Origin of the sequence: Oceanobacillus damuensis (assembly GCF_001618145.1) — a bacterium.
In the GTDB taxonomy this organism is placed as follows: Bacteria; Bacillota; Bacilli; order Bacillales; family Amphibacillaceae; genus Oceanobacillus; species Oceanobacillus damuensis.
Genome location: NZ_LQNF01000020.1, coordinates 1 through 57671, shown reverse-complemented (window position 1 = coordinate 57671; position 57671 = coordinate 1). Strand labels below are relative to the sequence as shown.

56 protein-coding genes are annotated in these 57671 nt (G+C 42.4%); 10 read left to right on the top strand and 46 right to left on the bottom strand.

What is annotated here, in order from left to right; translation table 11 throughout:
• Positions 1–28: 28 nt before the first annotated feature.
• The 10 genes from A4245_RS13075 to A4245_RS13030 form a co-directional block, all read right to left on the bottom strand.
• Positions 29–1228: an acyl-CoA dehydrogenase family protein gene (locus A4245_RS13075; protein ID WP_084268792.1), complete on the bottom strand. Its 1200-nt coding sequence runs from the start codon at positions 1226–1228 to the stop codon at positions 29–31.
• Between the two features lie 42 nt (positions 1229–1270).
• Positions 1271–1825, bottom strand: a complete 555-nt coding sequence (locus tag A4245_RS13070; RefSeq protein WP_067728623.1) for a Fe-S-containing hydro-lyase — start codon at positions 1823–1825, stop codon at positions 1271–1273.
• Positions 1826–1836: 11 nt separating this feature from the next.
• The gene (locus tag A4245_RS13065) at positions 1837–2679 is read right to left on the bottom strand and encodes a fumarate hydratase (RefSeq protein ID WP_067728621.1); all 843 of its coding nucleotides are present in this window, start codon (positions 2677–2679) and stop codon (positions 1837–1839) included.
• Between the two features lie 14 nt (positions 2680–2693).
• A complete protein-coding gene (locus A4245_RS13060; RefSeq protein ID WP_067728619.1) occupies positions 2694–3218 on the bottom strand; it encodes a MaoC family dehydratase in 525 nt (174 codons plus the stop codon).
• A 10-nt stretch (positions 3219–3228) separates the two neighbouring features.
• A complete protein-coding gene (locus A4245_RS13055) occupies positions 3229–4386 on the bottom strand; it encodes a CaiB/BaiF CoA transferase family protein (protein ID WP_067728617.1) in 1158 nt (385 codons plus the stop codon).
• A 21-nt stretch (positions 4387–4407) separates the two neighbouring features.
• Entirely contained in the window at positions 4408–5259 is an 852-nt protein-coding gene (locus A4245_RS13050; RefSeq protein ID WP_067728615.1) for an HpcH/HpaI aldolase/citrate lyase family protein, read from the bottom strand.
• Between the two features lie 243 nt (positions 5260–5502).
• Positions 5503–6168 carry a GntR family transcriptional regulator gene (locus tag A4245_RS13045; RefSeq protein ID WP_067728613.1) on the bottom strand — a complete coding sequence of 222 codons (666 nt, stop codon included), beginning with the start codon at positions 6166–6168 and terminating at the stop codon, positions 5503–5505.
• 39 nt (positions 6169–6207) lie between these two features.
• A complete protein-coding gene (locus A4245_RS13040) occupies positions 6208–7575 on the bottom strand; it encodes an MmgE/PrpD family protein (RefSeq protein ID WP_067728611.1) in 1368 nt (455 codons plus the stop codon).
• A 209-nt stretch (positions 7576–7784) separates the two neighbouring features.
• Positions 7785–10895, bottom strand: a complete 3111-nt coding sequence (locus tag A4245_RS13035; RefSeq protein WP_067728607.1) for a S8 family serine peptidase — start codon at positions 10893–10895, stop codon at positions 7785–7787.
• 456 nt (positions 10896–11351) lie between these two features.
• Complete coding sequence (locus tag A4245_RS13030; RefSeq protein ID WP_067728605.1) at positions 11352–12458, bottom strand: glycosyltransferase family 4 protein; 1107 nt, start codon at positions 12456–12458, stop codon at positions 11352–11354.
• Between the two features lie 181 nt (positions 12459–12639).
• Here A4245_RS13030 and A4245_RS13025 point away from each other — a divergent pair, with 181 nt between their 5' ends.
• The 6 genes from A4245_RS13025 to A4245_RS12995 all read left to right on the top strand — a co-directional run bounded on the left by A4245_RS13025 (position 12640) and on the right by A4245_RS12995 (position 17332).
• Positions 12640–13041, top strand: coding sequence for a hypothetical protein (locus A4245_RS13025; RefSeq protein WP_067728603.1), 402 nt, complete (start codon positions 12640–12642; stop codon positions 13039–13041).
• 97 nt (positions 13042–13138) lie between these two features.
• A complete protein-coding gene (locus A4245_RS13020; protein ID WP_407668388.1) occupies positions 13139–13885 on the top strand; it encodes a threonine/serine exporter family protein in 747 nt (248 codons plus the stop codon).
• A 24-nt stretch (positions 13886–13909) separates the two neighbouring features.
• A complete protein-coding gene (locus tag A4245_RS13015; RefSeq protein WP_199860685.1) occupies positions 13910–14347 on the top strand; it encodes a threonine/serine exporter family protein in 438 nt (145 codons plus the stop codon).
• Between the two features lie 566 nt (positions 14348–14913).
• Entirely contained in the window at positions 14914–16389 is a 1476-nt protein-coding gene (zwf, locus tag A4245_RS13005) for a glucose-6-phosphate dehydrogenase (protein WP_067728597.1), read from the top strand.
• Positions 16390–16424: 35 nt separating this feature from the next.
• Positions 16425–17045: a cyclase family protein gene (locus A4245_RS13000; RefSeq protein ID WP_067728595.1), complete on the top strand. Its 621-nt coding sequence runs from the start codon at positions 16425–16427 to the stop codon at positions 17043–17045.
• A 77-nt stretch (positions 17046–17122) separates the two neighbouring features.
• Positions 17123–17332, top strand: a complete 210-nt coding sequence (locus A4245_RS12995) for a hypothetical protein (protein ID WP_157087720.1) — start codon at positions 17123–17125, stop codon at positions 17330–17332.
• 105 nt (positions 17333–17437) lie between these two features.
• Here the strand turns inward: A4245_RS12995 and A4245_RS12990 are convergent, their stop codons facing one another.
• The 4 genes from A4245_RS12990 to A4245_RS12975 all read right to left on the bottom strand — a co-directional run bounded on the left by A4245_RS12990 (position 17438) and on the right by A4245_RS12975 (position 22684).
• The gene (locus A4245_RS12990; protein ID WP_067728591.1) at positions 17438–17740 is read right to left on the bottom strand and encodes a hypothetical protein; all 303 of its coding nucleotides are present in this window, start codon (positions 17738–17740) and stop codon (positions 17438–17440) included.
• 128 nt (positions 17741–17868) lie between these two features.
• Positions 17869–20931, bottom strand: a complete 3063-nt coding sequence (locus tag A4245_RS12985; protein WP_067728589.1) for an efflux RND transporter permease subunit — start codon at positions 20929–20931, stop codon at positions 17869–17871.
• Between the two features lie 3 nt (positions 20932–20934).
• The gene (locus A4245_RS12980; RefSeq protein WP_067728587.1) at positions 20935–21789 is read right to left on the bottom strand and encodes an efflux RND transporter periplasmic adaptor subunit; all 855 of its coding nucleotides are present in this window, start codon (positions 21787–21789) and stop codon (positions 20935–20937) included.
• A 16-nt stretch (positions 21790–21805) separates the two neighbouring features.
• On the bottom strand, positions 21806–22684 hold the full coding sequence (locus A4245_RS12975; protein ID WP_067728585.1) for a TetR/AcrR family transcriptional regulator: 879 nt from the start codon (positions 22682–22684) through the stop codon (positions 21806–21808).
• 418 nt (positions 22685–23102) lie between these two features.
• On the opposite strand from A4245_RS12975, the gene A4245_RS20800 reads away from it, so the two are divergent.
• Complete coding sequence (locus A4245_RS20800; RefSeq protein ID WP_267886916.1) at positions 23103–23234, top strand: hypothetical protein; 132 nt, start codon at positions 23103–23105, stop codon at positions 23232–23234.
• A gap of 200 nt (positions 23235–23434) precedes the next feature.
• Positions 23435–23602, top strand: a complete 168-nt coding sequence (locus A4245_RS12970; RefSeq protein WP_267886915.1) for a YjfB family protein — start codon at positions 23435–23437, stop codon at positions 23600–23602.
• Between the two features lie 131 nt (positions 23603–23733).
• Here A4245_RS12970 and A4245_RS12965 read toward each other — a convergent pair whose 3' ends face one another.
• Positions 23734–23940: a hypothetical protein gene (locus A4245_RS12965; RefSeq protein ID WP_067728581.1), complete on the bottom strand. Its 207-nt coding sequence runs from the start codon at positions 23938–23940 to the stop codon at positions 23734–23736.
• 131 nt (positions 23941–24071) lie between these two features.
• Positions 24072–24494 (bottom strand): 3-hydroxyacyl-ACP dehydratase FabZ, encoded by a 423-nt coding sequence (gene fabZ / locus A4245_RS12960; RefSeq protein WP_067728579.1) that lies wholly within the window; start codon positions 24492–24494, stop codon positions 24072–24074.
• Positions 24495–24640: 146 nt separating this feature from the next.
• Here fabZ and A4245_RS20150 point away from each other — a divergent pair, with 146 nt between their 5' ends.
• Positions 24641–24787, top strand: a complete 147-nt coding sequence (locus A4245_RS20150) for a lmo0937 family membrane protein (protein ID WP_157087719.1) — start codon at positions 24641–24643, stop codon at positions 24785–24787.
• Between the two features lie 84 nt (positions 24788–24871).
• Here A4245_RS20150 and A4245_RS12955 read toward each other — a convergent pair whose 3' ends face one another.
• The 5 genes from A4245_RS12955 to spoIIID all read right to left on the bottom strand — a co-directional run bounded on the left by A4245_RS12955 (position 24872) and on the right by spoIIID (position 28852).
• Positions 24872–25225, bottom strand: a complete 354-nt coding sequence (locus A4245_RS12955) for a DNA-directed RNA polymerase subunit beta (protein WP_067728577.1) — start codon at positions 25223–25225, stop codon at positions 24872–24874.
• Positions 25226–25328: 103 nt separating this feature from the next.
• Positions 25329–26162: a flagellar hook-basal body protein gene (locus tag A4245_RS12950; protein ID WP_067728575.1), complete on the bottom strand. Its 834-nt coding sequence runs from the start codon at positions 26160–26162 to the stop codon at positions 25329–25331.
• A 33-nt stretch (positions 26163–26195) separates the two neighbouring features.
• On the bottom strand, positions 26196–27005 hold the full coding sequence (locus A4245_RS12945) for a flagellar hook-basal body protein (protein WP_067728573.1): 810 nt from the start codon (positions 27003–27005) through the stop codon (positions 26196–26198).
• Positions 27006–27127: 122 nt separating this feature from the next.
• Positions 27128–28129 carry a rod shape-determining protein gene (gene mreB / locus A4245_RS12940; RefSeq protein ID WP_067728571.1) on the bottom strand — a complete coding sequence of 334 codons (1002 nt, stop codon included), beginning with the start codon at positions 28127–28129 and terminating at the stop codon, positions 27128–27130.
• 441 nt (positions 28130–28570) lie between these two features.
• A complete protein-coding gene (gene spoIIID, locus A4245_RS12935; RefSeq protein WP_067728569.1) occupies positions 28571–28852 on the bottom strand; it encodes a sporulation transcriptional regulator SpoIIID in 282 nt (93 codons plus the stop codon).
• A gap of 358 nt (positions 28853–29210) precedes the next feature.
• Here spoIIID and A4245_RS20145 point away from each other — a divergent pair, with 358 nt between their 5' ends.
• Entirely contained in the window at positions 29211–29387 is a 177-nt protein-coding gene (locus tag A4245_RS20145) for a hypothetical protein (protein ID WP_157087718.1), read from the top strand.
• A gap of 34 nt (positions 29388–29421) precedes the next feature.
• On the opposite strand, the gene A4245_RS12930 is transcribed toward A4245_RS20145, so the two are convergent.
• The 25 genes from A4245_RS12930 to A4245_RS12805 form a co-directional block, all read right to left on the bottom strand.
• The gene (locus A4245_RS12930) at positions 29422–30447 is read right to left on the bottom strand and encodes an AimR family lysis-lysogeny pheromone receptor (RefSeq protein ID WP_067728567.1); all 1026 of its coding nucleotides are present in this window, start codon (positions 30445–30447) and stop codon (positions 29422–29424) included.
• Positions 30448–30655: 208 nt separating this feature from the next.
• Positions 30656–31510: a stage II sporulation protein SpoIIQ gene (locus tag A4245_RS12925; RefSeq protein ID WP_067728565.1), complete on the bottom strand. Its 855-nt coding sequence runs from the start codon at positions 31508–31510 to the stop codon at positions 30656–30658.
• A gap of 504 nt (positions 31511–32014) precedes the next feature.
• Complete coding sequence (gene spoIID / locus A4245_RS12920) at positions 32015–33202, bottom strand: stage II sporulation protein D (protein ID WP_234402412.1); 1188 nt, start codon at positions 33200–33202, stop codon at positions 32015–32017.
• Between the two features lie 127 nt (positions 33203–33329).
• Complete coding sequence (locus tag A4245_RS12915; protein WP_067728563.1) at positions 33330–34337, bottom strand: ABC transporter ATP-binding protein; 1008 nt, start codon at positions 34335–34337, stop codon at positions 33330–33332.
• Positions 34327–35292, bottom strand: coding sequence for a C40 family peptidase (locus A4245_RS12910; RefSeq protein ID WP_067728561.1), 966 nt, complete (start codon positions 35290–35292; stop codon positions 34327–34329). The genes A4245_RS12915 and A4245_RS12910 overlap by 11 nt, the downstream gene beginning before the upstream one ends.
• A gap of 326 nt (positions 35293–35618) precedes the next feature.
• Positions 35619–36716, bottom strand: coding sequence for a mandelate racemase/muconate lactonizing enzyme family protein (locus A4245_RS12900; RefSeq protein ID WP_067728557.1), 1098 nt, complete (start codon positions 36714–36716; stop codon positions 35619–35621).
• Between the two features lie 120 nt (positions 36717–36836).
• A complete protein-coding gene (locus tag A4245_RS12895) occupies positions 36837–37754 on the bottom strand; it encodes a S66 peptidase family protein (RefSeq protein WP_067728660.1) in 918 nt (305 codons plus the stop codon).
• Positions 37755–37971: 217 nt separating this feature from the next.
• Positions 37972–39618 (bottom strand): peptide ABC transporter substrate-binding protein, encoded by a 1647-nt coding sequence (locus A4245_RS12890; RefSeq protein WP_067728555.1) that lies wholly within the window; start codon positions 39616–39618, stop codon positions 37972–37974.
• 16 nt (positions 39619–39634) lie between these two features.
• A complete protein-coding gene (locus A4245_RS12885; protein ID WP_067728553.1) occupies positions 39635–40633 on the bottom strand; it encodes an ABC transporter ATP-binding protein in 999 nt (332 codons plus the stop codon).
• 8 nt (positions 40634–40641) lie between these two features.
• Positions 40642–41598, bottom strand: coding sequence for an ABC transporter permease (locus A4245_RS12880; RefSeq protein ID WP_067728551.1), 957 nt, complete (start codon positions 41596–41598; stop codon positions 40642–40644).
• Positions 41599–41600: 2 nt separating this feature from the next.
• The gene (locus A4245_RS12875; RefSeq protein WP_067728549.1) at positions 41601–42533 is read right to left on the bottom strand and encodes an ABC transporter permease; all 933 of its coding nucleotides are present in this window, start codon (positions 42531–42533) and stop codon (positions 41601–41603) included.
• 98 nt (positions 42534–42631) lie between these two features.
• Positions 42632–43459 (bottom strand): M55 family metallopeptidase, encoded by an 828-nt coding sequence (locus tag A4245_RS12870; protein ID WP_067728547.1) that lies wholly within the window; start codon positions 43457–43459, stop codon positions 42632–42634.
• A gap of 971 nt (positions 43460–44430) precedes the next feature.
• Positions 44431–45765: a UDP-N-acetylglucosamine 1-carboxyvinyltransferase gene (gene murA / locus A4245_RS12865; RefSeq protein WP_067728545.1), complete on the bottom strand. Its 1335-nt coding sequence runs from the start codon at positions 45763–45765 to the stop codon at positions 44431–44433.
• 35 nt (positions 45766–45800) lie between these two features.
• Positions 45801–46514 carry a YwmB family TATA-box binding protein gene (locus A4245_RS12860; RefSeq protein WP_067728543.1) on the bottom strand — a complete coding sequence of 238 codons (714 nt, stop codon included), beginning with the start codon at positions 46512–46514 and terminating at the stop codon, positions 45801–45803.
• Between the two features lie 102 nt (positions 46515–46616).
• Positions 46617–46814, bottom strand: a complete 198-nt coding sequence (locus A4245_RS12855) for a DUF1146 family protein (RefSeq protein WP_324609861.1) — start codon at positions 46812–46814, stop codon at positions 46617–46619.
• 654 nt (positions 46815–47468) lie between these two features.
• Entirely contained in the window at positions 47469–47864 is a 396-nt protein-coding gene (locus tag A4245_RS12850) for a F0F1 ATP synthase subunit epsilon (RefSeq protein ID WP_067728539.1), read from the bottom strand.
• Between the two features lie 106 nt (positions 47865–47970).
• Positions 47971–49371 carry a F0F1 ATP synthase subunit beta gene (atpD, locus tag A4245_RS12845; protein WP_067728537.1) on the bottom strand — a complete coding sequence of 467 codons (1401 nt, stop codon included), beginning with the start codon at positions 49369–49371 and terminating at the stop codon, positions 47971–47973.
• 40 nt (positions 49372–49411) lie between these two features.
• Positions 49412–50272, bottom strand: a complete 861-nt coding sequence (gene atpG, locus A4245_RS12840; protein ID WP_067728535.1) for an ATP synthase F1 subunit gamma — start codon at positions 50270–50272, stop codon at positions 49412–49414.
• 138 nt (positions 50273–50410) lie between these two features.
• The gene (atpA, locus tag A4245_RS12835) at positions 50411–51922 is read right to left on the bottom strand and encodes a F0F1 ATP synthase subunit alpha (RefSeq protein WP_067728533.1); all 1512 of its coding nucleotides are present in this window, start codon (positions 51920–51922) and stop codon (positions 50411–50413) included.
• Positions 51923–51940: 18 nt separating this feature from the next.
• Positions 51941–52486: a F0F1 ATP synthase subunit delta gene (locus tag A4245_RS12830; RefSeq protein WP_067728531.1), complete on the bottom strand. Its 546-nt coding sequence runs from the start codon at positions 52484–52486 to the stop codon at positions 51941–51943.
• Positions 52483–52989, bottom strand: coding sequence for a F0F1 ATP synthase subunit B (gene atpF, locus A4245_RS12825; protein WP_407668387.1), 507 nt, complete (start codon positions 52987–52989; stop codon positions 52483–52485). The genes A4245_RS12830 and atpF overlap by 4 nt, the downstream gene beginning before the upstream one ends.
• Positions 52990–53145: 156 nt before the next feature.
• Positions 53146–53358, bottom strand: a complete 213-nt coding sequence (gene atpE / locus A4245_RS12820) for a F0F1 ATP synthase subunit C (RefSeq protein ID WP_067728526.1) — start codon at positions 53356–53358, stop codon at positions 53146–53148.
• Positions 53359–53403: 45 nt separating this feature from the next.
• The gene (atpB, locus tag A4245_RS12815; RefSeq protein ID WP_067728524.1) at positions 53404–54126 is read right to left on the bottom strand and encodes a F0F1 ATP synthase subunit A; all 723 of its coding nucleotides are present in this window, start codon (positions 54124–54126) and stop codon (positions 53404–53406) included.
• 66 nt (positions 54127–54192) lie between these two features.
• Positions 54193–54702 carry an ATP synthase subunit I gene (locus tag A4245_RS12810; RefSeq protein ID WP_324609860.1) on the bottom strand — a complete coding sequence of 170 codons (510 nt, stop codon included), beginning with the start codon at positions 54700–54702 and terminating at the stop codon, positions 54193–54195.
• Positions 54703–55117: 415 nt separating this feature from the next.
• The gene (locus tag A4245_RS12805) at positions 55118–57283 is read right to left on the bottom strand and encodes a S8 family serine peptidase (protein WP_067728522.1); all 2166 of its coding nucleotides are present in this window, start codon (positions 57281–57283) and stop codon (positions 55118–55120) included.
• Positions 57284–57671 lie beyond the last annotated feature (388 nt).

Genomic DNA, 57671 nt, shown 5'->3' with positions numbered 1-57671 from the left:
AATCAATATTTTTATTTAAACGCTTTCATTAATAGGAACGTGGCATTTTTAGCACATGCTCCCCAATGTAGGATAAGATTAAATTGTTGTTTACAGGTGCAACCTGATACATGCGGGTTTCGCGAAATTTACGTTCAATATCATACTGATCGACAAATCCGTTTCCGCCATACGTATTTATACAGGCATTCCCTGCTTCCCAGCTTGCTTCGCTGGATAGAAACTTTGCAGTGTTTGCTTCTTCTCCACAATTTTCGCCTGTATCAAACTTTTTCGCAGCTTCGTAGCGCAGGAGATCTGCCGCTTTTACTTTTGTATAGGCTTGTGCAATCGGAAATTGTACCCCTTGATTTTGACCAATTTTCCGATTAAAAACTTCCCGGTTGCTTGCATACTCAACTGCACGGTCGATAAAGAAATATCCGTCTCCGATTGTTTCAGCTGCAAGCAGAATCCGTTCGGCATTCATTCCGTCCAATACATATTTAAATCCTTTTCCTTCTTCCCCAATAACACTGTCTTCAGGTATTTCCATATCTTTGTACCAAATCTTATTTGTAGCATAGTTAAACATCGTACGAACGGGTTCGACAACCAATGAGTCGGGTTGATTTTTGCGAATCTCACGTAAATCTACGAGGAATAATGTAATACCTTGGGATTTTTTCTCCACTTCTTCAAAAGGTGTTGTACGTGCCAGCAGCAATAATAAATCGGATTGTTGAATTCGGCTTGTCCAGTTTTTATGACCATTTACAACATAGCCACTCTTTGTATTTTCCGCAAATGTGCTGATTGCTGTTGTATTGGAGCCGGCATCGGGCTCTGTTATGGAAAATGCCTGTAATCGAATCTCTCCGTTGGCAATGCCAGGTAAATATTTTTGCTTTTGCTCTTCACTTCCGTGCCGTAAAAGCGATCCCATCGTATACATCTGTGCGTGACATGCTGCTGCGTGTCCTCCAGAACGGTGAATTTCTTCTAAGATGATTGTTGCTTCTGTCAGTCCATAGCCTTTTCCACCATATTCTTCAGGAATGAGTACAGATAAATAACCAGCTTCGGTTAACGCGTCAACAAACCCATGGGGATATTCTCGGCCCGGATCGAGTCGTCTCCAATAGTCATTACCAAAGGAATTACACAATGCTCGGATTTCTTGTCTCAACCCTTCTCTTTCTTCCTCACTTAATGTAATTGGTCCCTTTACAGGTTGCAGTCTATTCATGATACCTCTCCCTACCTTTATATGATTTTTATAGCCCAATTATTAACTTTGCTTGAAGTTTGCTTGTGATTCCTTATACCAATCTCCTCCTTTATGATCATTCACCACAATACAAGGGAAATTTTCCACTTCTATTTTACGTATTGCCTCTGTTCCAAGGTCTTCATATGCAATAAGCTCCGAGGATTTTATCTTTTGGGCAAGAAGCGCTCCTGATCCACCAATCGCAGCGAAATAGACGGCGTTATTTTCGGCAATCGAGTCAATGACCTTCTTGCTTCGATACCCTTTACCAATCATTCCTTTTAAGCCTTCCTGCAGAAGTCTTGGTGTATATTTATCCATCCGGCTGCTTGTTGTCGGACCGGCAGATCCAATAACCGCCCCCGGCTTCGCTGGCGTTGGACCGACGTAGTATATCGCTTGGTTTGTTAGATCAATCGGGAGTGCTTCCCCTTTTTCCAGCTGTTCTACCATCCGCTTATGGGCGGCATCCCTTGCCGTAAAAATCGTTCCAGTTAAAAATACTTGATCGCCAGCACGTAATTCCAGTTCCACCCCATCTTCAAAAGGGACACGTATATAATGTTGAGCCATGTTAGACCTCCTTACAATCTCACATGCTTATGACGGCTGGCATGACAGTTCAGATTGACCGCTACAGGTAATGCTGCAATATGGCATGGGGCTGTTTCAATCTTGATATCCAGTGCTGTCGTGGTCCCACCCATTCCTTGTGGCCCGATTCCCAATTTATTTATCTCTATGATCATTTCTTCTTCCAATGCTGCTATATCAGGCTGCACATGCCTTTCACCAACTGGACGGAAGAGAGATTTTTTTGCTAAGTATGCACAGGACTCAAAGTTTCCTCCAATACCCACCCCAACGACAAGTGGTGGACATGCGTTTGGCCCAGCTTCCCTCACCGTGTTTAAGATGAACTCCTTAACCCCTTCCAACCCATCGCTTGGAGTGAGCATTTTCAGTGCGCTCATATTCTCCGCACCACCGCCTTTAGCGGTCATTTGTATTTCTAAATCTTCACCTTCCACTAATTCAACATGGATTACGGATGGTGTGTTGTCACCTGTATTTTTGCGATTGATTGGGTCATCAACAATCGAGTATCTTAAATAACCTTCTTCATACCCTGTTCTTACTCCCTCGTTAATTGCATCCTGAAGGGAGCCGCCAGTGATATGACAATCCTGACCGAGTTTAACGATAAATACCGATACACCTGTATCCTGACACATTGGCACCCTGTTTGCGGTCGCAATATTTGCATTGTCAATTAACTGATTCAGAATACTTTTCCCAGCCTCAGATGTTTCTGTTTTCACAGAATCCTCAAATGCCTGGATCACATCTTGACCAAGGTCATAGTTAGCTTCCTGGCAAAGCCTTGCCACTTCCTCGACGATCTTTTCGTAGGTTATTTGTTTCATGCCACCATCCTCACTTACCTTGAATTTTCTTTCTCAAGCACTTTTTCAAGTAATGTATTTTTTTCTTTTGGTGCATGATCCTTTTTATAAATCATGAATGTACGTTTAAACGTTATGACTATATCTCCTTTTTGGTTATAGCCAGATGTCTTTACTTTTACAATCCCAACGATTGGTCGTGATTTGGATTCCCGTTTTTCCAATACCTCTGAATAAGAGTAAATGGTATCCCCTTCAAATACAGGATTTGGCAATCGAACCTCATCCCAGCCAAGGTTTGCCATCGCATTTTGTGATAGATCTGAAACAGACTGCCCGGTAACAAGTGCAATTGTGAACGTCGAATCCACTAATGGCTGCCCGAATTCGGTCTGCTCTGAATAATAACTGTCAAAGTGTATTGGATTGGTATTTTGTGTCAGCAGTGTCATATAGATGTTATCCGTCTTCGTAACCGTTCTTCCTAGTGGATGCGAATATATATCTCCCATTTCAAAATCCTCATAAAAACGGCCTACCCAGCCTTCTCGAATACTCATCATTTTCCTCCTATTTGTTTATGGTACTTACTTCCATACCTATTTCTTTTAAAATTTGATTTGTGTGCTCTCCAAGTGCTGGTACAGGATTCATTACATTCTCAACGCCTGCCATTGTTACAGGAGGCTTGAGTGCCTGAATTTCACCTGCTGGCGTAGCAATTTTCTTCCAACGGTTTCTTGCTTTTAATTGAGGATGGTCGAAAAAGTCTTTCATCGTGTTTAAACGCGCATTTGCGATTTTAGAAGATTCTACTCTCTCGATGACTTCATCAGATGTGAGTGAAGCGAATTGTGCTTCTATTATCTGTTTTAGTTCCCGGCGGTTTTCAGAACGCTTGGAATTACTTTCAAAACGAGAATCTGTTGCAAGGGATGGATTTTTTAGTACGTTCTCGCAAAAATGTTTCCATTCCCTTTCATTCTGCAGACCAATGAATACGGTTTTTCCATCTCCACATTGAAATGGTCCATATGGATAGATGGTCGAATGACTTGCACCTGCACGCTTTGGTTCGTTTCCTCCATATGCCGCATAATAGGCTGGGTAACCCATCCACTCTCCTAATGCTTCAAGCATGGAAACTTCCATGACTGTTCCTTTACCAGTTTTTGAACGATTCATGATTGCCGTTAATATTCCAGTGTAGGTGTACATCCCTGCTGCAATATCTGCAATGGAAATTCCAGCTTTTGATGGTGTTTCTTCTGTTCCGGTGATGGATACGAGACCTGCTTCACATTGGACAAGGAGATCATACGCTTTCTTCTGTTCGTATGGTCCACCCTTTCCATATCCAGAAAGGCTGCAGACAATTAATTTGGGATGTTTTTCAACTAACTCTTCTGGTATAAACCCCATTCTTTCTAATGCCCCAGGTGCCAAGTTTTGTACGAATACATCTGCCTTTTCCAGCAAACGACGCAATGCTCTTTTGCCATCCTCTGATTTCAGATCCAATGCAATCGATTCTTTTGATCTGTTACACCATACAAAGTGACTGGATAACCCGTTGACCGTTGTATCATAATCTCTTGCAAAGTCTCCAGCACCTGGTCGTTCGACTTTAATTACGCGTGCACCTAAGTCCGCAAGCTGCCTTGTTGCAAATGGCACGGCAATGGCTTGCTCTAAAGATACGACTGTCACTCCTTCTAAAGGTAACAAACGATCCCTCCTCCACTATATTTAAACGCTTACATTTTCTAGTAATCTTTTGGCACGCTCTGCCACAGGGACGTCAATCATCTTTCCATCTACCTGAATGGCCCCAATCCCATTCTGCTGCGATGCTTCGTATGCTTCGACAATTTTTCTTGCTTTACGTAGCTCTGATTCGGTAGGTAAAAATATATTGTTTACAGCTTCCAACTGTTTTGGGTGGATAATCAGTTTTCCTTGAAACCCTAGACTTTTTGCTACATTCGTAGCCTTTTGAAGTCCATCCTGATGATGGATATCTGTATACACCCCATCAATCGGCGGCTGAATCCCTGCTGCGTTTGAGAACATTACCAGATTCGAGCGTGCCATCAGAAGTGCATTCCCTTCGTCTTTAGGAATACTCATATCCAGCATGAAGTCTTCCGCTCCGAATGCCAGTGCTTCAATTCGGTCACTCGCTTTGGCAATTTCATATGCATGATGCATACCTTTTCCGGTTTCAATCAAGGGGATTAGCGAAATGCTACCAGCCTTTACGTCATTCCTTGCTTCGAACTGTGCTATCAAGTAGTCCACAAGCTGAATATCCTCTTTACCATTCACTTTAGGAATGACCAGACCATCCAGCTTTTGCGATACAACAGCTGAGATGTCATCCAGGAAGTATGGACTGTTTATCTCGTTTACACGGACAAATTTCCTTGCCTTTGTTTCTAATTCATTAATCGCTTTTTTAATTTTATGACGTGCCCCTTCTTTTTCTTCAGAAGCCACACTGTCTTCTAGATCAAAAATAATGTTATCTGCTGACAGTGTCGGTGCTTTATCGATATGTTTCGTTTGATTTCCAGGTATGAAAATCCATGTTCGATTCATGGAAGACCTCCTTTTTGAAAACTTGAAATGCCAGTTGCACATATGGAAGCAAGAAAGGTTTATGCATTTTACTTGTCTATGGGAGGGGTTTTTAACACGTCCCCCTAATAATGGATATTGTAGATTGGATACAATATTATCTTAATAGATTCACATTAATTTGTAAACTAAATATTTCAATTAATTTATTTGTTTTATTTTTTCTGAATAAATTACATGCGATCAGTTTATGAAAGTAGCGTTCTAACCCTTGTTTTCTTCCTTCATAAACTTGATTAGTTCCTTGCCTGTTCTTTTTATATGGTACTCCAGTTCTTCCCTTGCCTTTTTAATATTCTTGCTGCTTATTGCTTCCAGAATTTTTTCGTGTTCCATATTTGATTTCTCTATCTGCCCGGGAATAATATGGGGCGTATCTTGTGCGAGCCCATGGGAAATCGTCTCCATGAAACTTTTTAGTCGATCACTATCACATCCACTATATAACAAAGAGTGAAAACGACGATTCAAATCCACATATGTTTCTTTATCTGTTGTCTTTAACATTTGAATATGCATTTCGTTTAAAGCTCTAACATTTTCCTCATTTAAATTCGGAATGCTTTTTTTCAACACGAGCGATTCAATTACAGAACGCAATTCATATATTTCTTCAACATCCTCAACAGTTATGGACCTTACCACAGCCCCCTTATGAGGTTCCAATGTAACGAGTCCCTCTAATTCCAGTGTTTTTAATGCTTCCCGTACTGGCATTCTGCTGACGCCAATTTGTTCTGCGAGTTCTGTTTGAACAAGTCTTTCTCCAGGTTTAAAAACACCCTTCAGAATGGCTTGCCGTAAAATACTGCTCACCGAATTCGGCAGCATTTCTCTGTTTCCTAATCGTAAATTCATCTCTTCTGCCATATTAATTACTCCATTCCCGTTTGTTTCTGTCTACGTTTGTTATGAATGATTACTTGTCGTGGTTGCCTCTGTTCCTGCAAATAGTTCGTTTAAGTTTGACTGGCTTTCAAGTTCCATAATTTTTCCTGCTAAACCGTCGCGATCCACTTCAGACCAAGGTAAAGCTAAGCGATGAAACTTTTCAAGTAAATCCGCTTTTGTTACCGGGTTCTCCGGGTCACCTCTTGGAAAATCTGTTTCAACTTCAATGATCTCCCCATCTTTTAAACGGATTTCTACTTTTGCTCCCCATTTTTCTGGATATGCCTGTTGGATATCGGCTCCAACCTCCACTTTCACTCGTTTCATCAGATCACGAATTTCATGATCCCATAAGCTATCTTCATTAAAAGCATGAAGTCCACCTTCCCCTTTTATAAGGGCAAGTGCTGTACAATATTGCAAACTAAATTTAGCAGCATATTCGGTTTGTGGATTGTCATTATCTGTAATGTCAATCGCAACTTGGTATGTCTTAACTGTAACCACTTCAATATCAGAAGCTTTTACATCTGCCTGTCTGGAAACTTCAATCATCAAGTCCATCGCATGATGGGTATGTCGACAGGAAGCATGTACTTTAAAGGAGTTTTCCATAATTTTATACGTACTACCAATGCCTTCAGTCACTTTTGATATATCATAGGTTTCACTCATCGCCTCAAAAAAGCCTCTTTTGCCTTCCAATATTTGGCTTGCTGCTGTAAAGTCTTTTTCGGCTAATAGTGCACTGATTACACCATTCATTGCTGCTTTCCCTGGATGCAATTGTTTTGACATTGCTCCATCTTCAATAAATTCCCATAGACCTGCAGCTTGAGTCCCCGCACTGCCTAATGCATGGACAATTTGTTCCTTTGTAAGGTTCAAAAGTTTGGCTACTGCCGCTGCTGCTCCAAAAGTACCGCATGTCGCAGTATTGTGCCAGTAATAGTAGTGTGATGGTGTCACTGCCTCTCCTATTCGATAGCATACTTCATATCCTGCGATTACAGCTGTGATCAGCTCTTTACCGGTTAACTTCTTCCATTCAGAAACAGCGAGTGCAGCTGGAATCACAACTGTTGCTGCGTGGATAATGGACGCTTTATGAATATCGTCCTGCTCTACCATGTGACTTGCAGAACCATTTAGTAAGGCAGCCTGCATGGCGGAAGACTTGCCACCGGTGATTATAGACGCCTGTGGGGAGCCACCCATTTCATTTACGAGCGCATCGATTTTTTTAATTGGTTCCTTTGTCGAACCCGCAATCGCTGAACCGAAATAGTCCAGAATGCACAGCTTTGTGAACTCGATGACTTCTTCGGGAAGAGCCTCATAATCGGTCTGTATGATATAATCCGCTAATTTTTCACTAAGGTTCATTGAATCACTCCTTTATGAATATATAAATTTAGTATATTGGATTCAATAGCCAATGTCTAGACTTATCCGAAAATTATAAATAAATTTTCAGCTCTGCTTTTAAATACAGTAAATTTGGTTCTTTACCCATTAGTACAGCAAAAAGATATTGAACATCTTGAAAAAAAACAGCCGGTACTTTTTGGGAGCACCGGCTGTTTGTAACTTGCTTAGTTATTGCCTTTTTTCTCACTTTTTCCTTTTCCCTTGGGACCCTGAACTGTTTCCATTGTCAGATTACCTGCATAGTCAATAACTTGTACCCTTACAGTCTGACTTGGATGGATATCCGTCAGTTCCATTTCATATTCATTAATAATCGCCTCTTCGGAAATAGGTTCACCATCCACAAATACTTGCCATGAAACAATTCCGCTTCCAGCTTCATCCGTTACTTGCAAATAAACCTCTTGTTGTTCACGGTTAATCTCAGCTTCTACTACCGGTGCTGTGGTATCGACCAATACCGGTAATTGGAATGACTGCCATTCCGCCCCTTTAAAGTCGATTACCGCTTCCACCTCGAGGTAATACTGTCCTTCTCGGGCCGGTTGACCATCGATTGTTCCATCCCACGTCCAATCGGGATCCAGTTTATAGTAGCTTGCACTACCAGAATCGTAATAGTCTTTTCTCAAAAACTCCTCGTTTGCTATCATCTCAACGACGTTTTCATTTTCATCGAGGACATTGAAATTAGCTTCCTTCGCATTTCTCAGGAATGACAGAATTAACAGTGAATCATCCTGCACACCGTCTCCATTTGGAGAGATTGCTATTTTCGAAGGATCATAGGCTTCTGCTGCTTCATCATAACCTAGGAACCCATAGTTGTCTCCGCCAAGAGATGTCCCTACGCCTGTCATGCCATAAAACGTATTCGGATCCCACATTGGTGTATCAAAAATTGGTGCAGCGTCCCATGCGCCTTTGAAGCCAACATATGGAACGGTCAGTTTTGGATTTGTATCAGATGGATCTGTCAGCGTTACAAAACCTTCCAGCCAGTATCCGTTTGTGAATATGCTGTTCAGGTCAGCATCCCAGTCACTGACATCGAGGCTTACTTCGAATGATGTTGTCCCGTTTGCCGGCACTTCGACAGTGCTTACAGATTCACCGTTTATGGTTGCAACATCAACTAAATCTAATGCTCCAAATAAATTCGGGGCACTTACCATTATCCCTGCGTTAACCGGGGTATCTGTCTGCGCATTAGCTTGTACGTCATAAGTAACTGCTTCATCGGAAAAATTTTCTGCAGTAAGCTCAAATGTCACTTCGTTATCGGTTACTTCTTTTAAAGCTACTTTTGCTTCATTTGTTGATGACTCTGTAACGACTACTGGCGTTGATAATGCTGCATGAATTTGCATCATACCGGCACCTTGGCGTCGTGGCGATACGAGCGCCCCATCAAATTCTACCTGATCTGCAGTATTCATCAATAGATTTTTAGTCAGGTTAACGCGATCCGCATTTTCATAGCCGAACTCTTCATCGACACGTTGCAATACTAATGTACCACCACCTGAAACGTGTGGAGCAGCCATTGATGTACCGCTCATCAGTCCGTACTGATCATCATTTAGTGTGGAGAGGATCTGTCCGCCCGGTGCTGTGATTTCCGGTTTGAAATCAAGGTTTGGTGTCAACCCCCATGAGGTGAAGCTACTCATTTTTCCAGCTTCAGGATTGGTGATTGTTGTTTGATCCCCAGCAAATTCCAATGTCACTGCCTGTCCATCCTGAATCGCTGCTGCAAGTGCTTCACCATCGCTTTTTAGCATAAACAGCTGTGGAATCGTAATTGCTGAATCTGTTGCCATGCTTACCAGACCATCTGTATTGTTATAGATGATTACACCTGCTGCACCGGCATCTTGAGCGTTGAGTGTTTTATCAACGAAAGGTATTGCGCCACGCTGGATTAGGGCATATTTTCCCTCTATATCAAGTCCTTCAAAGTCTTCTGGATATCCTAGGCCTGCTTCTACCACTTCAAAGGATTTCTGTTCGATATCATTCGGATGTGTGCTGCTTGCAGAAAGGAATGCAGCCACTCCTGTTTCTCCATCGATTGCATATTCAACTGCATCCGCTTCCATAAACGTATTTTCATAAGAAGCTACTTGCAGTGATTCATAGGATACACCTGGTGAACCACTTACCCCGTAATCAGGATTGGATGCATACGGATAAAAGTATCCATCGGCAAACAATGCAGAGTTACCAGCAGAGATGGACATTAATACGCCATTATCCACTGCATTGGCAACTGCCACCTGTTCTGGCGATTCTGGATCGACAAATCCTGATGCTGAACCAAGGCTCATGTTCAGCACATCTGCTCCAAGTTTCATGGCATCATCAATGGCTTTAATATAGATATCGCCATACGTGTACTGCATTTCTGGATCATTTCCGAATACTTTCAATGCCAAAAGTTGTGCTTCCGGTGCGATCCCTAAAATACCGCCATTTTCTTCATCACCATTTGCTGCAACCGTTCCACCAACATGCATACCATGATAGTTTGCCGCAGAGTGGATTTCACGGATTTCGTCATTATCATCCATATAGTTGTAGCCATACGGGACTTTTTCCGTATAAAACTGGCCTGGAAGTTCTTCCTCACCGACAATTTGATTCACTTCTTCTTCCGTAAGTTCACCTGTACCATTGTCTGTAAGAACCATATCGCGGTGGGCAGGGTCAATACCAGTATCGATGATTCCGACTACCATGCCTTCCCCTTTATAGCCATAGTCACGCCAAGCTTGCTGGGCTTCTACAAGCTCTTTACTGTACTTCATATTCGGTTCGGCAATCGGGCGTTCGTATTGGTTTACAGGATAAACACCTTTTACTTCAGGGATGGATTCGATTACTTCAATATCCCCCTGTTTTACTTCGGCACTAAAGGCGTTCACTACCGCCGTAAATTCTTCCAGATATTCCGCTTCCACTTTTTTGCCTTTCATTTGATCTTTAACTGCTTTCTGCTGAGCTTTTGCCGCTCTTTCTAGCCGCATCTTTTCTGCTTTTTCCATTTTGTCATATTTTACGCCTTTTTTGGTCGCTTTCTCTACTGGAGCTTCTTCATTCATCTCGACGATAACCCGCAATTTTTCATTGGGATCTGTTGTTTCCTTTATCTCTTCAGTAACCAGATTTTCTTTCTTCTGCAGTGGTGCGTTTGTTACCATTGCACCAGCAAAAGAGAAATTACTAAAAACCAATAGAATCGCTACTAGTAAGACTCCCACTCTTTTCTGCATAACCTTCCCCCTAAATTTTAATAGATTGCATTCCCCTGAATAGAAAGTATTCTATGTCTGAACTCTATGAGACTTAATATTCAGATATATTATTATAATATAGAAAATTTTCCCAGTAAAACAGTGTAATAAGACATAGGTCAAAAGAGGTGCCTGTCACTCCCCGAAATTTGTCGAAAAAAATAAGACTTCCTATTTGAAGGAAGTCTTATTGAGTCTTTGGGCGTATAGAAACTTTTGCCTTTTGCCGGGGCGAGATGACGGGGCGTTGGCGATCCGAATCCAGGAAATAATATGGAGAATCCGATGAAAACACCGGGCTATCGGACAATTCTCCGCCGGAATCCGACAATTGTCATCGTGCATTCAGCAATTGCCATCAACTATCCGACAAATCGTTGCATTTCACGTAACCGTGCAATAGTTTCCACGTTGAAATCAGGCAGGGCATGGGCATTAAGATCTCTTTTTTTCAGAACGACTCATTTTCTTTTTCAATTTCTTTTTCAGTTTCCTTAGTGTTCCGACGACTGGACGTTTGCCGCCCTTTACAAGTCCGGCAAGCTCAGCGAAAACATGGAGTATAAATAATACAATAACAGTGATTAGAAGTGATGTTGATATATTGGTATCTATAATCGAGAATACTACAGCAAGTCCTCCGAAAAGTGCACTGAACAAGTAAATAACTAAAACTGTTTTCCGATGGCTATATCCATGTTCTATCAGTTGATAATGCAAGTGTTTTTTATCAGCAGTCATAATACCTTCATTATTATAAGCACGTCTTACCATTGCGGAGAGCGTATCAAAGATCGGTACAGCCAGGACGATGATAGGAATGATAAAGCTAAACAGTGTATGGTTTTTAAATAATCCAAGAATAGAAATTACCGCTACCATAAAACCCAAAAAGTTAGAACCTGCATCACCCATATAAATTTTAGCTGGATAAAAGTTATGATATAAAAATCCAAGATTTGCACCTATTAAAACAATTGATAAATACGCTACGAGTGATTCGGCATCAATCATTGCGATGATAAAAATGCTTATTAAAGCGATAGTGGAAACCCCTGTAGCAAGCCCATCCAGGCCGTCAATTAGATTAATTGCATTTGTTATGCCAACAACCCATATAACAGTTATAAATACACTGAAAAATCCAAGTTCAATGGCTCCCAATAGAGGTAATGTAATTTTTTCAATAATTATACCTGAACCTACTAATATTGTAGCTGCAGCTAGTTGACCGGTTAATTTTACAATCGGTTTAAGATTATATAAATCATCCAGTAAACCAGTTACTACAATTATAATCGCTCCTATTAGTATAGGTATTAACTGCGGGTGGCTTGGATTTAAATATAATCCACCAAGTAGTGCTCCAAGGAAAATAGCAATTCCACCTATTCTTGGTGTGATTTTAGTATGAATTTTACGATGATTGGGTTTATCTACTGCACCAATTTTTATCGCAAATGTTTTTACCGGATATGTTAAGAGCAATGATGCAATCAATGCTACAAGAAAAGCAATCGATAAATCTATAAAATTAGACATAATATTCTCCTATAAAGTAGTTGTTCCATTTGATTATATCGAAGTATGTTGTAATATAGCAAATCATTTTCATTTGCATATATTTATATCGGATTTACTAAAGCTCATGACACCTCTTAATTCCTATGGTAACATTAAACCAGATTCAAGATTATTCTGATAAAAGGAAAGGAGTGAGCTTATGTTTGCCTATGTTCTTGCTGCTGCAGCGGCTATCGCAGTTATTGGTATCATTATCTTTTTTAAGATTAACATGGATCGGATTAAAGAAAACCCTGATCAGGTTGCAAAAGCACAGACTAACTTTTTTATCGGCGCTGCAATCAGTGAAAGCATTCCAATTATAATGATTTTTTTTGCGCTCATCAATGCAGAACCAGTACCAGTTGAAGATCTTTATGTTCCGGCAAGTATCGTGATTATGCTGATGGTTATTGCGGCGTTTTTTATTTTTCTCCAAAGGAAGGTTGACGTGGAGGATAGCCAGAAACAAAGCATAACCACTTTTTCATTCATTGTGTTGGGCCTTGTAAATGCCATTCCGATTATTGCTTTGGTCCTTATGTTCGGCCAAGCTGCTTAAGCTTTTACTAATGCTCCTCGTAAAGGGAGCATTTTTCCTTTCATTCGAGTCATGCACGGCTTATAATAATAGATAATCGATTTTGAGAGCTGGTGTCATCTTGGAAGAAACGGTTGCAATTGAAAAAATATGTATGTTGGCCGGGAAGATTATGCTTGTGAGCGGAGCGGAGACGAATCGGGTGGAGGATACAATGAACCGGATCGCCTCTTCTTTTGGTATTGAAAACCCGCAAAGCTATGCTACACCTACCGGGATAAATTTTTCCGTCGATGTTGCTGCCACAACAAACTCGCTTCGAATTATCAGGCGATCGACCGATTTACATAAAATAGATAAAGTAAATATTGTCTCCCGAAAAATAGCTGGCGGAGAAATTACCATCACCGAAGCGTTCAGACAGCTCAAAGAGATTGATCGCGAAAACACAGCCTATCCGGCATGGGTGCAAATTTTGGCCGCTGGACTTGCCAGTGGAGGCTTCACGATAATGTATGGCGGAACCTGGGGCGATTTCCTTCCTGCTTTCTTTGCAGGTGCAATAGGCTTTACCGGACTGCTTTCATTTGAACGCGTAGTGGAAATCCGGTTTCTTGCCGAATTTTTCGGTGCATTTCTTGTCGGTGCCTCTGCTTATCTTTTTTTTCGTATGGGATTCGGAAATTTGATAAATATGGTAATAATTGGTGGTGTGATGCCGCTCGTACCGGGACTTCATATTACGAATGCGGTCCGTGATCTGATGTCCGGTCACCTGGTCTCAGGTCTTTCGAAAGGTGTCGAAGCCGTGTTAACCGCCTTTGCCATCGGAGCTGGAGTAGCTGTCATTTACTCATTTGTATAGGGGTTCGGTTCGGGAGGAATAATTATGATCATTACACAACTTATAACAAGTTTCATCGCATCTTCCGCGTTTGGGGTATTGTTTAACGCCCCGCGTAATGCCTTGATACAGTGCGGCTTTGTCGGAATGCTCGGCTGGATATTATATTACCTGCTTGTTGAACGTGGCATGGATGTCGTTCCTGCCACAACTATCGCAGCGATGCTTGTCGCTGTGCTCAGTCATAGCTGTTCCAAATACTATAAAATGCCAATTATCATTTTTAATGTTTCCGGCATCATTCCACTCGTACCCGGAGGAGTGGCCTACAATGCGATGCGACATTTCGTTGAGAATGACTATAATACTGCCATCCAGCTGTCTACCCAGGTGATGCTGCTTGCCGGGGGCATCGCAATCGGCTTGATGTTTTCGGAGGTTGTTAATCAGGTTATGAGGAAAATTGGGGCAGTTGGAAGGTAGTTGTTTGGGGGTTGTGCGGTTTCTTTGGGAGGGGTGTGTCATGCTGGGGAGTATTACTTTTGTGAGTTTCCCGTGCGACTTGGTGGGCTGAAACGGGTGAATTGGAGGGGGTGCTGCTCGATTTTGGGGCTGGGCTTGTCCTGTCTTGCGGGTTTCTGGCCCGTTTGTGCCGGGGTCTCTCCCGCTTCGGTGCGTGTCTGTCCCGTCTTTGCGGGATTCTCTCCCATTTGGTAAGTTTCTGGCCCGTTCGTTCGGGTTTCTCTCCCGTTTCGGTGCGTGTCTCTACCGTCTTGCGGGTTTCTGTCCTGTTCATAAGTTTTATCTGCTTTACAATAATTAAAAGGACGGATTGGAATGCTGGTACCGCTCAATTTTGCAACCTTAACTATCACATCACACGATATTTCCACCTTTAACAAAAAAATTGCAAGCGTTCCCGATTACGCTGCATGTTTACACGCTACCTGGGGAAATCACTGGAAACCCTTCCAATCAGTATAATTTGATTAATTAAATTTTTCATATAGAATAGAACTATATTTTCAGAAAAAGTGAGGAAAACCATCATGAATAATCAGCTACAACCTAAAGTAGTCATAACAATATTCGGAGCAACGGGAGATTTGGCTAAGCGTAAATTATTTCCGTCTATCTATCGCCTGTACAAGAGCGGTAAACTGAGCAAAGACTTTGCCGTTGTCGGTTTGGCAAGGCGTCCTTGGACAAACGAAATTTTACGTGAAAATGTGGCAAAGTCAATTGATGAAGCTCTCTCTCCGGAAGAGGATTTAGAGGAATTCACCTCCCATTTCTATTACCAGTCATTTGATGTTACCGATGAGTCTTCTTACAGCGGATTAAATATGTTAATTAATGATTTGGAAGGTACATACAACACAGAGGGCAATCGCGTATTTTACCTGGCAATGGCACCAGAATTTTTCGGTACGATTGCCAATAAACTGAAGCAATATGGGCTGAAGGACTCTGGCGGCTGGTCACGTCTGGTGATCGAAAAACCTTTTGGTGTCGATCTGGAATCAGCTAAGAAATTGAATAAAGAGCTGCGTGCTGCATTTGATGAGGAACAGATCTATCGTATTGATCATTATTTAGGAAAAGAAATGATCCAGAATATTGAGGTTATCCGTTTTGCCAATGGAATTTTCGAGCATTTGTGGAATAACCGTTTCATCTCCAATATTCAAATTACTTCCAGTGAGACACTCGGGGTGGAGGAGCGGGCACGCTATTACGATCATTCTGGTGCCACAAGAGATATGGTACAGAATCATATGCTGCAGATGGTCGCGCTGCTTGCGATGGAGCCTCCGATCAGTTTGACTACAGAGGAGATTCGCTCTGAAAAAATTAAAGTGTTGCGGGCAATCCGTAATATGAAGCCGGAAAAGGTTGATGATTTCTTTGTTCGCGGTCAATACGACAGCGGTGATATGAAAGGGAAATCGGTTCCAGCATACCGTGATGAAGCAGATGAATTGAAGGATTCCAACACGGAAACATTTGTAGCCGGAAAAATATTGATCGATAATTACCGCTGGGCGGGCGTTCCGATTTATATTCGGACCGGTAAACGTTTAGCTGAGAAGTCGACCAAAATTGTTATTGAATTTAAAAACCTTCCGATGAACCTGTATTATCAACAAGATAAGGACAAACATCCGAACCTATTGATTATCAACATCCAGCCTAATGAGGGGATAACCCTTTGCCTGAATGCGAAAAAATCAGGCACTGGAGCACTTGCGGAACCAATCCAGCTCGCATACAACCATAATGCGGTTTCAGGCATCAATACCCCTGAAGCATATGAAAAACTATTATATGACTGCATGGTTGGAGATGCGACCAACTTTACCCATTGGGATGAAGTTGCACTTTCATGGAAGTTCGTTGACACGCTTTTGGATGTATGGTCCAAGAATGTTGCCAACTTTCCTAATTACGAATCAGGATCCATGGGCCCTGATGCGGCCGACGAACTGCTTGCAAAAGATAGATTCCACTGGTGGTCTTTTTAAGAAGATAAGGAAATAATATTTTAAGGAGTGATAAAATGAAGTTATATGATGTGACAACAGCTATTTTTGAAGGAATGTCGGTTTATAAAAATAAGGAAGAAAAGCAGCCGAAATTAAATACCGTAACAAACGGACATGTTACGGAGACACGGGTGGAATTGGATCTTCACACTGGAACACATGTCGACTCCCCTCTCCATATGATCAACGATGGAGATACAATGGAGACAATAAAAATTGAGGATCTCGTAGGTAAAGTTAAGCTGTTTGACCTGACACATGTGGAAGATCGCATTAAGAAAGAGGACATTGCTAGCTTTGATATTGGCAAAGATGATTTTGTTCTGTTTAAAACAAAAAATTCCTTGGAGGATGAATTCAACTTTGAATTTATTTTTGTGGCTAAAGATGCCGCAGCATATCTTGCCGAAAAAGGTATCAAAGGAGTCGGCGTGGACGGCCTTGGAATCGAACGTGCCCAGGAAGGCCACCCAACACACCGTACACTGTTTAAGGCAAATGTCATTGTAATGGAAGGCCTGCGCCTTGCAGACGTACCAGAAGGCGAATACTTCATGGTCGCCGCTCCACTGAAAATTCAAGGAACAGACGCAGCTCCAGCAAGAGTATTGCTCTTTGATGGACTATCTGTTTGATAAATTGGGAAACACCAGCACATTCAAATCCTGTGCTGGTGTTTTTATTTAGGTTGGTGGGAGAGGGTACTGCTTGGATGGGAGGGACGCTTGCCTGTTCGGGAGCGAACGTCGATGAATCGGGAGAGGCGCTCGTCTGCTCGGGAGGGGACTTCACTGAGACGGGAGAGACGCTCATCAACTCGGGACTGAGCATCGGTGAATCGGGAAAGGCGCTCGCCTACTCGGGACTGAGAACTGATGCATCGGGAGAATCACTCGCCTACTCGGGACAGAACATCACTTAAACGGGAGACGCGCTCATCAGCCTGGGAGAGCCCCCTAGCCCAAGTGCCCCCTCCACTTAAACTCAATTAAGGGCGACCGCAAGCTAACCGCTCCCCCCATCTCCATCAAACAAACTGTTTCCTCTCCGGTCTAGCTGCGGACAGTAGCAGGATAATGGCGGTTATTATATGCATGATCATCCCTACAATCGGAATCCATGCGATAAGGGATGTGATGATGCCAAATACACTCCCTACAATGGAGCCGTTGACTTTTTTTGTGAAAATCAATGTAACAATATGAAGTACGAGCATGACAAGCAGTGGTGTCCATGCATTCGCAAGGACATACATGCCTCCGAGGATGGGAAAGCCCAGCAGTGCTTCAAATATTCCTGTTATCCATTTTAGAATTCGTGATATCGACAAATGTGACGCCTCCTACTATAAATTTTCATATTAACTTAGATGATTTCTGTTTTTAATATTCCCAGTTTCCTATGAAATGACACATTGATATGAAAAAAGGCTCCCCTTAACCAGGAGAGCCTTACTTTTTATGCTTCTTTTTTCTTCTTTTTTCTGCCTGTAAATTTTGCGCTTAGGTCATCAAAAAATGTGTAAATAACTGGTACAAAGAACAATGTGAATACACTGGAGACAGTGAGGCCAAAGATAATTGTAACGGCAAGTGGCTGCTGGATTTCAGCACCTTCGCCAAGCCCAAGTCCGAGTGGCACCATCGCGAGAACGGTGGTCAATGTGGTCATCATGATCGGACGCAGTCGGTTGCGGCCTGCCTCCATGATGGCATCGAACCTTGCCATTCCCCTTCCTCTCAGAATATTAATATAGTCTACGAGTACAATCGAGTTATTTACGACAATTCCGGCGAGCATGATGATTCCGATAAACCCTGGAACGCTCAAAGGCATTCCTGTAATGAATAATCCTCCAATTACCCCAATGATTGTTGTCGGTAATGCGAACATAATGATAAATGGATGCAGGAAGTTCTCAAACTGTACGGCCATAACTGCATATACAAGGAAAATGGAGAAAATCAAAGCGATAGCCAGGTCTGCAAATGATTCGGCCATATCCTGTGCCTGACCGCCCATAGCGTAGCTGTACCCTTCCGGAAGATTCATAGCTTCCAGCTTCGTTTCAATATCTGCTACAACACTTGCCAGATCTCGATCCACAACATCGCTTGTCACGTTTATTTGCGGTTGCTGGTTTTCTCTTTGTAATGCCACTGGTCCTTGTATTTCGACAAAGTCAGCTACTTCATCAAGTGGCAGCAGTGCACCTGTTGGCGATTGGATTTTCATATCCTGCAAATCATTGATGGTGCTTCGCTGATCTTCTGGATAAAGCAGCGTAACATCCACTTCCTGACCTTCTTCACGGAATTGGGTTGCAACTTGGCCAGTAAACTGCATTTGGATTTTTCCTGTAATCTGTTCCTGGGTCATTCCATAGGCTGCTGCCCTTCCTTCATCGATTGTAATCGTCATCTGCGGAATACCCTCTGAAGCTGCAGATATTGGGTTGAATACACCATCGATGGTTGATATTTCAGCTGTTATCTGATTGGAAATTTCATGCAGCACTTCATGTTCAGGACCGTTTATCTGGATGGAAATCGGATCACCCATTTCCATTCCACCATCAAGCACACTGGCCGTAATTTCCGCCCCTGAAATGTGCTGGAATTTTTCATCCATTTCCTTGATGATTTGTTGCGTTGTTTGGCTCCGCTCCGTTACAGGTATTAATTGCACGGTATAGTTTGCCTCATTATTGGCAGCACCAAGACCAACTCCTCCGATGGTTACATAGCTGACCTCAATGACATCAGTGTATTCATTAATAATTTCATTGGTTTGCTCCACGATTCCTTCAATATATTCCAGACTGCTTCCTGGTTCTGTTTCTATAGTTATTTGCGCCTGTCCCTGGTCAGAGCTTGGAATCAGTTCTGCACCGATCATTGGGATCAATGCCAAGCTTCCGACAATGGCAAGCACTGTAACCAAAACAGTTGTCTTACGGAATTTGATGACCCGCTTTAATCCGCCACCATATTTATTACGAAGCCAATCGAGAAAACGGTCAAACCAGTATCTGCGCCCATTGTTTTCCATCGCTTTGGAAAGCAATTTGGATGAAAGCATTGGCACCAGTGTGACTGCCACGACAAGGGAGGCAATCAGCGAGAATGATACAGCTAATGCTAATGGAGTAAAGAGATCTGATGCCAGACCTTCTACAAAGATAATCGGCAAAAATACAACCAATGTCGTTGTGGTTGATGCGATTACAGCTGGAGCGAGCTCGGAGGCACCTTTAGTCGCCGAATCAAACAGACTGTAGCCTTTCTTACGGTAGGAATAGATATTTTCAAGAATTACGATGGAACTATCCACCACCATTCCTATTCCGAGAGCCAATCCACCAAGTGTCAGTACATTTAGCGTCTGACCGGTAAAATACATAAGAATGAATGTCGATATCAGCGCGATCGGGATAGATAGGCCAATAACAATCGTTGCCCGAATGCTTTTCAAGAATAGAAGCAAAATAAATATCGCGATTGCTCCACCGATTAAAATATTACTTACCACAGAATCAATGGACATCTGGATGTATTCAGATGTATCGATTACGGTTTCCAGGTTGACATCTTCAGGAAGATTGGCATTTATTTCGGCGATGCCATCCTGGATATTGGATGCTACTTCCACCGTGTTAGCATCGGTCTGTTTCATTATCGACAAGACAAGGGATGGTTCCCCATTGACCAGTGTTGTTGTGCTCTCCTCCTTAAATGCATCTTTTACTTCTGCAACGTCTTCCACAAGGATTGTTGCGCCTGTTTCTGTCTGAATAATCGTCTCCTCAATATCTTGCAAAGATTCAAATTCACCAGTTACCCTCAGCTGAAGATCCTGGTTGCCTTTTTCAACTGTTCCGACAGAGGCTGAGCTATTTGTGCTACTCAACACTTGCATCATTCCTTGGGCAGTTACACCATATTGCTGCATTTTTGCCTGATCCAGTTCGATTTGGATTTCCCGCACTTGCCCGCCTTCAACAGTTACGGAAGCTACACCGCCCTGACGCTCCAGGTAAGGAACGACTTGCTCATCGGCAATCTCAGTCAATTTGGCTGTATCGCTGCCAGTCAGGCCAAGAAATACAACCGGCATTGCATCAGGACTGAAGCGTAAAATATTGGGTTCGCCGGCTTGATCAGGCAGATAGCCTTTTACCTGATCCACTTTTTCACGGACATCCAGCAGTGCCTGATCAAGATCTGTTCCGTTTTTAAACATCATCATCACTAGTGATGATCCTGCCTGTGATTGGGACTGGACTGTGTCGATTCCTTCCACGGAACTGACGGAGGACTCAATCGGCCTGCTGATCAGGTTTTCCACATCTTCAGGAGCGGCATCCTGATAATTTGTTGCCACTACTGCAATTGGTAAGTCGATTTTCGGGAACAAGTCAACCGCCAGATTTTTTACGGAAACAAATCCTAAAGCCAAGACGGCAAGGACAATCATAATGACCCCTACAGGACGTTTAACGGACGTATTTACAAGCTTCAAAACTTATTCCCCTTTCGTATCATCCACGTGTGCACCATCTGAAAGTGTCAGCTGACCGGTGATCACCACTTGGTCTCCAGTCTGGACGTCGGCTTCTATTGCAGTTTTATCGGATTGTGTTTCCAAAATTGAAACTTCCACTTTTTCGGCGGTATCATTTTTTACGATATAAACATATGATCGATCATCTTCCCGGACAATCGCAGCTGTCGGAACAAGAATCGTATCTTCTACCGTTGTTTCCGGTATGCTCAGTTCTGCGATCATCCCAGCAATAATGGCTTTCTCTGGGTTTTCAACCGTCGCTTCAACCGGATATAATCCAGTATCATCCGGCAATGCGCCCACATCTGTTATGGCAGCTTCGTACTCCTCATCATCGATTACAGCAGTATATGTATCGTCAACATGGAGGAGAGACCTTACATCCGCAGTGACCGATAATTGCAGTTTTATTTCGTCCATATCTGCAATGATAGCGAATGGTTCTTCATTTGTTGCCATGTCACCTTCTTCAGCCTGTATTTGCAAAACTTGTCCGCTTTTTGGTGCATGTACATTTTGATTGCCATTCGTTGTTCGGATTATTGCAATCAAATCATCTTCTTCGACCTGTGCACCATTTTCAGCTTCTAATGAATCCACTTCCCCTGGCGACTGAATTATAACCGGTGTCGTACTTCCGGGTGCTGTTCGGCCGATTAATATTTTTTCAATGATAAGATCACCTGATTCCGCCTCAGCCGTTTCCACAGGAACAACCCTTTCCTGCACTTCTTCTGGCGTTTCCTCATCGTCATTACAAGCTGCAAGCAATCCAATCATTAAAATGACTGCTCCTAATAGCATCTTCTTCATGCGTCGTGCTCCTCACTTAGTTTAATAAATTTATTTTTAATGTTTTTGCCAATTGTTCACATTCCAACTTTAATTCCGGTATGTCTCTAAAATGGGCAAGCAATCCTTGGATAATAATCGGCTGCTGTATCTCTTTGGAAAGTTCCTCTTCCAGCAGATTAACCGTATCCATTAGCCGTTTCGCGTTTTCTGTTCCTGGGCTATCCATTGCCAAAACTTTTTCCTTCATTGTCGAAATGATTTTTAAGGATTCGTCTGGTGATTCCCCGTTATCGAGTATGTATTTGAATTTATCCGGGATAAAGGTTAATGGGGATTCCTTCTGCATGAGCATTCCATTAACAATGTCATCCAGCCTTCGAACGAGAAATGGGCCAACCTTTTCCCTTTCCATTTGTATTTCATCGATAACAATCCATTTGGAATAAGCGTTAATCAGACCATCAATTTGAATGACGACATCAACGGCGATATCGTTTATTTTTTCACCATAAATATGGAGGACGTTTTCCCGCAGGCTTTGAAAGCTGGATATTTTCACATGCTCCATCAATTTATCGGCTTGTTCACCCAGTGAAATGTTTTCCCGAAAGTGCATCATGATAAAGTCTTTATATGTGAAAATATATTCGATCATTGCATTAATCTGTCTTTCAAAGCTTTCCCGTGGGTCAACGGTCGCTTCTCTTATTTGCTTCATCCTGTCATTCATTTGCATATAAAAATGCTGGATCGCTGTTGCAATAAATTGTTCTTTCGAATCAAAGTATATGTAAAATGAACCTTTCGAAACACCTGCCGCAGACGCTATTTCCTGAATTGACGTCTGATGATACCCTTTTGCCGAGAATAACTTCAACCCTGATTCAATCAGTTTTCTTTTCTTTTCGTGCAAAAAAATCCCCCATCTCTTCTGTAGATACGTTTAAAACAATCCATTCGTTTCATTTATTTAAATTATTCCGCATGTAACTGGCAGAAGACCTATCTGATTGAGTTTTACTCTTGGTAAAGATCTCTTTTCCACAGAATGACTTACCGGTCAGTCATTAAAATACGGAATTATACTGCTTTATTATATATGAGAGTAATGGCCATAACAAGCCAAAAGGTCCACGGGGACAGGAACCTCGGACCATTTAAAAATGGGGACTAATTACGCAAGCCCGTAAAGTTTTAAAAGTGGTCCAGGGTTCCTGTCCCCGTGGTTCTCTTTTATCAGTGTGAGTCAGGTGAAGATTTGTTTTTATTTAATTCTATGCGGGTACATAAAACATATAGGAGAAGATTTAAACTTTCAAGGAGGCTATATGATGACTGAAAAAAATAAAGAAAGAAAAATTCAACAAGATGATCAAGATACTGAAAAAGGGGCACAGCTGCAGTCCAATAAAATGGAAAAAGCACAGGGAAATGAAGAGGAAAAAGAGGATGATGATGAATAGCGTTTTTTTACAAAGTATAAGTATTCGATGAAAATCGATGCTTGTATTTTTTTAGCAGATTGGAAAGTACACAACACACTTACCAACCTGAATAAGTGCAACTAAAGTTTGCTAATCGCATAGCTTTTCCCAATATAGAGTGATATACTTTCTGTAACTAGAAGATATTCAGGGGGTGCTATATCATCGATATTGCTGGATTGTCAGTGGTTATGTCCAACAGCCAGGTTCGCTCAAGTGCAAGTCTTGCTGTGATGGATAATGTGATGGATGTTGCCGAACAACAAGGTTTACAATTAATGGAAATGATGCAGGAAACCGTTCCCGCACACCCAACATTGGGTAATCAGATAGATGTTAAATTATGATTGTTTGAGCAAAAGCAGAACACCTTGAAATCAGGGCTGTTCTGCTTTTTTAGGTAGAATTATTACGTGACGTACTAATCAGAATACAAAAGCAGTTGCATTAAACTCCTGCTCAATGTATTCCCGAAAGCTTATTCTTCTTCGTTTAAATTATCTTCCGGCTGTTGTTGATTCATATCGCCGTTCTGACCGTCATCTTCCATCATACCGCCATCTTCTTCCTGGTTTAATGGCGCTTCATTTTCGGCCGGATCCTGTTCATTCCCGGTTCCACAAGCTGCGACAAGGGAAATTGCCAACATTGGTGCACCTAATTTTATAAGCAATTTGCGTTTCATGATAAGATTCCTCCTTAGTAATGTTCGCTATCGCAATTAGCTTAACCATCTTTAAGGAAGAAATACGCTTTTTTCCAATGAAAAGAAAAATTTATTGCCGCACCGTACCGTTTCCGTCCACTTACCCTTACCTATTTGATCGCAAACGTAATTTCTGCTTCACATGCCAGTTCGCCATCGACTGTTGCAATACCTTTTCCTTTGCCGACTGGGCCTTTCATGCGAAGGATTTCCACTTCGAGTTTTAATTGGTCACCAGGTTTAACCTGACGTTTGAAACGGCATTTATCAACGCCTGCCAGGAAGCCAATCTTCCCTTTGTTTCCTTCGATACTCAAAACTGCAATCGCACCCACCTGTGCTAGAGCTTCAATAATTAATACTCCTGGCATTACTGGATAATCCGGAAAGTGACCTTGGAAAAATGGCTCATTGATCGTTACATTTTTAATTCCGGCTACACGCTTTCCTTCTTCCATTTCTGTCACCTTGTCCACTAATAAAAACGGATAGCGATGTGGTATGATTTCTTTAATTTGTTCAATATCCAACATAATTTGTTCTCCTTTATTATTCGTACTTGCTCTCATTATATAGAAAGAAATGTTTCAAAAAAAGTAAAATGAGGTATTAGTTAGTCATAAGCAATAATCAACTATGTAGTATTCAAGAAATCTGCAATACAGAAGGAGGGACTACAATGCTTTGGACAATCCTGATCATACTTTTAGTTTTATGGGCACTTGGATTTGGATTTGAAATTGGCGGTGGGTTGATTCACTTATTGCTGGTCATTGCATTGATTGTTTTGATTATCAACCTTGTTACCGGCAGAAAGGCACCATAGTTTAACATAATTAAACATGAAAAAGCATTTCATCTTCATTTTCCTATGAGATGAAATGCTTTTTCGTAGCGAGGCATTCGCTTTTTACTCAACTTTAGTTACAATATCAATAATATGCTGCCATGTCTCTTTTTTCAGGGCGTCAGTTGGAACACCGTCACCTATGACACCATAGCCAATCATCAATCCGGCAACCAGTGCAGCTGCAGCTATAATTAATACAACAATGATCCGAAGCCAAATTGGAAAAATACGGCGCCTCGGCTTTTTATTTTCCCGTTTTTCTTCTTGTTGTTTGATTTTCTGCTGCTTCCTGGACTGTTTGTCAGCGCTTGAACCAGTTTTTTGGGACTTGGAGGGTGCTGAAGTTTTCTTTGCAGTACTTTTACCTTCCTTCAAAGCCCTTCTTGACTGTTTTTCTGATTGGTTTGTTGACATAGTTTGTTGCTCCTTATTCCTTACAAATCACGACACTTTTATAGTTGAAGTTTAACATAACGATTTGTGATTACATAGTATTTAATTTCTCTGACCAAAACTATTACGATCGGAGCTGGTTTACAAGCCCCGCCATTTGGTCGCCCATGGAAATTGTTCTCGAATTGAACTGATAGGAGCGCTGTGTCAAAATTAAATCCGCCATTTGCTGGGAGATATCGACATTGGATTGCTCCAGGGCACCATTCTGCAAAATATCTGCATTCGGGTCAGTCGCCTGTATGACTTCTCCAGCCTCAAAGCCAAGGTCTTCCATATCAGGCAATCGGAACAGGTTTTGCCCGGCAGCCTCAAGTAACCTAGGACGTACTGCTTCCACTACTGCGAGCTGAGCTTCGACAGCTGTCTGGCCTCCGCGAGTTACAATGACTTCTCCGTTTTCACGGATATCGATTGATTCGAACCCTTCTGCAATTACAATCGGACCATTTTGTCCAAGTACAGGGTTACCGTCACCCGTTGTCAGCATCAGGTCCTCATTGTTATTCACAGGATTAAGAAAGAATGAGCCGTCTCTCGTAAATAAGGTTTCTTCCTGCCCATTTTCATTCACCTGGATTTGAAAAAGATGATTATCCTGAAGCAATGCAGCGTCAAGCACCCTTCCTGTTTCTACAATCGAACCTAATTTCAAATCTATGTTGGTGGAACCTAATTTCGCCCCGGAACCGATTCGTATGCCATCAGGAGTTGCGCGACCCTCTGCGTTTGCTGGATCAGACAGATTATTTACCTGCTGAAAAAGCAGGGAGGAAAAATCTGCTTGACGGGTCTTATATCCAGTAGTCTGGCTATTCGCCATATTATTTCCGATTAAATCGAGTTTCTGCTGCAGCTGGTTCATTGTTACAGCTGCCTGAATCATCATTTGAGACATGATTGTCCCTCCTCTAAAAAGGATATCGCCATATTAGCCAATACGGCCGATTTCCGAAACGGCTTTCCCTAAGCTTTCGTCATATGCTCTCAAAACACGCTGGTTCGTTTCAAACATACGATAAGCGTTCATCATATCTGTCATTGACTGTAGTGAATCTACATTGGATTGTTCCAGAATACCCTGCTGAACGGTAAATGTCGCGCCATCCGGGACAGCACCTGCTTCACCTGCATAAATGTCATTTCCTTCTTTGGCAAGTGTGTTTACGTCAGCTATATAAGAAATTCCGAGCTGGGTCGTCTGCTCCGGGGTTTGTAAAGCACCCTCGGGAGTTACCGTATATTCCATTCCATCTGTTTGAATTGGGTTCCCCGCTTCATCAAGTACATAATAGCCCTGATTCGTAACCAGAAAACCTTGTCCATCCACAGTGAAATTTCCGTTTCTTGTATACCTGACATCACCTGCATCGTTTTGTACGGCGAAAAACAAAAATCCTTCTTCATCCGGCAGTGTTCCATTTACGATAGCAAGATCTGTGGTTATCCCGGTTTCTCTTACATCACCCTGCTTGAAGTTCGGAGCTAATTCCTGAACATAAACACCTGTGTTAATGGAACCGATTGTATTGTGAACAGGAAGATTGAAACCACCCTGTGATGTTGGAATGTTTTTCGAAGACCCCATTTGACTTAGCAGCATTTCAGGAAAAGCCCGTATCGCCGTCTGGTCTGCTTTGTAACCTGGCGTATTTGCATTGGCAATATTATTGGACAATGCTTCCTGCTGACGCTGCTGGGTGATCATTCCGCTGGCAGCTGTATAAAATCCTCTTAACAATAGACTCTCTCCCTTCAACTGTTTTTAGAAAAATAGGTTTACTACTTATTTATATCGGGTATAAGCTAAAAATGTAAAGGTTCAAAAGCAACTATCTTTGGCAGGAAACCTATTGAATGGGCTCAGACAATCTTTTTGCGTTCGACTTTATCAATATTCTCTAGCATAATTCCGGTTCCTTTTGCTACACAATCCATTGGATCTTCAGCAATAAATACAGGAACTTTCAATTCTTCAGCCAATAGCTGGTCGATGCCGTGAAGCAGAGCCCCACCGCCAGTCAAAATCACGCCACGGTCAATGATATCCGCGGATAATTCAGGCGGTGTGCGTTCAAGAACGGATTTAGCCGCTTGTACGATTAATGCCACGGATTCGCTGAGTGCTTCTTGGATTTCTTCGGAACCAATTGTGATGGTGCGAGGAAGTCCAGATACCATGTCACGACCGCGAATATCCATCGATTCAGAACGGGAGCCCTTGAATACTGTCGCAACATTGATTTTAATTTCTTCTGATGTGCGCTCTCCGATCAGAAGCTTATACTTTTTCTTGATGTATTGGAGAATTTCAACATCAAATTTGTCGCCGGCCATCTTGATGGATTCAGATGTTACAATGCCACCCATGGACAGAACAGCTACATCCGTCGTTCCGCCACCGATATCAACGACCATGTTTCCGCTTGGCTGATAAATTTCCATTCCAGCTCCGATTGCGGCTACTTTTGGCTCTTCTTCAAGATAAATCTTCTTACCACCGGATTTTTCCGCTGCTTCCTTGATTGCCTTTTGTTCTACTTTAGTAATGTTTGTCGGACAGCAAATAAGCATTCGTGGCTTGGATACAATCCCTTTTACATTGATTTTATTTATAAAATGTCTTAACATTGCTTCTGTCACATCGAAGTCAGCAATAACCCCATCCTTTAATGGGCGGATTGCTTCGATATTTCCTGGTGTACGTCCAACCATACGTCGTGCATCTTCTCCGACCTCAAGCACTTTTCCAGTGTTCCGATCCATTGCTACAACGGATGGTTCATTTAATACGATACCTTTACCTTTTACGTGAATCAGTACATTGGCAGTTCCAAGGTCGATTCCAATATCTCTAGAAAACATGTATCTAGATCCTCCCAGCGTTACTATCTTGCACTGTCATTTAGACATAATGCTACTAGTATAATATTTTACCACAAATTATTACAATTAACTGCACTTTCTATACTTTTTAAGTAAAAATTAATGATTTTCTTTTTTAAATGACAGGAAATACTCGATTTATGTCGAATCTTGGTTTGTCTGACAACTAGAGGGTGTTTAAGGTAAACGAAAAATACAGCAACAGGCTTAGCCTATGAAACCGGGCAGAGCTGCTGCTGTATTTTGTTTTATGAGTGGAGATTTTTTGAAGTTTCATATTGATGGATTGTCGAAATTATTTTCCAGCAAAGATTAGGAACGCTAACCGGACCCATCACCACCTGGACGGGTTGATCCATATCCCGCCAACTTGCAGGCTGCTGAACTCTGACCGAATCCTGATCTGTCACTCATGACTTGTCAGCCGGCGGGTTTTTCCTGTGGTTCTTTTTTGCCGTCTATTTTATATTTTTGCCTTGTTGCTTCCCCTCCTCTTAAATGGCGGATTGCCTTATGGTATTCTAGGACTTCCTTGACCTGAATAGCAAGCTCAGGATTTATTTCCGGCAAGCGTTCTGTCAGGTCTTTATGGACTGTGCTTTTGGAGACACCAAATTCTTTCGCTATCGTTCGGACAGTTTTCTTTGTCTCTACGACATGCCTTCCTATCCTGATTGTCCTATCTTTGATGTAATCATGCACACCGTTCGCCTCCCTAGTTGTTTGATTCCGAGGTGTGGGTCGAGACATGGCGTTAATACGGTTATGATCATTCAATGAACTACGCTGCAAGAAGAATATTGGTATGTATCACCGCAGAAAAGTGAAAACGGCAATGGGGTGAATATTCCATGTGGGGCAAGCAGAAAGAAGAATATTGGGACGTAACACAAGCTCTCACCTCAGACAATTCGATTGCATGGTTTGTAACATCTTATTAGAATTGTGCATGCTTTATGATTAAATTTGTACAATTCCTAAGGAGGACAAGGTGTATTTTCATTTTAAGGATGGAAATTTGATTGATTGCTCGTAAATTGGGGACAAAGGAGCTGCTGGATTGTCGTTTAGGATGGCAAATCAGCAGCTTCTTGTCTGGGAAATTTTCAGAAAGGCATTGAATGTGGATATTAAAGACATAGGCGGCAGTGGCAGGAATCGGTCACTGGAAGCTCCTTTCAAAAGTGAAGCACATTCCAAACCTGGAACAACAGGGGCCTTCCCGTCACTTGCTTAGCTACCCTGGTTCCAGGGTAGTCACTACGCTTTTCTCAAGTGAAAAAATCATATGTCCTTATGGCATTCAATGGAAGTCTGCTGAAGAAATAATCACTTCTTTTTTCAATAAAATGGTTATAGGCTTCACTTAATATACTTCTGTCCTCTTTCGCTTTCCCTAAATAATAAAGGTGAAAAGGGTTTTTATTAGGCAATTCATTGAGAAGCTGGATCGCTTTATCATTATTTCCTTTAGCAATTTCTAGATGGGCTTGCTCACCTATATCAGAGGTTGTAATGTTGTCCACCATTTTGAAATGAGCCGATAAAAATGGTATGTTATAGTTTTCAAGGATATCGACCAGATAATGAATGTTCCCCTCTTTTGAAAATGCCAGTGCTTTTTTCAGGTGAAGCATTCCTTTTTCATACGTATCAAATGTATAGGACAAGCCTAGATAAGTGTGGATGGAAGCAAGAATTGGCAGGCTGTCTGTCATATTAATCGTCCGATATGCATATTTTCTCGCCATAATTAGCTCATTTCTCACCATGTGATAGATAATATTAATATTATAGACTCTAATTTTAAAATAGTTGATCAGCAGCCTTTCTTCTATGTTTGAAAAGTATCGCTGATATGTCACCATAAGATTGCCTATTCGGTCAAATTGGCACAAAATCTGATAGGCCTTTTCCTTTATCAGTTCTATTAGAAACAAGAGCTCAGGCTCATTGGTTGAGTATCTATTCGTTAACTGCTTTATTTTCTGAAGTGTTACGCGTGGATGATCCTTCCTTGAAGTCTGATCAAGCATGATACGATAAATAGAACCCCATAGCCTATTGGAAGTATTATCAGACTCCAGATTCTTCTCAATCAATAGTTCTAGCTCTTTATGGAATCCTTGCATATATAAATATTCCATGCCTTTTTTCTGGATATCCTTTGAAGGCGATTGCAGACAGATGTTCTTCATCATGTTTGTGAACGACTCGCCACTATTCTCCTGTTTCATTATAGTTACAATTTCCGTCATTGTCAGTTCCGATTCGACTGCCATAAATTTTGCCAGCATTACTTTTATACCCCCTTTTCCTGTTTACGGAAAACTCACTCTCTCTTTTTTCGGAACATTAATATAGTACCATATTTTATTGTATAAAAAATATATTATCGTTCGACAATTTGCGCATGAGTGAATATTACATCTAATGGCTGTTTTTTCCCGCAATCAGAAAAAATACCCCGGTACACAATAAAATGTACCAGGGCATTTTTCTCCATTAAGCATTATCTTCTTCTTCGTCAGTGTCTTCTGTTGGATCTTCTTCAGTTTCTTCAGAATCATCTTCCGGTGTGTCTTCACCATCTGCTTCCGGTTCAGCTTCATCCGGAGAGTTTATTTCTTCGCTTACTTCCGAATTTTCTTCAGCATCCTCAGAATCACTTCCCAAGCTGCTTACTGGCTGATCGAAATAGCTTTCCGGGTTCATTTCTTTCCCGTCTTTTCTGATTTCAAAGTGTACGTGTATTCCGTTGTCTTTTCCAAATAGGTTTTTACCAGCAGTTCCTACTGTGTCACCTTGTTTCAACTTGGATCCTGCAGAAACATTGACTTCATCAAGACTTGCATAATACGTTTTTACATCATCTTCATGTGCCAAAACGACAACATTACCTAATAATGGATCTTCCTTCACTTCTTCCACTGTACCACTCAAAGCTGCGATAACCTCAAATGTCTCTGCGCTGGCAGATGCAATATCAACCCCTGTGCTTTGATAGAATCTATTATTATAGAGTACCAAAGCATTCTCGCGATCAACTTGTTCTGCGTTGTAGTCGAAAAATTTAGTTACGATTTCAGCTTGATCCAGGTCTACCACCGGCATTTGAATTAACTCCTGCTGCTCCATTACTGGCTCTGCATCTTCTTCATTGATTACTGGAACGTAATCCTCCGAAAGAAAGTCTTGATCATCTGTAGCATCAGGGATTTGATTATCCAGATTTTGATACCACACGACAACCGATAGTAAAATTGCTGCAATCGTCAAATATACAGCTGGGAAAAACCATTTCTTCCTGTAAATGCGACTCCATTTATTTTTTGGACCGCCTTTAAACTCTTCACTCATAATTAATCACCTCTGCAACATTGTGAGCAGAAAAATCAAAATATATACATTCAGAATTAAAAAATTATTATTTTGCGGATTTTTTTATCGGAATGGGGGAAGTTAAGGGGTTGGATGGGGGTTGGGGTGGGTTTTGGAACTTACTTTTGGACTGGGAGGTCGTCCGAGTTGGGGATGCTGGCTGGGATGCGGCGGGGCTCTACCGAGTTGAGGGCGCTGTCGCCCGGCGTGCACTGGGGCTCTCCCGAGTTGAAGATGCTGTAGCCCGAGTTGCGCCGGTCCCCTCCCGACTTGAGGGCGCTGTCGCCCGGGTGCACCGGCGCTCTCCCGGGCTGTGCCGGTCCTCTCTCGACTTGAGGGTGCTTGCTCCCGGCGTGCACCGGCGCTCTCCCAACTTGAGATTACTGTCGTCCAACTCGTGCCGACACTCTCCCGACTTGAGGCCGAGCTCTCCCAACTTGCACCGCCCCTCTCCCATATGGCCAGATCATTAAAAACCCCCGTCTACCTGGAGACGAGGGCTGGTACTGCTTCGTTGATGGTGGTGATATCTATATCCTGGTAATAGTATTTAACGATTTCTTCGTATGTTTTACCTTCTTTAGCCATTCCGTTGGCTCCGTATTGGCTCATTCCAATGCCATGTCCGTAACCTTCTGTTGTAAATATGAGATGGCCATTATTTTGTTTGATCTCAAAGTCACTTGATTGCAGATCCAGCTTTTCACGGATATCTCTTCCTGTAAAGGTATAGCCTTCAATTCCTATTTCACTTACACGGTCGCTTCCGGTGCGTTCAAGTTCGATAAACAGGGGAGAATCATTTGGCAGCTCCACTTCAAGTGCTTCTTCTATCTGGGAAATGGTAAATGTATGCTGTCCGAGGTATTTTGGTGACTCTGTATCCCAGGGACTTTCGACACTTCTTAAATAGGAAAGTTCATTTTCCCAGTAATCCTCTGAGTTTTCGGTGTATCCATTACTTGTTGAAAAAAATGCTGCGGTGATCGGTGCGTCATTATGGGTAAGTATTTGCCCTTTTGTGGCGTTTACTGCTTCTTTTATTTTGTTCATTTTTTCGGTATATTCAGTGCCCCATTGTTTTTGCAGCTCTTGTTCATTTTTATAAACCTGATGCTGGACGGTATCGGTTAAATCATAACTGGATGCATCTTCGCCGTGAAGCAGATGGTTCACGGTAAATGTTCTGGCTGCCAGTGCCTGTGCTTTTAAGGCTTCCAGCTCGAACTCAGCAGGCATCTCTGAGGCTACCACTCCAGCTACATAGGTTTCAAGAGGAATATCCTCCACCGTGTCTACAGTAGATCGCATGACAGCCACTGAAAACGGTGAAGCACCAATTTCCACTGTTGTATCCCTCTCCCTTTCCACCGCTGCAATATCTGTTTCTAAATTTCCTCCAAAGAATGCAACAATCATGGCAGGGATTGCCAGGATAAACATAAGCAAAACAAAAAAGCTCAAAGCGAGTTGTACTTTCCACGGACGACTACTCCGATTTTTGAAATATAGGGTTTTTCTGTTTTTCAAGGGAATTATTTTCCGGATTTGTGCTGTCTGTTCAATCGTGTGCTTTTGTTTTAATTTCATCTGCTGGCTTTTCATTAGCTGTTTTTTTAATGAGGATTTTTTCTTTTTCCATGCTTTTGGTACTGGATTGTGTTTTTTCACGGCCTTCCCCCTTTGCAGCGAGTAAATAGGGTCATCTATCTTCCCTACTAATCAATTTATACATTCGGGAGCAAAAATAGACCTTCATTTTTTCAAACGCCAATTTCAGGGAAGGCTTATTGCTGTTTTATACCGTCTCCGTCCGTTTCTTAATCGGCTCTTTATTTTTAATGGATTTATCATACAGGTGACAGGCTACAAAATGCTCCTGTTCGACTTCCTGCCAGACGGGACGGATTTGGGAGCAAACTTCCATTGCCATTGGACAGCGTGTGCGGAAAACACATCCGCTTGGCGGATTAACCGGGCTTGGCAGTTCACCTTCCAAAATAATCCGTTCCCGCTGTTCTTCAATATCCGGGTCTGGGATAGGAATGGCTGAGAGCAATGCCTGTGTGTATGGATGCAGTGGTTTGTCATAGAGCAGGGCGCTTTCGGTTAATTCGACCATATTCCCTAAATACATGACACCAATTCGGTCGGAAAACTGTTTCACCATCGACAAATCATGGGCGATAAACAAAAATGTCAGCCCTTTATCCTCCTGCAGCTGTTTCATCAGATTGACTACCTGCGCCTGGACGGATACATCCAGTGCCGATATTGGCTCATCAGCAATAATAAAATCCGGATTCAATGCCAGTGCACGGGCGATACCAATCCGCTGGCGCTGACCACCACTGAATTCATGGGGATAGCGATTGGCATGTTCGCGATTCAGACCGACTTCTTCCAGCAGCTCATAAACCCTTTCGTACATTTCTTTTTTGCTTTTATATAACCCATGGACCTCCATCGGCTCTGAAATAACTTCCCTTACCGTTGACCTTGGATTCAAGGATGCATAAGGATCCTGGAAAATCATCTGCATCTTTCGATAAAATTTGAATCGTTCTTTTTCATTCAAACCATGGACATTTTCATGTTCAAAAATGACATCTCCAGCGGTTTTGTCGTAAAGCCCGAGAATCGTGCGCCCGATAGTAGATTTTCCGCACCCGGATTCGCCGACCAACCCAAAAGTTTCCCCTCTGTTTACATGGAAGCTCACATCATTTACAGCCTGAAGCAGATTGCCCTTGCCCATATCAAAATATTTCTTCAGATTTTTGACTTCCAATATTTTATCTTCCATTTCTTTTCTCCTTTGCTGTTTGCCAGTATCGCCTTGCTGCACAAAGTTCTTTTTCATATTTTGTTCCGGCAAGAGAAATAATCTCAATCCCTTTTCCCGTTTGGGGCGAGTGAAGCATTTTTCCGTCCCCATAATAAATTCCTACATGGTGAAGTCTCCCCTTACCTTCTTCATATGCGAAAAAGAGGAGGTCACCCGGCTGAAGCTGATCAAATTCCACTTTCTCGCCTGCAGCTGCCTGATCACCGGCGTCACGGGCAATTTGGTATCCATTTGCTTTATGTGCCGTATACGCCAGGCCTGAGCAGTCATAGCCAAAGGAACTCATCCCGCCCCAGAAATAACCGAGACCTATATAGGCTTCTCCCGCTTTTACAATATCCAGGCCACAACCCTTATCCATTCCTTCTTTAGAGGAAAAAATATGAACCGCTTCTTCCGGTAAAAATTTATCGCCATGTGGTGTAGCAACTTTCACTCTGTAAGCTTCTATTCCTTTTACCGGCAAAAGTGTCATATAGCTAAGCTTCATAACCTTTGCCCCATCCTCTGCTTCCAGCCATGCTTTGTCTTTGATGACAGCCGCGGTTTGCGATGTGAACCACTCATCTTTGGGTACCTGGGCAAGCTGATTTACAGGCACCCAGCCCGGATATCCGCGTTCATCTTTACTTGATGGCTGGGAAGGGATAATGACATGTGCCCAATTGTCTTTCACTTCGGTAACAAGCACGGGTTCTCCATATAATATCTGGGATTGCACCCTGTTTTCGTTGCATAAGGCCAAGCTTGCCTCATATGACAGACTCTCGACCCAGTTATCGATATTCGTTGGATTGGCCGTTCCATCGACATCCATTTCCCTTACTGACTCTGGGTTTGTCCAAACCGTTGCCACCTGTACAGCTGTAACCCAAATCTCTTCCGGGTATTGATCAAACGTTTGTTTAGGCATTTTGGAGCTCCTTTCTCGGATGAGAATTTTTTAGTTGTGCTTATCTGATGATCGCGTTTGGTTGCTTTTGGCTGATCCGCTGTCGTTCGAATTCAAGTGGAATTCGGGTTTGACTTGGATTTGCTCAGCGTTGAATCTTGCAGCCTCTTCACTCGGCATGAACTGCTCGGCACTCGACTCCACGTTCTTTCCAGTCGATTTAGACTGCCCAGTGTTCAGCTTTGCGGGCTCACCGATCTGCTTTGACAGTTCAACACTCAACATCATTTCCGTGCAGCAACTGTGCCACTTCTCTACACGATAAAAACCGGCGTCCCATCACTATTCTACGTTTCTACTATATACCTCTCATCAATCGCCTTAATACCTAATCCTGCCTCGTTGCCAAGCTCTATAACTCTCCCATTATACGTAATGCCCCCATTTGCCAGATCACCTGTCAGCATAAGCGGGGCATCGAAGTCATAGCGGGTTACATTAGACTGGCTCGCTGCAAAGTGGGCTGCTGCAGTGATGCCTATTTTTGTTTCAATCATGCTGCCGACCATGCATTCGACTCCATAGATATGGGCTAGTTTTGCTATTTTAATTGCCTGGTGAATGCCGCCAGCCTTCATTAATTTAATATTTATTAGATCAGCGGCACCCATTTCCAGGATTTGCTTCGCATCATGTGGGGAAAACACGCTTTCATCAGCCATGATTGGGGTTTCCGTATTTTTGGTAACAGTCTTCAAGCCTTCGAAATCATGTGCTTTAACGGGTTGTTCAATTAATTCTATATGAAGTCCAAGGTCTTCCATCTTCCGGATTGCGCGGACTGCTTCTTTTGCTTTCCAACCTTGGTTTGCGTCAAGCCTTATCAAAATATCTGAGCCTGCTTCTTCCCGGATTGCCTGGATTCGTCGTATATCTTCAGCAATTTCATCCTTGCCGACTTTAATTTTTAACACGGAAAATCCATCATTAATATATTTTCTCGCATCCTGCGCCATTACTTCCGGTCTATTTACACTAACCGTATAGTCGGTCTCAAGGCTTTCATGAAAGCCACCAAGGAACCGGTGAAGTGGCATATTTGCCTGCTGCGCAATACTGTCATAGAGCGCCATATCAATTGCAGCTTTTGCGCTTGTATTGCGAACGATGCTTTTCTCCATTTTTTCAAATAACCGTTCGCGTGCAGAAAGTGACTCTCCAATTAGGAGTGGTTTAAAAATAGAATGAATTGCATATTGAATGCTAGCAAGGCTATCGCCGGTGATTACATGGGTGGGCGGAGCTTCCCCCCAGCCTACCGTACCGTCTTCACAAGTAAGTTTCACTATAATGGTTTCTGCAACAGTTACCGTTCGCAGAGCCGTTTTAAATGGGGTATGTAATGGAATGGCTCCCTGAAAGGTTTCAATTGACGTGATTTTCATGCGCTCACCTCCTGAATTTTGTGTTGACCGTTTGTTTGCGAGAATATTTGCTGTTATGGATTAATTCATCTCTCCGGAAGAATTGCCGCTACCCAATGAATCGCAAGTAATCCTTAAACTCTATCTCACTCCTGGTTCAATCTCCAACACCTTTAATTCGGTTGATAGCTTCGCATTCACCCCAAGCGGAACGGAAAAATGGGGGAAGCAATGACCAATTTTGAATCCACCAAGTACGGGTCCTTTAAAATCTGTAAAATAGTCTGCGAATACTTGGTTGAGTGTAAGTGATGGGTCCACATTCGGTTCAGCATCGGCAAAATCGCCAATAATGATTCCTGACGCATCTGACAGTTTGCCCGCCAGCCTTAACTGATTGAGCATGCTGTCCACACGGTATGACTCTTCCCCTATATCCTCCAGAAGCACCAGTTTATCTTTTGTGTCAATTTCATATGGTGTTCCCAGCGTACTGACCAATAACGATAGATTCCCGCCAACCAATGGACCCTCTGCCTCTCCGGGAGCGTATTGTACCAATTTGGAAACTTTTTCGGAATAATACAGTTTGGTAGGTTCAAAGAGTTGTTTAAACATATGTCCTGAAAAATCGTCAAATTCATCTTTTGCCACATCTGAAGCAAGCATTGGTCCGTGAAATGTAATCAGATCTGCCTTTTGACGGATAGCTGTATGCAGATACGTAATATCGCTGTATCCCCAGATTATCTTTGGGTTCCTGTTGATTAACTCATAATCGATTTTGTCTGCGAATCGCCCCGTTCCATAACCACCCCTGGCAAAAATGATTGCTTTTATTTTTCTATCGGCAATCATTTCGTGAAAATCTTCCAGGCGCTCTTTATCTGTGCCAGCCAAATATCCGCGGACCTCTTTGATGCTCTTTCCTAATTTGATACGGAGACCCATCTGTTCAAAAAAGGGGATCGCCTGCTTTATTTTTTCGATGCTTGGTGGTCCGGCTGGAGCGGTAACCCCGATTGTATCTCCTTTTTTCAATCGAGCTGGATAGATCATTCGCATCCCTGCTTTCCTGTTTCTTATATGATAAATAGTGCGTAAAGTTATTAAGTATGATTAAAAAGCAATTATATGTATTGAAAAAGGGAGAGGCTCACATACACATACAAAATGTAAATGAGCCACCCTATTACTATTCATTTGAATCCTAAGCCACATAGGAGTACCCCCGCCATTGTATCTGTAGCGGTGACAAGGGTCCACTCCTTGGCTATCAGTTCTTATCCGCGTATTTCAGGTCGAAGTAACCTACTGCGTGGCGGAGAATACCTTCCACTCCGTCTGCTTCAAGTACTACGGTGTTATAGTAACGGATCGGCGTTGCAATCATTTCTTCTGCCAGCATTCTTTCTGCTTCATACAGGTACTCATAACGCTGTTCTTCATCTGTTTCCGATTTGCCGTTAGCAATCAATTCATCATATTCCGCATTAGACCAGCCTGTACGGTTCATATATGAATCTGTTACAAAGCTTTCAAGGAAGTTGACTGGGTCACTGTAGTCATTGATGAATGAACTACGTGAGAATTGAAGCTCCAGATTTTGCTGTGCTTCAGCAAACACGTTCCACTCCTGATTTTCCAATGATACGTCTACACCAAGGTTATCACTGATCATGCTTTGCATTGTTTCAGCAACAGCTTTGTTTACATCACTTGTACTATAGCTTAGTACTACCTCCGGCAATTCATCATATCCTTCTTCTTCCATGCCTTCAGCCAGAAGCTGTTTCGCAAGTTCCGGATCCAAGGATACTAAGTCTCCATTTTCATCACGGAAATCACGCCCGTCTGGAGTTGTAAAACCAGGTGAAACGAACCCATAAGCAGGTTCTACTCCGTTTTTAACGATATATTCCGCGATATCCGCTCTATTTAGTGCATAAGAGAAAGCCTGTCTGATTTTTTTGTTTTGGAAAGGCTCCATTGTTGTGTTAAAACGGTAGAATTCCAGTCCACCATAATCGCCAATATATACATTGTCCGATTCAATCAACTGATCGGAAAGCTCTGGTGGAATACTTGCAGTGTCAAGGTCTCCCGTTTCAAACATTTGATATTGTGTATTTGTATCGTTTACCATTGCCCAGTGAATTTTATCCAGTTTCACAGTATCTGCATCCCAATATTCCGGGTTTTTGACGAATACCATTTCACTGTCATGATCCCATGATTCCAGCATAAATGGTCCATTGGCTACAAAACTGTCTGCTTCTGCATGCCAGTTCGGATTTTCTTCTGCTACCTTATGGTTTACTGGGAAAAACGCAGGGTTTGTTAGCACATCAAGAAAGAAACCTGTTGGAGCTTCCAGCACGACTTCCAATGTTTTATCATCGACAGCTGTCACAGCAACATCTTCGGCCGAGCCCTCACCAGTGTTGAATGCTTCCCCACCTTCAATGAAATAAGCCAGGAATGCTGCGGCAGAGGCATTGTCCGGGTCAAGCATGTATTTCCATGCATAGACAAAGTCTTCAGCAACAACAGGGTCGAGATAGAACGTATATGTCAGTCCATCCTCAGAGAGATCCCAATCTTCTGCAACACCTGGGCCAGCAACGGAGTCCTGATCAAGACGAGTAAGACCTTCCATTAGGTTGTTAAGCGGATCCCATGATACGGCATCAAAACCGATCGATGGATCAAGTGAAGTTGGTTCGACTCCATTATTCAGACGAAGTACCTTTTCATTGGTTTCTGTCTCTGTCCCCTCTTCCTCTGATTCGCCATCTGTAGATTCGGGTTCTTCAGCCTCCACATCATTTTCCGGGTCCTGACCAGCATCTTCATTAGCGGTACATGCAGCAAGTACAGCTACGGTAGCTAAAGCAAGTAAAAATAATAGTAACCTCTTCATTCTTTTTCCCCCTTTTTTAAATTATTGTTGCTAAAAGCTGTTTAGCCCGTTCATCCTGAAGCCAGCAGTTCACTTTGTGTGATCCTGTGATTTCACTATCTGCGGGATAAACTTTATTACACACCTCCATTGCAAATGGACATCTTGCTGTAAAAGGACAGCCTGCGGGAGGTGAGAATAAATCTGGTGGTGTTCCATCGATTGGAGTCAGTCTTTCTTCTTTCAGATCCAAACGTGGAACGGAATTCAGCAAACCTTTCGTATATGGGTGCTGCGGGTCATAAAATATTTCCCGCTTCGTCCCTGTTTCAATGATCTTACCAGCGTACATTACTGCAATCCGGTCGGCAATTTTAGCTACGACACCAAGGTCATGGGTAATCAGGATAATGGAAACCCCTGTTGACTCCTGAATTTTTTCAAACAGCTCAAGGATTTGCGCCTGGATTGTTACATCCAGTGCGGTTGTCGGTTCGTCAGCGATCAGCAGATCAGGTTCACAAATCAAGGCAATTGCAATGACAATCCGCTGCCGCATTCCCCCACTGAACTGGTGCGGATATTGCTTCAGTCTTTCCTCTGGATTTGAAATTCCTACCAAATCCATCATCTCTATCGCTTTCTCCTTTGCTTTATTTCCTGACACTTTACGATGTGCACGCAGCCCTTCCATCAGCTGGGTTCCAATAGTCAGTGTTGGATTCAAAGCTGTCATAGGATCCTGAAAAATCATGGAGATATCGACGCCTCGAATGGAACGCATTTTCTTTTCCGAATACTTGGCGAGATCCTTTCCCTTAAACAAAATGGCACCGTTTGTGATTTTCCCCGGCGGGTCAGGAATCAGCCGCATAATTGCATTGGAGGTAACGCTCTTCCCGCAGCCAGACTCCCCGACAATGGCCAATGTTTCACCTTTATTGAGATGAAAGTCAACGCCACGGACAGCCTGTACTGTTCCGCCGTATGTATTAAAAGTAACGTGGAGATTTTCCACTTCAAGAATTTTTTCCATGTTGTCACCTACTTCCTTAATTTCGGATCAAGTGCATCCTGCAGACCATCTCCGAGGACATTGAAGGCAAACATTGTAAATGAGATGAAGAATGCCGGGAAAAACAGTGTCCACCAATTACCGGAAAGAATTGCGCCCAATGAATCATTGGCCATTACACCCCAGCTTGCATATGGTGCTTGTATTCCCAAACCGATAAAACTCAGGAACGCTTCTGCAAAAATTGCCGATGGAACGGTCAATGTCATCTGTACAATAATCGGTCCCATCGAGTTAGGAAGCAAATTTTTCCTGATGATCCTCGATGATTTTGTACCGAATGATTTCGAAGCGAGCACAAATTCATAGTTCTTGATCTGCAAAACTTGTCCCCTTACAATTCGTGCCATTCCGACCCAGCCTGTGACGGTCAAGGCAATGATGATTGTGGAAAGACTTGGCCCCAGTACAACGAGCAGTAATATGACGACCAGCAAATACGGCAGCCCATACAAGATTTCGATAATACGCATCATGATGTTATCTGTGCGTCCGCCTTTATAGCCGGAAATTCCGCCCCAGATAATCCCAATCGTCACATCGATCAGTGCCGCCATCAATCCGACAAAAAGTGAGATTCTGGCTCCATACCATGTTCTCGTGAATACATCCCGTCCAGCACTATCGGTACCAAACCAGTATTCCGCTGAAGGTGGTTGGTATTGGTTCGGCAGGTTCTGCGTATTTACCTGATAAGGGGATAATATTGGCCCGAAAATAGCCATCAATCCCAAGAGTACCAAAAAGGCCAATCCAAGCATTGCCAGCTTATTCTTTACAAGCCGTCTCCAGGCATCTTGCCAGTAGGAAAGGGAGGGTCTGGCAACTGTTTCTGCCTCCCCTTTATCTTTATCCTTCCAGCTAAACCAATCATCCGGTATTTGTGAAGGAGAATGTGCTGTCTTTACTTCATTAGCAGGTTTCATTCCTATTCTCCTCCCTTTTTATGAAATTTGATTCGAGGATCCAAGAGCCCATATGCAATATCGACCAGGAACAGCATCAGAATTAGAAATGCACTGTAAAATACCGTAGTCCCCATGATTACCGGATAATCCCGCTGATTGATACTTTCCACAAAATATTTCCCCATACCAGGAATCGCAAAAATCTGTTCAATTACAAACGTTCCCGTCAATATGCTCGCAAGCAGTGTACCCATAATCGTAACCACTGGCATTAACGCATTTCTTAGTGCGTGTTTAAAGACAATTTTCCATGGCGATAATCCTTTAGCCCGCGCCATTTTTATGTAATCCTGTGTGAGTACCTCAAGCATTGTGGAGCGTGTGAGCCTGGCAATGATCGCCATCGGTCCTGTAGCAAGCGCCAGTACTGGCATGATCATATGTGCCGGGCTCGACCATGTAGCGGGAGGCAAAATATCCAAGTTTACTGCTAATTGCTGGATAAGCAAGGTAGCCAATATAAAGTTTGGTATCGAAATACCCAAGACTGCAAATCCCATCGCCATATAGTCAATAAAACCATTGTGTCTCAAGGCAGCGATTATTCCGAGAATAATACCCGATATGACAGCAACTACAATTGTTACGATTCCGAGCTCGAGTGAAATCGGAAAACCTCTCCCAAGCAAATCATTGACTGTCTGGTTAGGCTGCTTGATTGAGGGGCCAAAATCAAATGTTGCAACCGATTTCAAATAATTGAAATATTGAATGTGATATGGAGCATCCAAATTATAATGCGCTTCCAAATTTGCCTTGATTGTTTCATTGGACGACTGATCGCTATTAAATGGGGAACCAGGCACACTGACCATCAATATGAAAGTCAGTGTTATGATGATCCATAGCGTCACCAACATTACTGCAAAGCGTTTTGATATGTATTTCAGCATGACTCTACACCCCCGATGTTACGTACTCTGCTTCTTGACAAGGTAGGACCTTTGCCCAAATGTCCAGTAGTTACCAAGTTTTATTTTCTGTCACTCCGTCATGATGAAAACGTTGTGTGCATCGCAAGCTCAGTCATGACAAGCAGTGCTTTATACGCTTCAAGGATGTTTTCCGCATGATACCTGACAATGGTTGTACCTTTTTCGATTTCGGTACCAGGCATCAGATTTGCCCATTCCGCTTGTCCATAATTATTGAATTCAATTTTCAGGACAGGTTTTTCCGGAGGAGTCAGGGCTTTTACCTTTCTCCTGTTTTCCAATGCTTCCGCTACTTTACCAGTCAGCAGTTCTCCAGCTTTCTTTGGTGTCAGGCTTTTGACTGCAGACCTTGAGATTGCTTCCTTTACAACAACCGAAGTGACATTTGGTATTAATTCTTCCGCTTCTTTTGCAGCCTCATCATCTCCTGAAACCAATAGAACAGGAACTCCGAAATGACCAGCAACATAGGCATTGAATCCCATTTCCCCGATAGCATGGTCATTAATATAAAAATTACGTACCGCATGTATCATCGAATGGGACAATACACCGGGCTGCCCTGCACGTGCATGGTATCCTATAAACATTACTGCCTCATAGGTAGCGTCCAATCCCTGCATCATTGAATACGGTTTCACATTTCCTGTGATTAGTGCAGCATCCGGATGAAGCTCATCAATAAGTATATTGTTCATTTTCAAGTGGCTGTCGTTCACCAATACTTCTGTACATCCAAATTTGAATGCGGCCTCTACCGCGTAATTGATCTCGGCCGTCATGATTCTTCTTGCTCGTTCGTAGTTATGCTTACTGGAATCAATATAAGTATGGTCCGGTATGCCAGTAATTCCTTCCATGTCTGCAGATATGTATAGCTTCACGTTTTGTCACCTACAATGTCATTTTATTATTACTAATTTTCTATTAATTTTAACATAGAGTTGAAGACTAATTTTTATCATTAATCTGAATTTTGGTTTGCCTGGGATAGATTATTGATTATAACTGACGCAGCTTTGGCAGCAATAAAAAAGTTTAACCGTTTATTGGTGTTAAACTTTGAGTGCCACTTATTATCACCTTGCTAACCTTATATAAATAAGTCTATTTTTTTTAGTAATGTTAGTTGTTTTATAAGCCACGCACTTTATGTAAACGACGACGTAACTACTATTTGTGTTAGAACTGGGACACTAATAATGGAAGCAAGTTACTTCGGCTACCGCTCGGGGAAATACACTGCGCGCATCCTAAGGCGGCTGGTGAGCCCCTTCATGCTAACGCATTTCAGTGTCTCACCTATGCCTTTCCTCCCGTTGGAGTCTCCGTGTATTTCCCCGAGCTGGTTGAGATTGCTACTAATAAACTGCATCCGTAATAAAAATATAATTATACAGCTTCACCAGTCCGGGTGAGCGGCGTGCGGTGACTCCTCGAAAATACAAACCAATTTTCTTACGAAGATGCGAATGCTGACGAAGCGTTCCTTGTCCTGCGGGAAAAGCACGTGTCCGAAAACCTGAGAGTGGTTTTCTCTTCGGGGCTGAAGCCGTGCCCTAAGGATGCGCATCCGCCCAGAGCGATCCCGGGCGGCGACAAGCGCACAATTTCGATGAAAAATCTACAGTTACTTCGCACTTTATATCAAATGTGACTTTAAACTAACAATTAATTCGATGTCAACTCCACTCTGCGAAAGTTGTGTAACCATCCATATGCATCAAGTTATCCAGATGTGGATAACCATTCCCGCTTATTTGTGTGAGCAACTTAATTCCCCAACATTAAGAAGACAAATAAAAAAACAGGCGAATCAAAATGATTCCACCTGTTCCTTTATTAAAATATACAATTATAATTCAGCTGCTATTCTACTACTATTCTTGTAATCTACTTTTACCATTGGCACGACGACACTTCCATTTTCATCGACACGTTCAATATCCGCACCTAATGACGCCAGCTTACCTACAATATCAACATAGCCTCTGTCAAGATGCTTCAGTTCTGTCACACGTGTGTTTCCTTCACCGACTAGGCCAGCCAAGATAAGTGCTGCAGCTGCGCGGAGATCTGTCGCTGCAACTTCTGCACCTTGCAAATCAGATAATCCTTCAATAATAACGCTGCGCCCTTCAATTTTGATGTTGGCATTCATGCGTCTGAATTCTTCCACATGCATAAAACGGTTTTCAAATACGGTTTCTGTAATAACACCAGTACCTTTTGCACGCAGCATTAATGCCATCATCTGAGATTGCATATCTGTCGGGAATCCGGGATGTGGCAATGTTTTTATATCTGTTGATTTGAGTTCTTTTGGTCCGATGATACGAAGTCCATTACTCTCTTCAACTACTGTTACATTCATTTCTTCAAGCTTTGATATAACAGAACTCAAATGCTCACTGACAGCATTTTCGATGAGCACATTTCCTCCAGTAATAGCTGCAGCCACCATAAAGGTTCCTGCCTCTATACGATCAGGAATGATTGCATGTTCTGTACCAGAGAGCTTCTCTACACCATGGATGCGGATTGTCTCTGTACCGGCACCGATGATTTTGGCGCCCATTTTATTAAGGTAGTTAGCTAGGTCAACAATCTCCGGCTCTTTTGCTGCGTTTTCAATGATTGTTTTGCCTTCAGCAAGGGCAGCAGCCATCATGATGTTTTCAGTAGCACCGACACTTGGCATATCCAAATAGACTTTAGCCCCTTTAAGTCGGCCATCTACTTTTGCTTCAACATAGCCATTGCCAACGTGAATGTCGGCACCCATTGCTTCAAAGCCTTTTAAATGCAGATCGATTGGGCGGGATCCTATTGCACATCCACCCGGCATTGCAACCTTTGCGTGTCCATAACGGGCCAATAATGGTCCCAAAACAAGCACAGATGCACGCATTTTCCGGACATATTCAAATGGAGCTTCTGTTTCAAGCTGTTTGGAAGCATCCACATAAACCGTATTTGTTTCTGGATTGAACTCTACGTCAGCATTTAAATTTCTTAATACTTCATTGATTGTATATACGTCAGCCAAAACAGGTACTTCTTTAATTATGCTTGTTCCTTCGCTTGCGATAAGGCTGGCAGCGATAACGGGAAGTACTGCATTTTTGGCACCTTCAAGCCGAACGGTGCCATTCAATTGGTGTCCGCCTCTTACGATGATTTTTTCCATGTTTTTAAATCTCCTTCAGATCCAATTTCACTATATTAATATTCATGTATTAGGATAGGTGTTCCTACCGTGTATTTCACGTTCGTTTCGTCGACTTGTACTACAGCTATTTGCAGATTCATTTGGGTACCCTGTATTATGAAATCCTGCTTCCATAAGTCTGTATACCCGTATATGATTTTTTCATGCATCGAATTTTCTATTGTATCGGTTTGTGTCGCAAAATGTTCTACATTAAAATATTTTGTGATACGTTTAACAAAAACATCACTGTCAATTATACCACCTGGCTCTGTTGTCAGACAAGCAAATAATTTTAACGATTTTGTAAAGATTTTTTTCTCCATCGAACGTTTGATTGATAAGTACTCCTCCTCAATTTCATCGTTCCATTGAGTTCCTTCTATTACAGCATTCATTTCGGGCTTAAATGCCTCATTTTTGGGGATAACCACACTATATGATACGTCCAGTCCAACTTGTTTATGGACGTCCCTAACTTGATATTTTATTACATTTTCATCTTCACTGACAGTGACTAAACTACTATCTTTCAAATTATTTACGGTTTCTTCAGCCTTTTTTCTCGTCAGATTCTCTTTAAGCGTAACCTGCCAGCTTTCAATTGGCACGCTATTTTTCAAAGTGAAATTCGCCAGGTCGACCATTTCATCTCTTTCCATTCCATATGCCATTGGTTTTGCAGTAATGAAGACCATCATAATTAATAGAATCGCTGTTTTTCGCATAAAAAATCCCCCTGTCTTAAACTAGTAGTAATAGCTTTGACAAGAGGAATCATTTACATACGATACAAATTACGACAAACGATAGAATACAAGAATTTCTAATTAAAATAGAAATAGTATATCATTAGACCATCGGAGGATCTCAAGGAAAAATCTGCTTACACCGGTTCCGATAACGATCGTGATGAACAGAAGAAAGATTCTTCCTTCCGTAGTGTGTCCTTTTTTTATGATTACCTCATAATTCATCGAGAGTAAAAGACGCCACGTTATATAAATAAAGATTAAATGGGAAAACATGCTGATCAAAGCCATTTGTCCAATTGAAAACATAAGTACCACCCTTGTTTGTTTGCTATATGAGATTGTTCAAAATCCAGGGGAAAAGGATATATCCAATTTCGCATGAATGAATACTTGCTTTTCTGTTCATTTAAGGGAAATTAGTACACTTTTCCCACGTGCGATTGTCTGGGCTCGTTAACTTGCACGCCTAAAATAAACAAAGTAGTTATCACACGCTGCGGAACCCCCTTTAGGGAGCTACACCGAAACGAACTTATCGGTCCTTTTTCAACTGCTTCTTGAACACGAACTATATGTAACTTTGACATTTATATGGTTAAAAGTCAATAAATTTCGCGCATGCGTCAGAAAAGTCGTTTCATAAGATTATATCACGATGGTTTCTCTAATTTCCCGGGAAATATCGACAAGCCAGGTAGAAATATTAGATAACTTGGCAAGCTTTCAGGTTAGTGCCTTCGTTTCCCTTATGCAGCTAAATGTATTAATCCTATCCTGCCAGCTAAACTATTAGAAAACTTGGCATACGCCAAGCCTTTGGGCGAATGCCTTAGCTGCACTTATGCAAGTAAGAAAGTATAAACTTTCTTACTTGCTAAAAATAAACCTCTTATAACATGATGTTATAAGAGGTTTATTTTCAAATCATTATTGCCCTACGTCCAGGCGATTCATTGCGCGTTTGAGTGCTAATTCAGCCCGGGTTTTGTCGACAGTGTCTTGTTTAGCCTGTAGTCGACGTTCTGCACGGTCTTTTGCTTCTTTCGCACGTTGTACATCGATTTCTGTAGCTTTTTCAGCAGACTGTGCAAGAATCGTTATTTTATCAGGCTGTACCTCCATAAAGCCGCCATTAACTGCCAATTTCTTCGTTTCATTGCCATTCTTCAGGCGAACGGCACTGATCTGTAATGGAGCAACAAGAGGAATATGCCCTGGTAAAATACCGAGTTCACCAGTCTCAGCTTTACAGACAACAAATTCAAAACTACCTTCCAAGACCGGACCACTAGGAGTAACAACACTCACATCCAGTGTCTTCAATGTAACCCCTCCTAAGACTGGCAGGAAGAATGCTGGGATACAGGCGAAAAATGAATTGCACCCAGACTACAGGGAGGCGATCCCCGATTCTTCCTCCACTTGTCTTTTATTCCATACCTTTTGCTTTTTCAACTACTTCTTCAATACGTCCTACTAGTCGGAATGCATCCTCTGGCAGGTCATCATATTTTCCTTCAAGGATCTCTTTAAATCCAGCTACTGTTTCTGATACAGGAACATAGGAACCTTTTTGTCCTGTGAACTGTTCTGCAACGTGGAAGTTTTGAGAAAGGAAGAATTGTACACGACGTGCACGGGAAACGACAAGTTTATCTTCGTCTCCAAGTTCATCCATACCGAGGATCGCGATAATATCCTGTAACTCTTTATAACGCTGAAGTGTTTGCTGCACTTCTGTCGCTACTTTATAATGTTCTTCTCCAACAATTTCCGGATCTAGTGCACGTGAAGTGGAAGCCAATGGATCCACCGCAGGATAGATACCTTGCTCAGATAGTTTACGATCCAGGTTAGTGGTCGCGTCAAGGTGAGCAAATGTTGTTGCCGGAGCAGGGTCAGTGTAATCATCGGCAGGTACATAGATAGCCTGGATTGATGTTACGGAACCTTTATCTGTTGATGTAATACGTTCTTGCAATTGTCCCATTTCTGTAGCAAGTGTCGGCTGGTAACCTACTGCAGATGGCATACGGCCAAGCAGAGCGGAAACCTCTGAACCTGCTTGCGTGAAACGGAAAATGTTATCGATGAAGAGCAATACGTCCTGTCCTTGCTCATCACGGAAGTACTCAGCCATTGTAAGACCTGTCAGGGCAACACGCATACGTGCACCAGGCGGCTCGTTCATTTGTCCGAATACCATCGCAGTTTTTGCGATAACACCGGAGTCTTTCATTTCATAGTAAAGGTCGTTCCCTTCACGTGTACGCTCACCAACACCGGCGAAAACGGAAATCCCGCCGTGCTCCTGAGCGATGTTGTTGATCAATTCCTGGATCAATACGGTTTTACCTACACCCGCACCACCAAAGAGACCGATTTTACCACCTTTAATATATGGTGCCAATAAATCTACTACTTTGATACCTGTTTCCAAAATTTCTGTTTCTGTAGACAGATTCTCGAAATCAGGTGCCTGACGGTGAATCGGATCCACTCGGACATCAGCCGCTAATGGCTCATCCAAATCGATTTTTTCACCGAGTACGTTAAATACACGTCCTAATGTAACATCCCCTACTGGTACGGAGATAGGTCTACCAAGGTTTTCTACTGTTGCACCACGTTTTACGCCGTCTGTTGAAGACATTGCAATCGTACGTACACTATGATCACCAAGGTGAAGCGCTACTTCCAATGTAAGGTCTGCATTTTCATTGTTTTCATTACGGACAACTAAAGCGTTATATACCGCTGGAAGCTCGCCGTCTTCGAATTTTACGTCAACGACCGGCCCCATTACTTGTGTAACGTGTCCTTTGCTCATCGATTTCCCTCCTAACTAACTTTAAAGCATGGTCGAGGAGCTATTCAAGCGCTGCTACCCCACCAACAATCTCCGTGATTTCCTGTGTAATAGCTGCTTGACGCGCGCGGTTATATGTCAATGTTAAGTCATCGATAAGGTCTGATGCATTATCTGTCGCACTTCTCATTGCCGTCATACTTGCCGCATGTTCACTCGCTTTTCCATCTAGCAATGCACCGAAAATCAAGCTTTCGGCATACTGTGGTAATAGAACTTCCAATATTTCCTCTTGGTTTGGATCATATTCATAATCACTGTCTGAAGCACCATGTTCATCCAGATTTTCAATCGGCAGCAGCTTTTTAGCTGTCACTACTTGTGAAATCGCACTTACATAGTGGTTATAGATGATGTTCAGTTCATCAATTTCTCCATCACTGTACATTTGTACAGATTCGGATGCAAGGTCTTTGATATCAGCAAATGTCGGATGGTCTGCAATCCCCAGAATGCTTTTCGAAACTGGCAAGTTCCTTTTCTTGCAAAAATCATAGCCTTTACGCCCAACCGCGATAATTGTATACTCATCCGCATGCTGGTGGCGCTTATTAATCGTAGTGACCAGGTTTTTCAGTATGTTACTGTTATAACCGCCTACAAGTCCACGATCAGATGTTACTATGATATATGCCGTCTTTTTCACTTCACGCTTCGTCAGCATCGGATGCTCAATATCCGTATTGCTGTTTGCAATACTTGCTACAACTTCCTGAATTTTATCAGCATACGGCACAAATCCTTTGGCATTTTGCTCTGCTTTATTCATTTTGGAAGCAGATACCATTTCCATTGCACCGGTAATTTGTTTTGTCTTCTTTGTCGAATCGATTCGGCCTTTTATATCTCTAAGTGATGCCAAGCTTTTTCACCACACTTTCCTGACAGAGGTTGGGGCCGGGCTTAAAGCTTCAGTGTCTGCCTTAATTTCCCGGACCATTATTCTCTTTTCGTAAACTGCCTGAAAGACTTTACCCTTTCAGGCAGAGTCTTTCATTCATTAATTGTTTGTCGGTAAAAATGTTTTTTTGAAGGCTTCAATTGCAGCTCTCATTTCACCATCATCCGGCAGGTTACCTGTTTCGCGGATGGTAGTAAATAATTCACTGCGATTGCTTTCAACCCAAACATTTAATTCGCTTTCGAAACGAAGTACATCTTCAACTGGAATGTCATCAAGGTACCCTTTCGTCAGTGCGAAAAGAATCATAACCTGTTTTTCGACAACCATTGGCTTATGTAAGCCCTGTTTCAGAACTTCAACTGTACGCTGACCACGGTTCAATTTAGCTTGTGTAGATTTATCAAGGTCTGAGCCAAATTGCGAGAATGCTTCCAGTTCACGATAGGATGCCAGATCAAGACGCAGTGTACCTGCAACTTTTTTCATTGCTTTAATTTGAGCTGAGCCACCTACACGGGATACGGAAAGACCTGCGTTAATCGCTGGACGTACACCCGAGAAGAACAAATCAGACTGCAGGAAGATTTGTCCATCCGTGATGGAAATTACGTTCGTTGGTATATATGCAGCAATATCGCCAGCTTGTGTTTCGACAAATGGCAGTGCAGTCAATGACCCGCCACCTTTTGCGTCACTAAGTTTTGCAGCACGCTCCAACAGGCGTGAATGCAAGTAGAATACATCCCCTGGGAATGCTTCACGACCTGGAGGACGACGAAGTAATAGGGAGAGTTCACGGTATGCGACTGCTTGTTTGGATAAATCATCATACACAACCAATACGTGTTTCCCGTTGTACATAAATTCTTCACCCATTGCTACACCTGCATATGGTGCAAGGTATAATAATGGAGCAGGATCAGATGCCCCGGCAGTTACAACGATTGTATAATCCAATGCACCATATCTGCGGAACGTTTCAACAGTATTACGAACGGTTGATTCTTTTTGACCGATTGCCACGTAAATACAGATCATGTCCTGATCGCTTTGATTCAAAATGGTATCTACAGCTACTGTCGTTTTACCAGTCTGACGGTCACCAATGATAAGCTCACGCTGACCACGGCCGATTGGAACCAATGCATCAATCGCTTTGATCCCTGTTTGCAATGGCTCATCAACTGATTTACGATCCATTACTCCAGGTGCCGCAGCTTCAATTGGACGCGTTTTGGATGTTTCGATTGAACCTTTTCCATCGATTGGTTGTCCTAATGGGTTAACTACGCGTCCCAATAATTCATCCCCAACTGGTACTTGCATGATACGTCCTGTACGGCGAACTTCATCGCCTTCTTTAATACCAGTGTAAGGTCCGAGAATGACGATACCTACGTTGCTTTCTTCAAGGTTTTGCGCCAATCCCATAACTCCATTTGAGAATTCGAGCAATTCTCCAGCCATTGCGTTTTCAAGTCCGTGCGCACGTGCGATACCGTCCCCGATTTCAATAACTGTTCCGACATCACTGACTTCGATATCTGTATCAAAATTTTCAATTTGCTGTTTAATAAGTGTACTGATTTCTTCAGCATTAATGCTCATACCATTTCACCCCTATCATCATTTATTTGCAGATACGATTCTTCTGGAGATACGATTTAATTTTCCGCTTATTGTTCCGTCATAGATCGTGTTTCCAACGCGGATTTTGATACCGCCGATAATGGATGGATCCACAACGTTTTCCAGATTGATTGCAGCTTTGCCCATTCGCTTTGCGAAGGTTACCTGCAATTGCTGTTTTTCAGCTTCGGACAATTCACGGACAGAGTATACCGTTGCATCTGCAATTCCTTTAGCATCATTCACCAGTTGGATGAAATGATCGATAATGGATGGAACCGCTGCAGTACGTCGCCGCTCAACAAGAAGTTTGAGTGTGTTTACAACATCTGTCTGTGTTCCTTGAAACGCTTGAGTTAGAAACTGTTTCTTTTTCTCATTATCAATTTTGGGATGCTTCAGGAATGTATCCAGTTTTTTATTGTTTTTAAAAACTTCACGAACAACACGGAATTCTTCCACAAGCAAATCCTGTGTGTTCTTTTCTTTACCCAGCTGGAAAAGAGCTTCTGCGTAACGTTTGGAAACTACCTGTTCACTCATCGCTCTTCTCCTACCTCTTTGATATAATCATTGATCAGTTTTTCCTGATCCTGTGCACTGATTTCTTTTTCAATCACTTTACTTGCAATAAGTACGGACAATGATGCAACTTTATCCTGAAGTGCTTGGATTGCTTTTTCTTTTTCGTTTTGGATGTCCGCTTGAGCTGCTTGGATAATACGGTCAGCTTCCATTTTGGCTGAATCGACAATATCCTGCTCCTGCTTAATCCCGGCAGATTTAGCGTCTTCAATCAGTTTCTGTGCCTCTTGTTTAACTTGGCTCAATTGGGCAGCAGCCTCTTTGGATGCTTTTTCAGCTTCCAGACGACTTTGTTCTGCTGATTCGATTTCTCCAGCCACATATTCCTCACGCTCTTGCATTTTGTTCATGAGGGGACCCCAAGCGAATTTTTTTACAAAATATAACAGTAAAAGAAAGAAGAATAGTTGTGTGATCATATCCCCTACTCTAAGTCCACCTACAGTTGCCCCGATTGTCATATATTCCAAATATGAATGCACTGATTTCACTCCTTTCACGATAACTGCACACCTATGCAATTTCCAAGCGTTTCCAACCTGAAAATTACATAAAGCAATGGCGAAGATTCTCTACGACTGAACCCCGCCATTTAAATTTCTCTAATAAACTCGTTATTACATGAAGATAACCATAAACGCGATAACTGCTGCGATAATAGGAATCGCCTCTACCAACGCAACCCCGATGAACATGATTGTCTGGAGTGAACCTTTTAATTCAGGCTGACGAGCGATACCTTCCAATGTTTTACTTACGATCATTGCGTTACCAAAACCTGCACCTAATGCTGCCAAACCAATTGCAATTGCTGCTGCTAATGCTTCCATTTAATATTTCCTCCTCTTATTTAAAAACCTTTATTTATGATTTTATTAATGGTCACTTGTCACTTTATGAGACATATACACCATTGTTAACATAGTAAATACGAACGCCTGGATACCACCAATGAACAAGCTGAAGCCTTGCCATGCCATCATCGGCAATGCTGCACCAATGAATCCTAACACACCAGCGCCTGCCATTCCTACAAGCAGAGAAAGCAATACTTCTCCGGCAAAGATGTTACCGAATAGACGCAGACCCAATGTTAATGTGTTTGTAAACTCTTCAATAATCTTGAAAGGCAACATTAACGGCACGGGACTGATATACTCTTTGAAATATGCCTTCGTCCCTCGTATCTTAATGCCATAAAAATGCGTCAGAACTACTACCATAGCGGATAGGGTCAGTGTTAATGTCGCATCGGCAGTTGGTGATTTCCACCAAAGGTCGTGACCGACGACCCCCATTGTCATAACACCCAGAAGGTTACTTACCAATATGTAAGTAATTAAGGTCAGCCCTAGCGGAAGAAATATCTTGCCTGTCTTCCAATCCATTGCATCACTAATGATTCCTTTAACAAACTCAACTACCCACTCCATAAAGTTCTGCATCCCGGTTGGTTTCATCTGAAGCTTTCGACTTCCCCACACTGAAAACAGAAAGACAATTAATGACGCAACTGCAATCATGAGGACATTTGAAAGGTTAAAATCAAGCCAGGAAATTCCAAATACATCTTCAACTATTGGAGCTGAATGATCCAAATTTATCACCCCTTTATTATCCAGATTTAACTGAAGAACCCGGTCATATTTAGCTTGTACGACAGGTTAATCCTCTTTATTTTTCTTTTGTAAAATCATCTGTATCGCTATATCCAGACCAATTACAATATAAGAGGAAACTATCCCGATAACCACAGCAATGATATGAAAATACGCTTCAAACCGAAGTGCGATCAACACGGCTAAAATTGCAGTGGCCATTCTTGTGAAAGTGCCTAACCCTCCACGTTTCTTACCGGTTCCTGCAAAAGATTCTCCCAGAACTTCTGTTTTGTGCTGCAATAACCACAAATTATAGAAACTTACCAAACCACCCAGAATCAATCCTAGAAAGACTTGTTTATATGGCAGAAACCCTGCTCCAACTACCATGAGCGCAAGATAATAAAGCATCCATTTACGTTGACGGGTTACCATACTGTCAAAATCAAACATATTTATTTCAACTCTCCTAAACCCGTAACTCAGATCCATGATTTCCAATCCGCCATTGAATGCTTTACATTCGGTTTCAATACCTGCAAAAGAAAAGTTTCCGGTCATGATTTTTGGCAACTGCAGCTCCCATTATAGCCTGAGATTATTTAGCAATTCTTATTATTCAGTCGGCTTATGTAACAGAAGTCTTTCTGAGGTGAGAAACAGTATTAATTGAAATGGCGAAGTATGTAAAAATCAGTTCGACAATTCAATGGAATAACCTCAAAAAATGCCTATTTCATCCCACCTCACATTAAGCAAGTTTACAATAGCATTACTAGTATTGTCAATTAGTATCCGAGTTAAATTACGATAGATTTTAAAATGGTATTTTCAGGTAAACACAGGAGATTTTCCAGGAGATTTACCCGAGTGGTTTTATATTGCGAATGACCCAAATAACATTATAAATGATATTCGGGTCGCTTTATATGACATTTTTGTGAACAGACTATTTTCTATTCGATTTGGTTTGAGTTGTACTGTATTGTCACTCCAAATGAATGATTGATTGACTGCTTTCATATTGGCCATTTTCTAGGTAAACCGTTACAATCGCCAAATAAAATCCTCCAGGACCTGCATCCTTTTTACTTAGTTCTTCCTGATAGAGTCCTTCCTCCAAATCTTGCGCTTCCAAAAGTTTCCTCTCATGGATTAGGGTCTCTGGGTGATAGAGATCCACTTCTGCACGCCGGGCTGGTTCTGTCAGATAGAGCCGAAACTCATATGCATCATCGGAAAAGTTTTTCAAAGAGAATTCAAACCCTGCCGATTTTGGCTGATCGGCATTTTGATTTACCACGATATATGGCAGGTGGTAGTCTTGCTCATTTTCCTTATTTAATGTTAGCCAGCCTTGATGGACCCCTTCTTCAAGCCGGGCAGTCGTAATGTTAAGGCCGATCGGAATCGTTTTTTTCTCCTTTGGCTTTAATGTAAAGGATTGTGGCAGTTTCCAGTCCAGTCCACCTTGCTTTTTAGGATAGTCAAAAGCGTAATTTTGTGTAGTGTCCGATATATTTTCGATGGTTAATTCAAAACGAAGCTCTCCCCTGTAGCTGTCCACCTTTCCAAAATTAAGCTGTGGATTATGAATGATAGTGGTAGTTTCAATCGCTTTATCAGGGCTTATTGCACCCATCCCCTGTATAGTCGGGTCTGATGATGAGTGCTCCTCCAGTCTCCCGGCTGTCGTTTTAATCGCTCCGATAATCTGGTCCCTTGTCCAGTCAGGGTGGGCTTCTTTTATTAATGCAACTGCTCCGGCAACATGTGGTGCTGCCATACTTGTCCCACTCATTTGCTCATAGCCTCCAGGAACCGTACTTAGAATTTCCGTACCTGGTGCAAGAACATCTGGTTTTATATTCCAATTCACTGTGACAGGGCCTCTGGAACTGAACGGTGCTGTAGTAACTTCCTGAGGCAAATAACCCGTTTCCATATAAAGGGATTTCTTTTCGGCAAGATCCAATAGCCATTCCCCGTCCTCTTTTGAGACTGCAACTACTGGAATGTTGACTGGATTCTGATCATTTTCAATGGAGCCTTGAAAACTTCCTTGTTCCCTATTGTAAATAATCACCGCGACTGCTCCGTCTTGCTCTGCTGATTTAGCCAATTCATAAAAAGGTACGTCACCACGCTGGAATAGAGCTATTTTTCCTCTGTATGAACCGTCTGACTGATCGGCATTCACTACTTCGTACGATCTAGTTATGTCCCATGAACGGGAGCCTTCCATCTCTATGAGCTGGATTGCCTTCTTTTCAAGTGATTCATATAAGAAGGGGATAACCGTTGGTACAGTTGAAGCGCCTACGGACAATGCCTTGTCAGCAGTTGCCGGCGACCCCACTGTCCAATCATCAGGCCCGCTATTTCCATTTGCGATTACAACAGGGATCCCCAAATTTGACGCACGATTGACAGCAATGCTTGTCGGATAGTCCGGAATGTTTACGTTATTTCCAAGTGACAGGTTAATCACATCGACTCCATCTTCCACCGCTTTCTCCATTGCAGCAAGTACCTGGACCGATGTTCCTGTCCCCCCTGGACCAAGCGCGCGATATGCATATATTTCTGCATCGGGGGCGACGCCTTTCAATTCGCCATCAGCCGCAATAATCCCTGCGACATGTGTACCATGGGATGTAGGCATACCTTGTTCAGGCTGACTTTCCATTGGATCATCATCCAGATCCACCAGATCAAAACCGGATTGATAGTTATGTTGGAGGTCTGGGTGCTCGTAATCAATACCAGTGTCGATTATCCCAACTTTCACCCCTTTCCCGGTATATTCCGTCGAATTGATTGCGTATGGTTGAGCAGCTTCTTCCTGGCTGGCTTTCGGTTTCTTCCACTCAATAGCTTCATACTGTTGGACGGCATGAATATGTTTAATAAATTCCAGTGATTCCATCCTCTCCAATTTGGCAGTACTTCCTTGCAGCGCAAGCCCATTAAACACTTTTTCATAGACTGCAACGACATCTATAAATGGATGATATGCTTCGATATATTGTTTGTGCACATTCGGATCGCCCTCCACTTCGATGATGATGGATTGCAGGTCTGCCTGTGCTGATTGTGATGGCGGGGAAATCAAAATGAACATTAAAAATAAGAGTGGAATAAATATCCGCATGGATGAAGGCCTCCTTATTATGCTAGGATTTGCCGAGGTGTTTTGGATTATGCATGGTTGGCGTGAAGTTGGCACATGCAGACGGGGAATGTATTCGGTACAAAAGCGCAAGCGCCCGTTTAGGGACGTACGGACTGCGCCCCGAACTGTGGGGTGGTTCGACTTGTCGAACATTCCTACGTAGGAGATAAAGGAAACACGACGAACGGAGAGAGTCGATGTTGACTTTCACCACAAGGGTATAAGTGCGACTAAGCCTCTGGCAAAGCCAGTCGGCAAGTCTTCTTTATCGTGTCATGAGGCGAAGGAAGTCTCGGTAGTCCCTGGGCGCTGGAGCTGGGCGATCAAAAGCGAAGGTGACTGTTCAGAAACGCACGCATAAGCAAGG

What these genes read in the sequence shown, in the direction of transcription:
- A4245_RS13075 (WP_084268792.1), bottom strand. Translation starts at nt 1,228, where the DNA reads ATGAATAGACTGCAACCTGTAAAGGGACCAATTACATTAAGTGAGGAA.
- A4245_RS13070 (WP_067728623.1), bottom strand. Translation starts at nt 1,825, where the DNA reads ATGGCTCAACATTATATACGTGTCCCTTTTGAAGATGGGGTGGAACTG.
- A4245_RS13065 (WP_067728621.1), bottom strand. Translation starts at nt 2,679, where the DNA reads ATGAAACAAATAACCTACGAAAAGATCGTCGAGGAAGTGGCAAGGCTT.
- A4245_RS13060 (WP_067728619.1), bottom strand. Translation starts at nt 3,218, where the DNA reads ATGAGTATTCGAGAAGGCTGGGTAGGCCGTTTTTATGAGGATTTTGAA.
- A4245_RS13050 (WP_067728615.1), bottom strand. Translation starts at nt 5,259, where the DNA reads ATGAATCGAACATGGATTTTCATACCTGGAAATCAAACGAAACATATC.
- A4245_RS13045 (WP_067728613.1), bottom strand. Translation starts at nt 6,168, where the DNA reads ATGGCAGAAGAGATGAATTTACGATTAGGAAACAGAGAAATGCTGCCG.
- A4245_RS13040 (WP_067728611.1), bottom strand. Translation starts at nt 7,575, where the DNA reads ATGAACCTTAGTGAAAAATTAGCGGATTATATCATACAGACCGATTAT.
- A4245_RS13035 (WP_067728607.1), bottom strand. Translation starts at nt 10,895, where the DNA reads ATGCAGAAAAGAGTGGGAGTCTTACTAGTAGCGATTCTATTGGTTTTT.
- A4245_RS13030 (WP_067728605.1), bottom strand. Translation starts at nt 12,458, where the DNA reads ATGTCTAATTTTATAGATTTATCGATTGCTTTTCTTGTAGCATTGATT.
- A4245_RS13025 (WP_067728603.1), top strand. Translation starts at nt 12,640, where the DNA reads ATGTTTGCCTATGTTCTTGCTGCTGCAGCGGCTATCGCAGTTATTGGT.
- A4245_RS13015 (WP_199860685.1), top strand. Translation starts at nt 13,910, where the DNA reads ATGATCATTACACAACTTATAACAAGTTTCATCGCATCTTCCGCGTTT.
- zwf (WP_067728597.1), top strand. Translation starts at nt 14,914, where the DNA reads ATGAATAATCAGCTACAACCTAAAGTAGTCATAACAATATTCGGAGCA.
- A4245_RS13000 (WP_067728595.1), top strand. Translation starts at nt 16,425, where the DNA reads ATGAAGTTATATGATGTGACAACAGCTATTTTTGAAGGAATGTCGGTT.
- A4245_RS12995 (WP_157087720.1), top strand. Translation starts at nt 17,123, where the DNA reads ATGGGAGGGACGCTTGCCTGTTCGGGAGCGAACGTCGATGAATCGGGA.
- A4245_RS12980 (WP_067728587.1), bottom strand. Translation starts at nt 21,789, where the DNA reads ATGAAGAAGATGCTATTAGGAGCAGTCATTTTAATGATTGGATTGCTT.
- A4245_RS20800 (WP_267886916.1), top strand. Translation starts at nt 23,103, where the DNA reads ATGACTGAAAAAAATAAAGAAAGAAAAATTCAACAAGATGATCAAGAT.
- A4245_RS12965 (WP_067728581.1), bottom strand. Translation starts at nt 23,940, where the DNA reads ATGAAACGCAAATTGCTTATAAAATTAGGTGCACCAATGTTGGCAATT.
- fabZ (WP_067728579.1), bottom strand. Translation starts at nt 24,494, where the DNA reads ATGTTGGATATTGAACAAATTAAAGAAATCATACCACATCGCTATCCG.
- A4245_RS20150 (WP_157087719.1), top strand. Translation starts at nt 24,641, where the DNA reads ATGCTTTGGACAATCCTGATCATACTTTTAGTTTTATGGGCACTTGGA.
- A4245_RS12955 (WP_067728577.1), bottom strand. Translation starts at nt 25,225, where the DNA reads ATGTCAACAAACCAATCAGAAAAACAGTCAAGAAGGGCTTTGAAGGAA.
- A4245_RS12950 (WP_067728575.1), bottom strand. Translation starts at nt 26,162, where the DNA reads ATGTCTCAAATGATGATTCAGGCAGCTGTAACAATGAACCAGCTGCAG.
- mreB (WP_067728571.1), bottom strand. Translation starts at nt 28,129, where the DNA reads ATGTTTTCTAGAGATATTGGAATCGACCTTGGAACTGCCAATGTACTG.
- A4245_RS12930 (WP_067728567.1), bottom strand. Translation starts at nt 30,447, where the DNA reads ATGCTGGCAAAATTTATGGCAGTCGAATCGGAACTGACAATGACGGAA.
- A4245_RS12925 (WP_067728565.1), bottom strand. Translation starts at nt 31,510, where the DNA reads ATGAGTGAAGAGTTTAAAGGCGGTCCAAAAAATAAATGGAGTCGCATT.
- A4245_RS12915 (WP_067728563.1), bottom strand. Translation starts at nt 34,337, where the DNA reads ATGGAAGATAAAATATTGGAAGTCAAAAATCTGAAGAAATATTTTGAT.
- A4245_RS12910 (WP_067728561.1), bottom strand. Translation starts at nt 35,292, where the DNA reads ATGCCTAAACAAACGTTTGATCAATACCCGGAAGAGATTTGGGTTACA.
- A4245_RS12900 (WP_067728557.1), bottom strand. Translation starts at nt 36,716, where the DNA reads ATGAAAATCACGTCAATTGAAACCTTTCAGGGAGCCATTCCATTACAT.
- A4245_RS12895 (WP_067728660.1), bottom strand. Translation starts at nt 37,754, where the DNA reads ATGATCTATCCAGCTCGATTGAAAAAAGGAGATACAATCGGGGTTACC.
- A4245_RS12890 (WP_067728555.1), bottom strand. Translation starts at nt 39,618, where the DNA reads ATGAAGAGGTTACTATTATTTTTACTTGCTTTAGCTACCGTAGCTGTA.
- A4245_RS12885 (WP_067728553.1), bottom strand. Translation starts at nt 40,633, where the DNA reads ATGGAAAAAATTCTTGAAGTGGAAAATCTCCACGTTACTTTTAATACA.
- A4245_RS12880 (WP_067728551.1), bottom strand. Translation starts at nt 41,598, where the DNA reads ATGAAACCTGCTAATGAAGTAAAGACAGCACATTCTCCTTCACAAATA.
- A4245_RS12875 (WP_067728549.1), bottom strand. Translation starts at nt 42,533, where the DNA reads ATGCTGAAATACATATCAAAACGCTTTGCAGTAATGTTGGTGACGCTA.
- murA (WP_067728545.1), bottom strand. Translation starts at nt 45,765, where the DNA reads ATGGAAAAAATCATCGTAAGAGGCGGACACCAATTGAATGGCACCGTT.
- A4245_RS12860 (WP_067728543.1), bottom strand. Translation starts at nt 46,514, where the DNA reads ATGCGAAAAACAGCGATTCTATTAATTATGATGGTCTTCATTACTGCA.
- A4245_RS12855 (WP_324609861.1), bottom strand. Translation starts at nt 46,814, where the DNA reads ATGTTTTCCCATTTAATCTTTATTTATATAACGTGGCGTCTTTTACTC.
- atpD (WP_067728537.1), bottom strand. Translation starts at nt 49,371, where the DNA reads ATGAGCAAAGGACACGTTACACAAGTAATGGGGCCGGTCGTTGACGTA.
- atpA (WP_067728533.1), bottom strand. Translation starts at nt 51,922, where the DNA reads ATGAGCATTAATGCTGAAGAAATCAGTACACTTATTAAACAGCAAATT.
- A4245_RS12830 (WP_067728531.1), bottom strand. Translation starts at nt 52,486, where the DNA reads ATGAGTGAACAGGTAGTTTCCAAACGTTACGCAGAAGCTCTTTTCCAG.
- atpF (WP_407668387.1), bottom strand. Translation starts at nt 52,989, where the DNA reads ATGACAATCGGGGCAACTGTAGGTGGACTTAGAGTAGGGGATATGATC.
- atpE (WP_067728526.1), bottom strand. Translation starts at nt 53,358, where the DNA reads ATGGAAGCATTAGCAGCAGCAATTGCAATTGGTTTGGCAGCATTAGGT.
- A4245_RS12805 (WP_067728522.1), bottom strand. Translation starts at nt 57,283, where the DNA reads ATGCGGATATTTATTCCACTCTTATTTTTAATGTTCATTTTGATTTCC.